Source organism: Pseudomonas sp. UBA3153 (genome assembly GCF_002364635.1).
GTDB classification, from domain to species: domain Bacteria; phylum Pseudomonadota; class Gammaproteobacteria; order Pseudomonadales; family Pseudomonadaceae; genus Pseudomonas_O; species Pseudomonas_O kuykendallii.
Genome location: NZ_DEYR01000029.1, coordinates 1 through 53,313 on the forward strand (window position 1 = coordinate 1; position 53,313 = coordinate 53,313).

The window sequence follows — 53,313 nt, forward strand, 5'->3', positions numbered from 1 at the left end:
CCAGCGTGCGCATCACGGTGGCCGGCGACAGCGCCAGGTCGCGCGCCGCCGCCGCGAGGCTGCCCGCCTGCGCGACCGCGGCGAAGACTTCCATCTGCCGGTAGCGGCTCATGCGTCAGGGTGCGCCGAGACGCTGCAACGCCGCGTCGTTCAGCAGGCGGTCATGGCAGTGATCGACGAAGGTGCGCACCCGGGCGGAGACCTGCTTGCCGCTCTGGTAGAGCACATGCACCGGCAGCGGCGGCGTGCCGAAGGCGGCCAGCACGATCTCCAGCTCGCCCCTGGCGACGGCGTCCGCGACCTGATAGGACAGCACCTGCGTGTAGCCCCAGCCCATACGCGCCGCGTTGATCGCCGCCTGGTTCGAGCTCACCACCAGGCGCGCGTGCGGCGCCATCGTCGAGGGGCCTTCGGGGCCGTCGAAATGCAGCTCGGTGAGCAGCGTGCTGGCGGAGGACATGACCGTCTGCGCGCCCTGCAGATCGCGCGGATGGGCGGGCCGCCCGACGCGATCGAGAAAGGCCGGCGCGGCGCAGATCACCGGACGGATCTCGCCCACCTTGAGGGCATGGAAGCTGCCTTCGGGGAGCTGTCCGATGCGAATGGCGACATCCACCGCTTCGTCGGCCAGGTTCACCAGCCGGTCGACCAGCAGCGCGTTGACCGTCACCTCGCCATGGGTAGCGAGGTACTCGGTGATCAGCGGAATCAGGAACAGTTCGCCGAACATCACCGGGGCGGTGACCGTCAGGTTTCCACGGATGCGCAGGCTGCTGCCGGACGCCAGCTCCTCCGCTTCCTCGAGCTCCAGGAGAATGCGCCGGCAGTCCTCCACATAGCGCCGGCCGGCTTCCGTCAGCCTCAGGCTGCGGGTGTTGCGGGCCAGCAGCAGGGTGCCGAGGCGCTTCTCCAGGGCGGCGATGGCGCGTGTCGCACCGGGCGGCGACATGCCCAGCAGCCTGGCGCCGCCGGCGAAGCTCTCCGCCTCGGTCACCGCCAGCAGCACCTTCATTTCCTGGAACCTGTCCACCACCACCCCCGCGCCGAGCATCGACAGAAAGGCAGAGACTATGTCGTCGCGGGGCAAATGTCCGCTATCGATCTCGGCCACGGCCGGGTGCGCTGTCGGCCCTCGGGCCTAGCGGGGAGCGCCGCGCTCCACCATCGCTCGCCATTCCCGCACGCTGGGTCTTTCCTGCATCCGCTCGTGCCACGCCCGCAGCGCGGTGCAGTCGTCGGGTACCGGAAGCTTGACCAGCGCGGCGAAGATCATCCCGCCGAGCACCGCGATATCGGCCATGGAGAAGGCATCGCCCGCCACGAACGGGCGCTCCCGCAGGACGCCGTCGAAGTAGCGCATGCCCCGGATCGCCTTGTCGCGCATGCGCCCGCCCCATTCCGGATTCTGGTAGAGCTCGACCTGCGGTCCGAGCCCCGGCGTGGCGTGGTGGAAGTAAACGCTGACCGCATCGAGAAATTCGATTTCGGCGCGTTTGGTCATCATGTGGATGAGCCCTTTCTGCAGCGGTGTGTCACCCGTGAGCAGCGGATGGCCATCCAGCGCGTCGAGGTACTGGGTGATGGCCGTGCATTCCGCGAGGTAGGTGCCGTCGCTCAACTCCAGCACCGGCAAGGTCCCGGAGTAGTTGATGGCGAGGAAATCGGCGGCCTTGTGCTCGCCTTTCCAGAGGTTGACCGGGACGAACTCGACGCGCGAGAGCAGGCCTTTCTCGGCCAGGGCGATGCGCACGCGGGCCGGGTAGGGGCCATTGAACCAGTCGTGGATTTTCATTTGCGGAAGGGCCTGAGGGTCGATTCGCTGTGCTTCGTCACTCATGTGGTTATCTATCTACCTGTCAGTTGGTAGGTAAATATTCGACGCGTCCTGATACTGCTGTCAAGCCCTACCTTCCAGTTGGCAGGTAAGCATCGGCGCGCGTAAACTTCGTGGTGTCAATTGGACGAGTCGAGGAGCACACCTTGGGCGATAACGCGCGGGAGGCCATCCTGGCCGCGGCGAAAACCGCGGCGCAGATGCACGGGTACAGCGGCGTCAATTTTCGAAGCATCGGCGAGGCGGTGGGGATCAAGAACGCCAGCATCTACTACCACTTCGCCAGCAAGGCCGAACTCGGCGCCGCCGTTGCCGCGCGCTACTGGCAGGACACCGCCGCCGTTCTGGAAGGAATACGGGCGTCGAACCCCGATCCCGTCGAATGCCTCGCGCGTTACCCGTCGATCTTTCGCAGCTCGCTGGAGGACGGCAACCGGCTCTGTCTGTCCAGCTTCATGGCCGCGGAACACGAAGACCTGCCCGAGGACGTCCAGCGCGAGGTCAGGGCGTTCGCCGACGCCAACGTGGCCTGGCTGGCCCAGGTGCTGGCGGATGCCGGAGTGGACGGCGCGGAAGTCCGCGAGCGACGCGCGCGCGCCATCTACACGGCGGTCGCCGGCGCGCAACTGGTCGCCCGCACGCGCGGCGATATCGGTCTGTTCGACGAGCTGATCCTCAGCTACCGCGAGACGGGGTTGATCCCCACGGCGGTGGTCAAGGCGTAGCGGAGTGCGCTTCGTCGTCTCGCCCGGACTCTGCTGGGGCCCCGCGGTCACACGGGAACCAACCCAGGAGAGATGCCATGAGTGTGAAAGTGAAGCGACTCGAAGGTGAGGAGATCCCGGACCGACTCCGGAAGGACGATGTCGACGTAGTCTTCGAGGTGACGGCGGACGATGGCAGCGTGGAGTACCGCTATTCCGACGTGGATGCCGCCAGGACGGCGGTCAATCTGAGCGAGCAGGACAAGGCGGACGACTGATCGGCGCTGCCGCGCCGCTGGAGAACGGCGCTTTCCGGGCGATGCAAATTGCACAGGGAAATCGGACCGACCATGCAATATCACCGGTCAAGCGCGCCGCCGCTGTTCTCCATCTTGTTGATTACAATAGATTTATTTAGCTCGTCGGGATTGGCATGGCCCTCGCAATCTTCTTCTCACCAGCCGGCTGTTTCGACGGTTGGACAAGATAAGACCCCTGAGTCTTGCGCCTAGAGGAGATACGCAATGAACGCCATTGAACTGCTCAAGAACGATCATGTGACGGTCAAGGACCTGCTCACGCAACTCTCGGAATCGACCCAGCGCGCGGTGAAGAAACGTACCGAGCTGCTCGGCAAGCTGGAAATGGAATTGGCCATTCACACGGCCATCGAAGAACAGATCCTTTACCCGGCCTACCGTGAGGCCGGCGGCAAGGAAGAAGAAAAGATGTACCACGAAGCCAAGGAAGAGCACCGCACGGTGGACAGTCTGGTGCTGCCCGACCTGCTGAACACCGATCCGGCCACCGTGGAGTTCGCCGCCCGCGTCAAGGTCTGCCAGGAACTGCTCGAGCACCACATCGAGGAAGAGGAAGAAGAGATGTTCCCCCAGGCCAGGAAGCTGTTGGGCGAAGACCGCCTGAACGAGCTGGGCCAGGAGATGGAGCAGATGAAGCAAAGCATGAAGAAGGAGCTTGCCAGCGCACGCCGCGCCGCCTGAGCCTCGATGCAACGAAAGCCCCGCCCATGCGGGGCTTTTTTATGGCTGCGCGGGGCGGCTTCAAACGCCCCTGGTGGACGGCAGCAGAACGGTGAGGATGCCGAACAGCGGCAGGAACGAGCAGAGTTTGTAGACGTACTCGATGCCGTGGATGTCGGCCAAGTGCCCGAGCAGCGCGGCGCCGATGCCGCCGAAACCGAACATCAGGCCGAAGAACACCCCGGCGATCATGCCGACGTTGCCCGGCACCAGTTCCTGGGCGAAGACCACGATGGCGGAGAAGGCCGAGGCGAGGATGAAGCCGATGATCATGCTCAGCACGCCGGTCCAGAACAGGTCGACGTAGGGCAGCGCCAGGGTGAACGGGGCGACGCCGAGTATCGAGAACCAGATCACCGTCTTGCGGCCAATGCGGTCGCCGATCGGGCCGCCGAAGAAGGTGCCGGCGGCGACCGCGCCGAGGAACAGGAACAGGTGCAGCTGCGAGCTGGCGATCGACAGGTCGAACTTCTCGATCAGGTAGAAGGTGAAGTAGCTGGTGAAGCTCGCCATGTAGAAGTACTTGGAGAACACCAGCAGCGCCAGCACCACCAGCGCGAAGGTGACCCGCCCTTTGGACAGCCCGTGGGTGGCCCTACCGCCGGCCTTCAGCTTGAACAGCGCGAGGTGGGCGCGGTACCAGCGGCTCAGCCCATAGAGCACCAGGATGGCGAAGGCGGCGAACAGGCCGAACCAGGCGACGTGGCCCTGGCCGAAGGGAATCACGATGGCCGCAGCCAGCAGCGGGCCGAACGCGCTGCCGGCGTTGCCGCCGACCTGGAAAGTGGATTGCGCCAGGCCGAAGCGCCCGCCCGAGGCCAGACGCGCGATCCGCGAGGTTTCCGGATGGAAGGTGGAGGAGCCGATGCCGACCAGTCCCGACGCCAGCAGGATCGCCGGGAAACTGCCGACGAAGGCCAGCATGAGGATGCCGACCAGCGTGCACAGCGAACCGGCCGGCAGCAGCCAGGGCTTGGGATGGCGGTCCGTGTGGTAGCCGACCCAGGGTTGCAGCAGCGAGGCGGTGAGCTGGAAGGTCAGCGTGATCAGGCCGACCTGGGTGAAGGTCAGGCCGTAGTTGGCCTTGAGCATCGGGTAGATCGACGGCAGCACCGCCTGGATCAGGTCGTTGATCAGGTGCGCCAGCGCGCAGGCGCAGATCACGCGCATCACCAGCGGGCTGGATTGGCCCGCCGCCGTGGCGGCCGGGGGCAGGGAGGTCGTGCGGGTGGACATCGCAATCACCGGGCAGGGAAAACGGCGGCCCATGGTACAGATTGGCGCGCCTTTGCCCCATCCATCCGTCCGGGTCACGCCATTCCCGCTGACTGGAGGGCGCCGCGCAGCGGTCTACCGCGGGACGGCAGCACGCCGCGCGGTAGGCGCGGACGTGCTGCGGGTGGCGATCAGTTCGGCCCGGGCTTGGTGCAGTTGCCGCCGCCGACGTATTTCTTCAGTACCGCCCACTGCGCCTGGTCGATGCCGGCCTTGGTCGGTTCGATGGACAGCTTGTAGGTGCCCCACGATGGCCCGGCGGCCCAGTAGGTCATGGTGATGCAGTTCTTCTGCAGGTAAGCGAGGGTGTTGTCCATCGCCTGCAGGTAGCGCGGATCGTTGGGTACGCCGAACTCGCCGATGTGGCCCTTCTTGCCGTTCTTCTTCAGCCAGTTGACGAAGGGCTCGATGCGCTTGACCCCGATCATCGGGTCCACGGTGGCGGGCGCCGTCTTGTACTGGCCGCTGCCGTTGTCATCGATGTAGGCATGCGCGGAGTAGATGATGTTGTCGGCCTTGGGATCGACGAGCGCGGCCAGCGGGTCGTTGTACCAGGGCCAGGTGTAGGCGCCGGAGTAGGAACGTCCTTCGACGAAGATGGGCTTCTTCTTGTCGTAGACGCGAATGCCATTGATCCCCGCCTGGGCCGCCTGGGGCCAGTATTGGTCGGCCGCGCCATAGGGCTCGTTCATGATGTCGTAGCCATAAACGGCGGGATTGTTCTTATAGCGGTTGGCGATTAACTCGTTGAGTTTGCGGAAGTGCGAAAAGGTAACTTTGGCGGAACCTATGACTTCGTTGTTGTAACGCGCGTAGTTGTGTACATCTAATATTACTTTGACACCATAGGTATTGGCCTGTGCCAACATGTCATCGATGTACTTCACGTAAGTTGGGTCCAGCGCGCCGCCGAGTGTCGGTTGTATGCGCTCCCACTTCAGCGGGAAGCGAACGAGCGTGATGCCGCGCTCCTTCCACTTGGCGAAATAGGTCTTGTCCGGGAAGAAGAAGTTCGTCCCCAGCTTGCCGGGAATGGCGCCGGAAGAGAACTCGGCCCCGGCCACGTTGATCGAGACGAGGGGAAGCTTCTCTTGCGCCACGGCGGTCGCGCCGAACAGCAGCATGGCCAGCGGAAGGACTTTTCTGAGCGTTTTAAACCGCGTGAAGGTAGGGTTCATGGCTGGTTCCCGGATAGTTTGGTTGGAAGGCTCCCTGAAACTAGTTATAGAGTCCGTGATGAATTTTGCGCGGTTAACGGGCAGCTAATTTGCTCTTCCACCAAACTGTTTATAATCGCAATTTAATATCGCGAAGCACTATAAATCGAAGTGTTTCAGTATGTGTGGAGTGTCGAACTACCGATCCGTAATCCTTGAAGGCTAGATATCGCCAGAAGGCCGATAGTTTCATGCATGCGACTATTGGATCGGGTCGGGTGCGCGCGGGATGCGGGCCTGGCCCCTGCACGCCGTCGCGGGCAGGGGCAGTGCGAGGGTCACGCCCCGGTGGGCGGCGGGGTCTTGCCCGATCCGTGGCTGCGGCGCTCACGCAGCGAGAGCACGGCGACGAAGAAGATCGGCACGAAGATCACCCCCAGCAGGGTGGCGCTGAGCATGCCGCCGACCACCCCGGTGCCGAGGGCACGCTGGCTGGCGGCGCCGGCGCCGTTGGCCACCACCAGCGGCAACACGCCGAGGATGAACGCCAGCGACGTCATGATGATCGGCCGGAAGCGCAGCCGCGCCGCTTCGATGGCCGCCTCGCGCAGCGAGCGGCCCTGGGCGCGCAGGTCCTTGGCGAACTCGACGATGAGGATCGCGTTCTTCGCCGACAGGCCGATGATGGTGATCAGCCCGACCTTGAAGTAGACGTCGTTGGGCATGCCCACCGCGGTGACCGCCAGCACGGCGCCGAGGGCGCCCACCGGCACGATGAGCATCACCGCCAGCGGAATCGCCCAGCTCTCGTAGAGCGCCACCAGCAGCAGGAACACCACCACGAAGGCCAGGGCGAACAGCTGCAATGCCTGGCCGCTGGCGACCCGCTCCTGGTACGACAGGCCGGTCCATTCGTAGCCGATACCGGCCGGCAGTTCACTGGCCAGGCGCTCCAGCTCGGCCATCGCCTCGCCGGTGCTGACGCCGGGAACGGCGTCGCCGGAGATGCGGATCGACGGATAGCCGTTGTAGCGGGCGATCTGCACCGGGCCTTGTTCCCACTGGGTGGAGACGAAGGCGCCGAGCGGCACCAGCTCGCCAGCGTCGTTGGGTACGCGCAGCTCCAGCACGCTTTCCGGGGTCATCCGCTCGGCCTGTTCGGCCTGCACCACGACCCGTTGCTGTCGCCCGGCGTTGGCGAAGTCGTTGATCACCGCGGAGCCGAAGGCGGTGGACAGCGCGCTGCTGATCGTTTCGAAGCGCACGCCCTGGGCGCGGGCCTTGTCGCGGTCGATGAGCAGCCGCAACTGCGGCGCCTCGGCCAGGCCTTCCATCATCGCGTAGAGGATTTTCGGATTGCCGTAGGCCTTGCCGAGCAGTTCGTCGCGCGCCGCCAGCAGCGCGTCGCGGCCCAGGCTGGCGCGGTCCTGCAGGCGCAGGGAGAAGCCGCCGGAGTTGCCCAGTCCGTCGATGGGCGGCGGCGACACGGCCATGATCGCGCCGTCGCGGGGGTTGCCGAAGCGCTGGTTCACCAGGGCGGTCTCGTCGTCGGCGGACTGCCCTTTGCCGCGCTCCGACCAGTCCCTGAGCGTGGGGAAGGCGAGGGCGGCGTTCTCGCCCATGCCGGAGAAGCTGAAACCCATGACCAGGAAGGTGGACGCGACGGCCTCGCGCGAACCCAGGTACTGCTCGAGTTCGTGCCCGGCCGCCGAGGTGCGCGCGCGGGTGGCGCCGGGCGGCAGTTGCAGGTCGATGATCATGTAGCCCTGGTCTTCGGACGGCACGAAGGATTCCGGCAGGCGCAGATAGACGAAACCCAGCAGCACCACGATGCCCAGGTAGAGCAGCATGAAGCGCCCGGTGCGCCGGACCAGGCGCGTGTTGAGCGCGGTGTAGCGCGTGGTCAGGCGGGCGAACAGGCGATTGAAGGCGCCGAAGAAACCGCGCTTCTCGTAGTGACCCTGCGCGATCGGCTTGAGCAGGGTGGCGCACAGCGCCGGGGTGAAGGTCAGCGCGAGGAAGCCGGAGAACAGGATCGACACCGCCAGCGAGAGGGAGAACTGCTGGTAGATCACCCCCACCGAACCGGCCATGAACGCCAGCGGCAGGAACACCGCCGAGAGCACCAGGGTGATGCCGATGATCGCGCCGGAAACCTGGCCCATCGCCTTGGCGGTGGCTGCGGCGGGGGCGAGGCCTTCCTCGGCCATGATCCGCTCGACGTTCTCCACCACGACGATGGCGTCGTCCACCAGGATGCCGATGGCCAGCACCATGCCGAACATGGTCATCATGTTCACTGAGAAACCGAGCAGGTACATGACCGTCAGCGTGCCCAGCAGGCAGACCGGCACCACGATCGACGGGATCAGGGTGTAGCGGGCGTTCTGCAGGAACAGGAACATCACCAGGAACACCAGCAGCATGGCCTCGACCAGCGTCGCGATGACCTTGTCGATGGCCACGTCGACGAAGCGCGAGGTGTCGTAGGGCACCGAGTACTCGATGTTCTCCGGGAAGTTGACCGACAGCTCGGCGAGGCGTCGCTTGATCGCTTCCGCGGTCTGGATCGCGTTGGCGCCCGGTGACAGCTGGATCGCCGCGCCGACCGCTGGCTTGCCGTTCAGGCGGGTGGTGAAGTTGTAGTCCTGGCTGCCCACCTCCAGGCGCGCGACGTCGGCGAGGGTCACCCGCGAGCCGTCCCGGTTGGCGCGCAACAGGATGCGACCGAACTCCTCCGGATTGTCCAGCGTGCCCTTGACCGCCAGGGTCGCGGTCACTTCCTGCTCCGCCGTGCCGGGCGTGCTGCCGAACGCGCCGGCCGGCACCTGCACGTTCTGCGCACGGATGGCGTTGCTCACGTCATCGATGGAGAGGCCGTAGCCGACCAGTTTCTGCGGTGCGATCCACACCCGCATCGCCGCCTCGGAGGCGAAGAACTGCAGCTTGCCGACCCCGGCGACACGGCGGATCTCGTTGTTGATGTTGCGCGCCGCATAGTCGGCCAGCGCGGTGGTGTCCTGGTCGCCGTCGCCGTTGGCGTAGTTCAGCGCGTAGATCAGCAGGAAGCCGGCGCTGGTCTGCTCGACCTGGATGCCGAGGTCGAGCACCGCCTGGGGCATCCGCGCCTCGGCGGTCTTCAGGCGGTTCTGCACATCGACCTGGGCCAGCTCCGGCGAGGTGCCGGGGGTGAAGGTGATGACGATTTCCGCCATCCCGTTGGAGTTGCTGGTGGATTCGAAGTACAGCAGGTTCTTGGCCCCGTTGAGCTCTTCCTCGAGCACGCTGGTGACCGAGTCGACCAGCACCTTGGCCGAGGCGCCGGGGTAGGTCGCGGTAACCGTGATCTGCGGCGGCGCCACGTTGGGGTATTGCGCAACCGGCAGCAGCGGAATGACCAGCAGCCCGGCCAGCGAGATGAACAGGGCGACGACCCAGGCGAAGTTGGGGCGGCTGATGAAGAACAGGGACATGGGGTTTCCTCGGGCGCCGTGCGGGCGGCCTTACTGGGCGCTGGCCTTGTCGGCGTCGGGTTGCTTGTCGGCAGGTCTGGCGGTCACCGGGTCGCCGGGATTGAGGCCGTTCATGGCGCCGACGATCACCTGATCGCCCGCCGCCAGACCTTCGGTGATCTGCCAGCGGCCGCCCTGCATGACGCCGGTGCGCACGGCGCGTGCCTCGGCCTTGCCGTCCTGGCCGATCAGCAGCACCCGCGCCTGGCCGTCCGCGCCGCGCTGGATGGCTCGCTGGGGCACCAGGATGGCGGCGGCATCGGTGCCCTGCGGCGCGCGAACGCGCACGTACATGCCCGGCAGCAGCACGCCTTCGGGGTTGGCGAAGCGTCCGCGCAACGCCACCTGGCCGGTGCCCGGGTCCACCGAGATATCGGTGAACATCAGCGTGCCGAGGCTTTCGTGGTCGGTGCCTTCCACGCGCAGGGACAGGGTGTTCTCGGGTGCGTCGGCCAGGGCGGCACGCATGCGCAGGGCGTCGGCCACCGGCTGGGTGAAGTCGGCGTAGATCGGGTCCAGTTGCTGGATGCGCGCCATCATGGTCGCGTCGCCCTGGCCGACCAGCGCGCCTTCGGTGACCAGCGCCCGGCCGATACGCCCGCTGATGGGCGCCTTCACGGTGGCGTAGCCCAGGTTCAGCGCGGCGGTTTCCACATCGGCCTGGGCGCTGCGTTTGGCCGCCAGTCCGCCCTGCACGCCGGCGCGGGCGGCATCGAAGTCCTGCTGGCTGATGGCGTCCACTTTCACCAGCTGCTCGTAGCGCTTGAGCATCGCCTGCGCCTCGAACAGCGTCGCCTCGGCGCGGGCCAGCTCGCCCTGCGCGCGTGACAGCGCGGCCTTGAACGGCGCCGGATCGATCTGGAACAGCAGGTCGCCGGCCTTCACGTCGGCGCCTTCCTCGAACGCGCGCTTGAGCACGATGCCCGCCACCCGCGCGCGCACCTCGGCGACCCGCACCGGCTCGATGCGGCCAGGCAACTCGGCTTCACGGGTGAAGGATTCGGTTTCCACGCGCAGCGCTTCCACCTCGCGTGGCGCGGCGGTCGCCGGGGCGTTCTGCTCCGCCTTGCCACAGCCGGCGAGGGCGATCGCCGTCAACAGTGCGGTCGTCTTCAACATCTGCCCAATGCGCAAACTGGTCATCTCCACACCCGGGCAGCGCCCATCGATCCGTCAGGACGTGCATGATCGGTCGCGAAAGACGATGAGTCAATATTGACTCATAAGCTTCCAGATTGATCCATTTGAGTTTTCTTCCGAATCAACCGCTTTTTCGGCACACTATGTTGCACGCGCCGTTGCACGCCCCCAGACCAAGAGCACCGAATGGACCTACCCATTGCTGACGAAAAGCTCCTCAAGGCGCTGGCCGTTGCCCTCGTCGACCTGCCGCGGGGAACCTTCAAGGACATCGCCGTGGCCGCCGGCGTCAGCAAGGCGACGCTGAACCGCTTCTGCGGCACGCGCGACAACCTGATCGAAATGCTGCTGAACCACAGCTCGGTGGTGATGAACCAGATCATCGCCGACGCCAACCTGGAGAGCGCACCGCCGCGCGAGGCGCTCCGCGATCTGATCGAGGGGCACCTGACGCATCGCGAGCTGCTGGCTTTCCTGGTCTTCCAGTGGCGCCCCGACTCCCTCGACCTCGATGCCGGTGGCAGCCGCTGGCTGCCTTACTCGGATGCGCTGGACGCCTTCTTCCTGCGCGGGCAGAAAGAGGGCGCGTTCCGCATCGACATCGCCGCGCCGGCCTTGGCCGAGCTGTTCGCCTCGGTCCTCTCCGGCCTGGTGGACGCGGAGCGCCGAGGTCGGGTGGCGCGTTCCGGCCTGGCGGCGCTGGCCGCGCAGTTCTTCCTCGAAGGTGCCGGCAGGGCCTGATCCCGGCGCGTCTTGACGATCTTTTCAGAAACCTTCGGTCACACTTCCGCTCCGTAGTGCGCGCCGCGTCCGCATGGGCGAGGTGCGTCCGCACGGCGCTGTGCTCTACTTCAGTGGGCAGGCTGAAATATCCATCTGCCGGGGCATCAAGGCCGTTGTTCATCAGCCGATACGTTGTTTCAACACCCATCGTTTCGCCGAGGAAACGTCATGTTGAAACAAGGCAGCTAAGAATGAACTGGCGGCTAGGACGGCCGAAGTAGCAGGCTACAAGGGACTGATCGCCGCGCTGGAGCGCTCCATGGCCGTGGTCGAGTTCGACCTGAACGGCAAGGTGCTGCGGGCGAACGAAAACTTCCTCAGCACGATGGGCTATCGCGCCGACGAGCTGGTGGGCAAGTCGCACCGCGATTTCTGCGCGCCGGCGCTGGTCCGCAGCCCCGAGTACGCCGAGTTCTGGGCGCAACTGCGCGCCGGCAGGTTCGTCTCCGGAACCTTCCAGCGCGTCAACGGGCGCGGCCAGAACGTCTGGCTGGAGGCCAGCTACAACCCGGTGCTGGACGACCAGGGGCGCGTGCTCTCGGTGGTCAAGTACGCCCTGGACGTGACCCAGAAGGTGGGCCAGGAAGCGGAGACCCGCGGCAAGCTGGCGGCGCTCGACCGGGCGATGGCCGTCATCGAGTTCGACCTGAGCGGCAACATCCTGGTCGCCAACGACAACTTCCTCAACGTCATGGGCTACTCGATGGCGGAGCTCAAGGGCAAGAGCCACCGCCTATTCTGCGAGCCGACGCTGGTCAACAGCAGCGAATACGGCGATTTCTGGCGACGCCTCAACGCCGGCGAATTCTTCAGCGGACAGTTCAAGCGGATCGGCAAGCACGGCCGCGTGGTCTGGCTGGAAGCCTCCTACAACCCGGTCTACGACGCCGAGGGCAAGCTGTGCAAGGTGGTCAAGTTCGCCAGCGACATCACCGAGCGGGTGGAGAAGTTCGAGGCGGATTCGCGCGGGGCGTCGCGGGCCTATCACATCTCCGCCGAGACCGAGAAAGTCGCCGAGCAGGGCGCCCAGGTGATCCAGGAGACCGCGCGTGAAATGCGCCTGATCGCCGAGAGCATCGGCTCCTCGGCGAGCCTGGTCGGGCAGTTGGGGGACCGTTCCGAGCAGATCACCGCGATCGTCAACACCATCCGCGGAATCGCCGACCAGACCAACCTGCTCGCGCTCAACGCCGCCATCGAGGCCGCGCGGGCGGGCGACCAGGGTCGTGGCTTCGCGGTGGTGGCCGACGAAGTGCGGCAACTGGCGGGGCGCACCAGTCGCTCGACGGCGGAGATCGCCGAGATGATCGGCAAGATTCTTTCGGAAACCCGCGAAGCGGTCGCCAGCATGAGCGCCACCCAGGAAGGGGCGCAGCGCGGCGTGATCCTGGCCGACCAGGCCAACTCGGTGATCCTGCAGATCCGCAGCGGCACCAGCGATGCAGTGGAAGCGGTAAGCATGTTCGCCTCCACCCTCGACGAGTCCGAGGTGATTCCCAAGAGCGCGGTGAGCTGGGTCGGATGACACCGGAATAGCGCGCCCCAAAAAAAGACCCCCGCAGGAGCCTGTCGCTCCTGCGGGGTCTTTTTTTCGCCTGTCAGTTCAGGTGGGTTTTCAGCTCGTTGGCCGCCTGGCGCAGGGCTGCCTTCACTTCCGGGATGCCGGCCAGCGGATTGAGCAGGCCGTAGTCGTGGATCATGCCGTTGTAGCGCACTGCGGTGACTTCGACGCCGGCGGCGTCGAGCTTGCGGGCATAGGCCTCGCCCTCGTCACGCAGCACGTCGAGCCCGGCGGTCTGTACCAGCGCCGGCGGCAGGCCGCGCAGTTGCTCGGTGCTGGCGCGCAGCGGCGAGGCATGGATTTCGGCGCGTTGCCCGGCGTCGGTGGTGTAGCTGTCCCAGAACCATTTCATCATCCCGGTGGTGAGGAAATGCCCCTCGGCGTATTGCTGGTACGAGCCGGTGTCGAAGCGCGCATCGGTCACCGGCCACAGCAGCAGCTGGAAACGCAGCTTGGGCGCGTTCTGCTCCTTCGCCATCAGGCTGACCACCGCCGCCATGTTGCCGCCGACGCTGTTGCCGGCCACCGCCAGGCGGGTGCCGTCGACGCCTATTTCCCTACCGTGCTCGGCCACCCAGCGGGTCGCGGCGTAGGCCTGGTTGATGGCCGTCGGGTAGTGCGCTTCGGGCGACGGCGTGTAGTCGACGTAGACCGCCACGGCGCCGGAGCCGACCACCAGGTCGCGGATCAGGCGGGCATGGGTCGGATAGTCGCCGAGCACCCAGCCGCCGCCGTGGAAGTACATGAACACCGGCAGCTCGCCCTTGACCTTGGCCGGGCGGACGATGGTCAGACGGATGTCCTGGCCGGCGGCGCGGATGGTTTTTTCGCTGACTTCGGTGCCGGACAGGTCGACCTTCACCGAGGCCTGAGCGCCGGTCAGCACCGCACGGGCGTCTTTCGGGCTGAGTTGTTCCAGCGGCTTGCCGCCACCGGCAGCCAGCGCATCCAGGAAGGCCTGGGTCTGGTGTTCGGCGACGACGTTGTCAGCGCCGAAGGCATTGCCGACGGACAGGGCGAGGAGGGTGACGCTCAGTACTTTTTGCACGCGGTTCATGGCTTCGATCTCATTTATGGAGTGGGGAGTGGTGCCGCCGGAAGCGTTGCCGGCGGCACGGGCAAAGGTCAGGAGAGGGTGCGCTGCGGCGCCTTGTGCACCATGGTGTAGGCGTAGTCGACGCCCATCCCGTAGGCACCGGAGTGCTCCAGCACCAGCGCCATCACGGCGTCGTAGGTTTCCTTGTGGGCCCAGTCGCGCTGGTATTCGAGCAGCACCTGCTGCCAGGTCACCGGCACCGCGCCGGCCTGGATCATCCGCTGCACGGACATGTCGTGGGCTTCCTTGGTGGTGCCGCCCGAGGCGTCGGTGACGATGTACACCTCGTAGCCTTCGGCGAGGGCTTCCAGCGCCGGGAAGGTCAGGCAGACCTCGGTCCAGAGCGCGGCGATGATCAGCTTCTTGCGCCCGGTGGCCTTCACGGCCTCGACCAGCTTCTTGTCTTCCCAGGAGTTCATCGAGGTGCGCTCGATCGGCTGCTGGCCGGGGAACACGCCGAGCAGCTCCGGCCAGATGTAGCCGCTGAAGCTTTCGGTTTCCACCGAGGTGAGGATGGTCGGCACGTTGAACAGCTTGGCGGCCTTGGCCAGCCCGACGGTGTTGTTCTTCAGCGTCTGGCGATCGATCGACTGCACGCCGAAGGCCATCTGCGGCTGGTGGTCAATGAGGATCAGGGCGGAGTTGGTCGGGTTCAGCAGTTCGCGGTTGGACATGATCGTTTCCTTCTGAGTAGTGGGTAGGCAAGGCGGCCGCGGCCTGGCGTGTCGGCCTGTGTGGGCGGCATGGGAGAAACTTTAAAGCTGGTCATAAGGAGGAACAATTCCCTAGAATCGAGACTCATTGATTCCAAATTGGGGACACTGATGGACCGCATCGATTGCATGCGCACTTTCGTGGCGACGGTGAATGCCAATGGCTTCGCCGCCGCCGCGCGGGTACTGGACGTTCCGCGCTCGAAAGTCAGCAAGCAGATCCAGGCGCTGGAGGATTCGCTGGGCGTGCAACTGCTGCTGCGCACCACCCGCAGCCTTCACCTAACCGAAGCCGGCAGCGAGTACTACGAAGCCTGCCGCGAAGTGCTCGCCTCGCTGGACGAAGCCGAGCAGCGGGCGCGCAGCGGGCTGGCGGAAATCCACGGGGTGCTGCGGGTCAACGCGCCGATGTCCTTCGGCCTGTGCCGCCTCGGCCCGCTGATCCCGAAATTCCACGAGCTGCATCCCAGGGTCGAGTTGCAACTGGTGTTCAGCGACCAGCAGGTCGATCCGGTCAAGGGCGGTTTCGACGTGACCATCCGCATCGCCAGCCTGGCGGATTCCTCGATGGTGGCGCGCCACCTGGCGCCGGCGCCGCGCGTGCTGGTGGCATCGCCCGGTTATCTGCAGCGCCAGGGCACGCCGCAGGTGCCGCGCGACCTGGCCGCGCACCAGTGCCTGAACTACGGCTACCTGCAGAGTGGCGTCAGCCTGCAACTGAGCAACGGCCGGGAGACCCAGAAGGTCCACGTCACCGGGCCGCTGCACGCCAACAACGGCGATCTGCTCGCGCAGGCCGCCGAAGCCGGCATGGGCATCGCGCTGCTACCCACCTTCATCGTCGAGAAGGCCCTGGCCGAGGGCCGGCTGGTGGCGGTGATGTGCGACTGGCAGGCGCCGCCGATCTCGATCAACGCGGTCTACCCGACCGCGCGGCGTGTGCCGCTGAAGACCCGCGCCTTTCTCGACTTCCTGGTGCAGGAGCTGAGTGCGTAGCCGCGCTCAGAAGTCGGTCGAGCGGCTCAGCTCGGCGTAGCGGGCGATCTCGTCCTGCAGGGCGGCCAGCTTGGCCTGTACCAGCTGCAGCGCATCCGAACCCAGCAGCAGGTGCGTGGGCGGCGACTCCATGGCGACCAGTTGCAGCAGCACCTGGGCGGCCTTGCGCGGATCGCCGTTCTGCCTGCCGCTCTTGCCCTCGCGGGCCGCGCGGATCGGCCCGAACAGCGCGTCGTAGTCGGCGATGCTGCGTTCGCTGCGCTGCATCGAGCGGCCGGCCCAGTCGGTGCGGAACGAGCCGGGCGCTACGGCGGTGACGAAGATGCCGAAGTCCATGACCTCGCTGGCCAGTGTCTCGGAAATGCCCTCCAGGGCGAACTTGCTGCCGCAGTAGTAGGCGATGCCGGGCATGGTGATGAAGCCGCCCATCGAGGTGATGTTGATGATCCGCCCGCTGCGCCGCTGGCGCATGCCGGGCAGCACGGCCTTGATCAGCGCCACCGCGCCGAACAGGTTGACGTCGAACTGGCGGCGCAGCTCCGCCAGCGGCGATTCCTCAAGAATGCCCTCGTGGCCGTAGCCGGCGTTGTTCACCAGCACCTCGATGGGCCCGTGGTCGCGCTCGACGCCGGCGATCGCCGCATCGATGGCGGCATCGTCGGTGACGTTCAGCAACACGCCGAAGGCGCGCCCGGACGGGTCCTGCTCGAATGCCTGGAGGTCGGCGGCCGAACGCAGGCTGCCCACCACCCGATGACCCGCCGCCAGCGCGGCCTCGGCGAAGGCGCGGCCGAAGCCGGAACTGACGCCACTGATGAAGAAGAGTTTGCTGTCGCTGTCGTGCATGGGGGATTCCTCGCTGTCGGTCGCGCGGCCGGCGACCCGAGGAGGAAATCCTATTCTTCGGCTGCCCTCCGGCGTAGGCCGGTTACTCTGCTTCGATAGCCTATTCCTACGGATGGCTGGACTGCCGACTCGTCGCGTACCAGACTGACGACAGCTTCCTTCCCACCATGAGTACTGCGAAATGTCCGGTTTTACAGGCATCCAGACCGACATGGTCGCCCTCATGCAGGCGCTCGCACCGGACGAGGGCTACAACCTCACGGCGCTGCCGGGTGTGCGATTCCTGCGCTGCAACCGTCCGCTCACGCGCACGCCGGTGCTCTACGAGCCGGGCATCGTCATCGTTTGCCAGGGCAGCAAGCGCGGCTTTCTCGGTGGTCGCGAGTACCGCTACGACGCCCAGCACTACCTGGCGGTTTCCGTACCGGTGCCGTTCGACATGGAGACGGCCGCGAGCGAGGACGAACCCCTGTTGGCGATCTACCTGCAACTGAACATGGCGGTGGCCGCCGAGCTGTTGCTGCAACTGGGCGAGGCCGCGCCGGCGAGCGCCGAGGCGCCGGCCAGCATGATGTCCTCGCCACTCGACCCGCCGCTGGCCGAGGCACTGCTGCGTTTGCTGAAGAGCCTGGGCTCGGCGAGGGATACGCGGGTGCTGGGGCCGGCGCAGTTGCGCGAGATCTACTACCGGGTCCTCACCGGCGCCCAGGGCGCGGCGCTGCGGGCAGCGATCGACAACCGCGAACACTTCGGCAGGATTTCCGCCGCCCTGCAGACCATCCACCAATGCTATCCCGAGCCGCTGGACATCCAGCGCCTGGCCACGGAGGCCTCGATGAGCGCGGCGACCTTCCACCTGCACTTCAAATCGGTCACCGCCACCACGCCGATCCAGTACCTGAAGTCCACCCGCCTGCACCGCGCGCGCCTGCTGATGCTGCAGAAGGGCGTGTCGGCGGCGCAGGCCAGCTACCAGGTCGGCTACGAAAGCCCCTCGCACTTCGGCCGCGAATTCAAACGCCTCTTCGGCCTGCCCCCGCAACAGGAAGTCGACCGCCTGCGGGCGACCTTCTCCTACCCGCTGGCGGCGGAAGAGGCGGTTTATGTGGCTTCGCATTGATAGGGCAGGGCGGCGAGGGCTATTGGGCAGTGGCGGGTGGCGGCCGATAGCGGCCCGTGACGATGGGCAGCTACCGGCCGATTCTGTTGAAAAAGTAGCTGCTTCACCATGCCATTGGCAGAATTGCTCTGTCAGTGGGCGCGGGGGCGACAGCATGATGGGACAGCTACCGAGTGGACAGCAGCGCCTGTTCTACTCGTTCAATCTGGAAGACCACGTTCCGCCCCAACACCTCTTGCGCAGCATCGACCAGTGCCTGGATCTCAGCGATCTGCGTGCACACCTGGCCGACTTCTACAGCGCCATCGGACGCCCCTCGATCGACCCGGAGTTGATGGTGCGCATGCTGGTCGTTGGCTACTGTTACGGCATCCGTTCCGAGCGACGGCTGTGCGAAGAGGTGCATTTAAATCTGGCCTATCGCTGGTTCTGCCGGCTGGGCCTGGAAGACGAAGTACCCAATCACTCGACCTTCTCGAAGAATCGCCACGGCCGTTTCCGTGACAGCGGCCTGTTCCGCTGGTTGTTCAATGAAGTGCTGCGCCGCTGCATGGCAGCTGGCCTGGTCAAAGGCGAAGGCTTCGCTGTGGACGCCAGCATCATCAAGGCGGATGCCAGCCGGCAACGTGGGGTGGCGGGAGATGAAGTCGATTGGCGTGATCCAGCGCTCAGCAACCGCGCTGTGCGCGAGTACCTCGAAGCCCTTGATGAAGAGGCACTGGCTGAAGCTCTTCCCAAGAAAATCTCGCTCACCGATCCGCTGTCCCGTTGGACTGCTGCGCCAGGCGGCCCGGCCTTCTTTGCCTACTCCACGAATTACCTGATCGATACTGAGCACGGCGTGATCATGGATGTGGAAGCGACTCCGGCGCACCGTAGCGCCGAAGTCGATTCGACCAGGACGATGGTGGCGCGTGTTGAAGCGCAGTTCGACCTCACGCCGGAACGACTCATCGGTGATACCGCCTATGGCACCGCCCCGATGCTGGCCTGGATGGTCGAAGAAAAGAACATCGAACCGCATGTGCCGGTGTGGGACAAAACCGAGCGCAAGGAGACAGCCTCTCCAGTAACGACTTCATCTGGAATCCGGGGGCCAATGAATACCGCTGCCCAGCCGGCAAACCGCTACGCAGTGAGTGGCGCGCCTTCACTCAGCAAAGATCGCGGGTGACCAAGGCCAACACCATCATCTACCGCTCCAGTCAAACCGACTGCGCCACCTGTCCGCTGAAAGAAAAGTGCTGCCCCAACACGCCGAACCGGAAGATCGTCCGCAGCATCCATGAGGCTGCCCGCGATGTGGCACGACGCATCGCCAAGACGCCGGAATACCTAGTCTCTCGTTGCGAGCGGAAGAAGGTGGAGATGCTTTTCGCTCACCTCAAACGGATCATGAAACTCGACCGTTTACGACTGCGTGGACTGACGGGTGCGACTGACGAATTCACCTTGGCTGCGACCGTGCAAAACCTGCGACGCATGGCCAAGCTTCTGCCTCACGGGCCACCACTCACGGGATAGGTATGCCTGCTGCGAGCAGAAACCCTCAAATTAACCCTCAGACCTGAGCAAGGAAGCTCAGTGAAACGCCGAAAGGCAACTTGAAGTGGGTCCCAGCCACTTCAACAGCAGGCACACCTAACAGGCTGGCCGCCGCTGAACCTACTTTTTCAACAGAATCGGCCAATAGCTACTCTCGACAGCGGCTTCTTTAGCGACTACCCGGCGATCGTTAGCGGTTATTGGAATCCCGTGAGTTTCATCAGAAGACCGCGACAGGCCGCTGATCAGGTCAGCCCGGGCAAGGTTCCCTGCGCCCGGGCGCGCCACTCGGAGAAACGCAGGCTGACGAAGGCCAGCAGCAGGAACAGCAGCGAAGCCAGCAACAGGCCGGTGTAGCCCAGGATGGGATAGAGCCATCCAGCGACCGCCGAGCCGGTGCCGATACCGGCGAACATGAACGACGCGGTCAGGGCCAGGGCGATGCCGCGTTGTTCGGGCATCAGCTCGACGATGCGCCGCTGCTGCGACGGCCAGACGATATCGGTGGCCAGCGCCCAGATCACCAGGGCCAGCAACAGCCCGCCGAACAGCCTTGGCATCACCGCAAGGCCCAGCAGATCCAAGGCAAGCAGGACGATGCCGAGCAGCAGCAAACGCTCGGCACTGACGCGCAGCGCCAGGCGCGTGACCAGCAGGTTGCCCAGCACGCCGGCCACGCCCAACACCGTCAGCGCCAGGGTGATGTCGCCGGCGCTGCCGTGGAAGTCGTTGCCGATGATCGGCGCCAGGAAGGCGTAGGTGGTGAACACGCCGGTGGTGACGAAGAACACCACCAGAAAGGCGCTCAACGAGGTAGCGCCGGTCAGCAGTGCGAGCACGTCGGCCGCTACGGTGCGCTGGCCCGCCACACGATCCGGCACCCACACGAAGATCAGCGCCGCGATCAGCAGACCACTGACGCCGATGCCGAGAAACAGGCTGCGTGCCCCGAGTTCCTGGGCGATCCAGGCACTGATCGGCATGCCGGCCAGCCCCGCGACGCTCAGCCCGAGCAGCACGATGGCGATGGCGCTGCCCTGATGCTCCCGCGCCACCAGGTTGGAGCCCAGGGCGCCAAGCACCGGGCCAATGAATCCCGCCCCCAGCCCCATCAGCACCCGCGACGCCAGCAGCGTCCGGTAATCCGGCGCGGCGGCGAACAGCAACGCCGCCGCGCTGAAAATCAACAAACCCAGCAGCACCTGCGAGCGCCGGCGCAGATGGCCCAGGGTCATCTGCAAGAGCGGCGCGGCGAGCGCGAAGGTGACGCCAAACACCGTGATCAACAGCGCGCTCTGCGCGTTGCTCAAGGCCCAGGCGGCGGAGATCGCCTCCAGGCTGCCGACCACCGACAGGGCGCCGACCGCCTGGACGAAATAGGCCAGGCTGAGCAGGCGCAGGGCAAGGCGATCCGCTGCGGCGATGGGGCTGTGCATGAGGTTCTCCAGAGGTGCACGCAAACGCCCGACCTCGTGAGGAGGCCGGGCGCCGGGTTCAGGCAACCGGGATGGGGTTGTCGATGATCGACTGGTTGAACTGGTTCACCAGCGCGTGCTCGTTCGGCCCGACGTTGGCGCGCAGTGCCGTGATGCCGTCGACGATCACCTCGGTGGTCGCCGTCTCCAGCTTGGCCAGGGTCTCGGCGATGAAGGCGTCCAGCGGCATGGCGCGCGGATCGCCGCTCTTGTGGATCAGGTCGGTGTCGACCCATGGCGGCGCGATCTCCAGCACCTTGACGCGGGTGTCACGCAGCATGAAGCGCTGCGACAGGCTGTAGGAGTGGATGGCCGCCTTGGTCGCCGAGTACAGCGCGGTGACCGCAATCGGGATAAAGGCCAGCACCGAGCTGTTGTTGATGATGGTGGCGTCCGGCTGGCGCTTGAGGTGCTCGACGAAGGCCGCGCTGACGCGCACCGGGCCGAGCAGGTTGGTGGTCACCAGGCCGACTGCCTGCGCGTCGTCGAGGTCGCCCGAGGCGGCATCGTCGAACGGCATGATGCCGGCGTTGTTGATCACCACGTTCAGATTCGGGTGGCGCGCGATCACCTGCTGCGCCACGTCTTTGATCTGCTGCGGATCATTGATATCCAGCGCTACCGTGTCGATGCCGGGGTTGGCGCGGGCAACCTCGTCGAGCAGGGCCTGACGGCGACCGGCGATGATCACCTTGTTTCCGCGTTGATGAAAGGCCTCGGCCAGGCCGCGACCGATGCCCGAGGTGCCGCCGGTGATGAAGATCGTATTGCCGCTGAGTTTCATGGTGCTGCTCCTGAAATGAGGGATCGATCAATGCTGGGCGCTGTAGCGCGGCGCGGGCTGGCTGGTGGAAAGCTGGTCGAACATGGCCTTGCGTGCCGACTCGTAGGCCTGCCACTGGCTGGCGTCGTGCAGCGAGGGGATGGAGATCAGTTCGCCGCGATCGAAGTCGATCAGCGCGGCATCGACCAGGGCGCTGGCCGGCATCACGATGGCCGGGTCGAGGTGTTCCAGGGGCAGGCCGCCGTTGTCCCAGAATTCGGTGGCGGTCGCCCCGGGCAGCACCGCCTGGATGCGCACGCCCTTGTCGGCCAGCTCGTGATGCAGCGACTGGCTGAAAGCGGTGACGAAGGCCTTGCTGCCGCCGTATACGCCGTTGAGCACTTCCGGGGCGATACTGACGATGGACGAGATGTTGATGATGGCGCCGTTGCCGCGCTCGACGAAGCCGGGGACGGCCGCGTAGCTCAGGCGCATCAGCGCGGTCACGTTGAGGTCGATCATGCGGGTCATCAGGCCGACATCGCTGTCGAGCAGCGGCGTGTGGGTGCCGATGCCGGCGTTGTTGACCAGCAGGGCGATGCTCGCGTCCTGCTTGAGCTTGGCCTCGACGGTGGCCAGGCTGGCAGCGTCGCCCAGGTCGGCCTGCAGCACCTCGACCACGCGCTGGGTGTCGTCGGTGATGCGGCGGGCCAGGTCGTTCAGGCGGTCACGGTTGCGGGCGACCAGGATCAGGTCGTAGCCGCGGCGGGCCAGGCGCTCGGCGTAGAGGGCGCCGATACCCGAGGATGCGCCAGTGACCAGTGCGGTACCTTTCGATGCGGTGTTCATGGTGTGTCTCCAAGTGCGGTGGGCTTGGGACACATGATGGTAAAGTTGGGAAAAGTCCGAAATGACGTATACAGTCGTGTTTTAGGACATGCCTGTATGAGACCCGCCATGCACAGAATCGGCTACCTGCTCTCCGACGACTTCCAGGTGCTGTCGCTCGCCACCCAGACCGTCTTCGAGTACGCCAACATCGTGGCCGAGACGCCGTTCTATTCCGTCGAGTTCTTCTCCATCGCCGGAGGTATCGTGCGTTCGTCCCTGGGCCTGGGCATCGAAACCCGGGCGCTGAACAATCCCGGCCTGGCGGACTCCTGGATGATCGCGGGGGTCAACACACCTCTGGAAACGCTGCCCAGCGAGGCCACCCTGGCGTTCGTACACCAGGCCGGGCAGCAGGCGCGCCGCGTCGCGGGTATCTGTACCGGCGGCTTCGTGCTGGCCCAGGCCGGCCTGCTCGATGGCCGTCGCGCGACTACCCACTGGGCGTATGGCGCGGCACTGCAGCGTCTGTATCCACAGATCAGCGTCGAGGACGACCGCATCTTCATCATCGATGGCAACGTCTGGACGTCCGCCGGCATGACCGCCGGGCTGGACCTGGCGCTCGGCATGGTGGAGAAGGACCTCGGTCCGGACGTCGCGCGCTCGGTGGCGCACAAACTGGTCATGCACCAGCGCCGTTCGGGCGGGCAGTCACAGCACTCGGAGATGCTCACCCTCGCACCGAAATCCGACCGTATCCAGAACGCGCTGAACTATGCCCGGCAGAACCTGCACAAGCCACTCGGCGTCGAGGAACTGGCCGAGGCGGTGCATCTGAGCCCGCGCCAGTTCACCCGTGTATTCACCGCCGAAACCGGACAGTCGCCGGCCAAGGCCATCGAGCGCCTGCGCCTGGAGGCGGCGCGGGTGATGATCGAGCAGAGCCGCCATCCCCTGGACGTGATCGCCAAAGAGACCGGCTTTCGTGACCGTCGCCACATGCGTGAAGTGTTCATCCGTGGCTTTGGCGTTCCTCCCCAGGCAATACGCCGGGACGTGCGCAGCGTGAGCATCTGATCTGCCGCCTGGGGCAGGGCCCCATACTGCTTTTCGTTGTATCCACTCGCTGAGGCTGCTTCCAATCCCGCGGCGCAACGGGTGCGCCAGCGCAGAAGGGCGCTGTGACCGAACGCCGGCCAAGGGCCGAAAACGCCCAGGGCGGCGCGCCGAGCTACCTGTTCAATGTTCTTCGATCTGGCGCTTCGGCAGTCGGACGACTACAGGAAGCAAGAGGCCCGGCAATGCCGAGCCTCTTGTGATCAACGGCGGATAGCGGGGGCTGGCGCACCCCGGTAAATCACCGGGGGACCGAGTCCAGCCCGGTGGCATTCACCTCCGGCTGCACCGCTGCGGACGACAGATAGGCCAGCAGCTTCCTGGCCTGCTCCGGGTGTTTCGCATTGCGCGGGATGCCGGCGGAGTAACGGGTCACCGATTGCAGGCTTTCGGGAATCTTGCCGACGAAGGTCACTCCGGGAACCGGCAGCAACTCGGCGACCTGCTGGAAGCCCACTTCGTACTGGCCCGAGGCGACGACCGAGGCAACCGGTATGCGCTCGATCATTTTGGCCTTCGATCCGACCTGCTGCTCTACCCCCAGCTGTTTGAACAGCTTGTTCTGGATGTAGACCCCGCTGGCGCTGTCCGAGTAGGCGATGGAGCGGGCGTCCAACAGGGTTTTCCTGAACGCCTCTTCGGTATCGATGCGCGGTTTGGCCGCGCCCTGCTTGACCACCATGCCGATGCGCGAATCCGCCAGATCCACCTTGGACGCGGGGTCCACCACACCTTGCTTGATCAAGTCATCCAGCGCGTAGCCGACCATGATCACCACATCGGCATTCTCTCCCCGCGCCAGGCGGTTGGGGATCGCCTCATGCGCCTTGCCCATGGACGGGCCGAGGATGGTGTCGACGCTATCGCCACTCGTCTGCGCAAACGTCGGACTCAATCGCTGGAAGGCGGCGGTGAAGCCGCCCGAGGTCATGACGTCCAGTTGTTCGGCCTGGGCGCTTGCGAGTGTGCAAAGGCCAATGGTCAGGGCGGCGAGTTGCCGTTTCAGTGCTTTCATTGGAGCTCTTCCTCGTTCAGACAGGAAAGGGAGTACGCGAGAACACCCGCGGTGGAGCGTGAGCGCCGAGCGAGGCGCACAGATAGCTGCGCAGGTCATCCGGTAACCGGGAATACCCTTGCCGCTCGGATGAACAGGCCAGGTGAAGAGGGCCGGGGGTGAATCCGCCGGATACGCCAACGCGAGCAGCGGTTTGCGTCCGGACCTGTCGTGCAGATGCTGGAAATAAATCGAGCTGTTCGGGAAAGTCGCCCGAAGGGACGCGAAACGTGGCACCCGCCTTGGAGCGGGCGGATGACCTGCCCAAGGTGGGGAAGGCATGCATGAGGGGTTCTCCAGCGATCCCGTGCAGCTGGTTGGCGCTTTTTGTTCGCTGGATTCTGCTCGACCCACATTGAAACGATAAGTGAGATGTTTGCATTCATTGGTGCGTGAAAGTTATCGGTCGGTCCTCTCGGCAGGGATCGGTGCCTGTTTTCACGGGTACCTGCCGAGAACAATCGGGGGGAGCAATGGGGGGGGGCAGACAACGGTATTGATGCAGAGGGGCAGCGTCCGCCGATGGCGGGTCATGCGGCTGCCGCGGCCAACAGCAACATCGACTGCGGCTTTTTTAGTGATTGGCCTGCGACGCTTCAGCGATCACTGGAATCCGGTAATTGCCTTTTCTGGAAAAATCGACAGCAGCTATTCGCCAGGTTTCCGAAGTTGGCCTCACCGTGCGGCCATGCACACCAGTTCACGCCAGGCGAACGCCCGGCTGGTGCTGTTGGCGCCACCGCAGCTCAAGCAGTGCATTGTGCCCGCCACCCATGCTGACGCTGGTTAGCGGACGCCCTCAGCGCGCGGCTGAGCTGGACATGCAGGCGCCACACTCGCCTCATCCCACAGCCTCATGATGCGCGTTACCGCGGCGTCCATTGCGTCTGCCGATACCCCGTCGCGCGCCAGTGTCGACAGGCCCAGCAGAAAACTGTCGAACGCCGTGGCGAGGGCAGTTGCATCCACCTCCGTCGGCAGTTGCCCCAACGCGATGCCGCGTTCGACGCAGGCCCGCAAGGCGTCACGATTCAACGCCCGGGTTTGCGCCAGGGGCGCCGAGATGATCCTGCTCTCCTGCGAGCACGCGCTCATCGCTCCCAGTGCCACCAGGCAACCCTTGGGATGATCCGGTTCGCATTGCATCCGCGCGGAGCGGCGTAGTGTGAGTTCGATGGCATCCCGGGGCGGCAGGCTGGTGTCGAACAGGCTGTCGGTGACCTTGCCGTAGCTATTCAGGTAGAGGTCCATCACCTCCTTGAACAGCTGCTCCTTGGAGCCAAAGGCCGCGTAAAAACTGGGCGCGGTGATGCCGCCGCCGATGGTCGCCTTGAGTTGGCTCAGCGAGGTGGCGTCGTAGCCGTTCTCCCAGAACAGATGCAGCGCTTGAGTGAGTGCCACGTCACGATCAAACGTGCGCGGCCGTCCCATTTGTGCCATGGACGAGTCCTCCCGATGGACTTAAATACTAGTCGATACATAAGTCGTTGACCATCGCTTGCCCACTCCTTATATTTGTACCGATCAATATATAAGTGGATTCTGTCACATGACTCAAGATGAGCCGCAGCGGGAAACGCTGCCTTACGGCGCCTTGCTTGCCCTGGCGATGACCGGATTTATCTGCATCCTGACTGAAACGCTGCCTGCGGGTTTGCTGCCGCAGATCGTGAGTGGGCTGGCTATTTCGCCCGCCATGGCGGGGCAGATGGTCACGGTCTATGCGCTGGGTTCGTTACTGGCGGCGATTCCGCTGACCCTCGCCACGCAGGGCTGGCGGCGGCGCACGGTGCTGCTGGTGACCATCGCCGGTTTTCTGCTGTTCAACTCCGTCACCGCGCTGTCTTCCAACTATTGGTTGATCTTGGTGGCGCGTTTCTTCGCCGGCGTTTCAGCTGGGCTCGCCTGGAGCCTTATCGCCGGGTATGCGCGGCGTATGGTGGCGCCCGCGTCGCAGGGGCGTGCGCTGGCGGTGGCCATGGTGGGCACGCCCATCGCGTTGTCGCTTGGTGTGCCGATGGGAACCTGGCTGGGTGGGTTGATCGGCTGGCGCATGGCGTTCGGGCTGATGTCGGCGTTGACCCTGGTGTTGATCGCCTGGGTGCTGATCAAAGTGCCCGACTATCCGGGACAAGCCTCGGAGCGGCGTCTGCCGCTGCGTCGCGTGCTGGTGACACCCGGGGTGCGTCCCGTGCTGGGGGTCGTGGTCACCTGGATGCTGGCGCACAACATTCTCTACACCTACATCGCGCCCTTCGTCTCCCCGGCCGGCCTGACCGGCGATGTGGATGTGGTGCTGCTGGTGTTCGGCATTGCCGCGCTGGCGGGCATCTGGATAACCGGGCGGTTGGTGGACCGCCATCTTCGCAACACGGTGCAGGCCAGCCTCGCCACCTTTGCAGCGGTGTCGGTGCTGTTCGGCGTTCTCTCGTCTTCTGCCCTCGCCATTTACGTCGGCACGTTTATCTGGGGGCTGACCTTTGGCGGCGCGGCCACGCTGCTGCAAACCGCGTTGGCCGATGCGGCCGGCGAGGGGGCGGATGTCGCCCTGTCGATGAACGTGGTGGTCTGGAACAGCGCGATAGCGGGGGGCGGACTGCTTGGCGGCGTGCTGCTCGGGCAGTGGGGCGTGGCTGCGTTTCCCTGGGTTCTGCTGGCGCTGCTGCTGGCCAGTTTGGCCATCGCGCTACAGGCACGGGCGCATGGGTTTCCCGGTGGTGACCGGCGCGCGGGCGGGGCAGTGGTTGGTCACTGAGGTGTGTCTTAGTCCTGGAGAAACGGTCCTTTGGCGATTTGCGCGCCCAAGGCCTGCTGAAACGGTGAATGGAATGGCCCGATCAAGGCGTTCGGTTTCTGGCTCTAGCTTCGGCAGGCAAAGGCGACGCAGCATTTCGACAATCGGGTCACCAGGAAACAAAGAGGCTCGGTGAAGCCGAGCCTCTTGATGCCGGTCGATTATCTGCTGACAGCCGGCGCCAGCGCCGCACGGCGGTTCTGTTTGCCCACCAGGAACACCAGCAGCGAACCGGTAGCGGTCAACGCGCAGAGGGGCAACAGCGCGATCGGGAAGCTGCCGGTCTGGTCACGCAGTACACCGATGACGGAGCTCATGGCACCCGTGCCCAGGTGGGCGAAGGTGTTGATCGCCGCGATCCCGGTGGCCAGGGTCGCCGGCGGCAGGGTTTCGGAGCACAGCGCCCAGAACGGCCCCTTGATTGCGTAGTTGCCCATCAGTACGAGCGTCAGCAGCACCAGCGTGATGGTCAGCGAGCCGGTGAACAGCGTGGCGAAGAAGCTCACGGCGGTGATGGCCAGCGGGATGGCGGTGGCCTTGACCCGCTCTCCGCTTTTGTCCGCACGCATGCCCCAGTAGATCATGAAGGCCGCGGCGATGCCGAAGGGGATCATGTTCAACAGCCCGGTTTGCATGTTGGAAAGATGGAAGGATTTCAGGATCTGCGGCATCCACAACGAGAGCGTATTGCTGGTAGCCGAACTGCCCATGTAGATCACCGACAGCACCCAGATGTACTTGTTGGTGACCACGGCCTTGAGCATGCCGCTCACGGTATGCGCCTGTTTGTCGGGAGTGCTTTCGCGTGCCGCGCGTTCCTTGCTCAGTTGTCCGCTCAGCCAGTCCTGTTCCTCTTGATTCAGCCATTTGGCATCTTTCGGCCGATCAGGCAGCACCTTCAACGCCAGCAATCCCAGAATGATCGCGGGGAGTGCTTCCAGCATCAACAGCCACTGCCAGCCGGCGAAGTCCGCTACGCCATCCATTTTCAACAGCAGCGCCGACAGCGGCGAACCGATGAAATTGGACAGCGGAATAGCGACCATGAAGATCGCAATGATTCGAGCCATGTACGCCTTGGGAATGCACTGCGAGAGGTAAAGGATGACGCCCGGAAAGAAGCCGGCTTCTGCCGCCCCGAGAAGGAAGCGGGAGACGGAATAGGAGATCGGGCCAACCGCAAATGACGAGCAGAAACCGACGATGCCCCAGGTGATCATGATGCGCGCGATCCATCGACGCGCACCGAAACGCTCCATGGCCATGTTGCTGGGCATTTCGCAGAGGACATAGGCGACGAAGAACAGCGTGGCGCCGAATCCGAAGGCACTGGCCGTCAGCCCGATGTCCTCATTCATGGTCAGCGCCGCGAAACCGATATTGACTCGATCGATATAGGCGATGAAGTAACAGAGCACGAGAAAGGGAATCAGACGAAACCCAAGCTTGCGCATCGTCGATTTTATAATCCCGTCAGTTGATTGCTTGTTCATGGAAACCGCTCTCTTGTATTTGGAATAGGCTGCCCTCAGGCAGAACCTCTCGATGCGGGGGAGAGGCATGAGGGCATACTTTCATTCCAAACTTTCAGCAGGCTTTCGTGGCGAACAAACGGGAAGGATGGTTGGCGGTGTCGCGCCAACTCTGGCTGGCAAGGTGGAACCTGCCTGGATGAGGAAGGGAAGGTGCATCAGGCCGAGAAGAGAAGCCGAGAGCGTCGATAGCTGCTATTGGGGCCGAAACCAGCCGCCACATCGCATCCTTACACCTCGCCTCATCTTGCAGAACCAGTACCGCTGCCGTTAACCGTCGTTACTCGCCGCCTGGCCTTCAGGGCCATCGCCAGGCAGGTTCGCCGAGGTGTTCGGCGAAGAAGTCCGAGAGCACCTTGATCTTCATCGGCCGTGTGCGGGCGGTGGGGGTTACGAAGTACAGGCCGCCTCGCGCCATGCTCCATTCCGGCAGCAGGGTGACCAGTCGGCCATCGGCGAGGTATTCGCTGGCGATGAATTCGGGCAGTTCGGCGATGGCCAGTCCTTCCAGCAGCACGGGCAACAGCGCGTCGGAGTTCGTCACCCTCAGCGGGCCGCTGGGCGACACGTCTTCCTCACGGCCGTCCTCGTGGGTGAATCGCCATACCTGGCCGCGGGCGCGGTAGGCATAGCTGAGGCACGAGCGGGTGGCCAGCTCGCGCGGATGGCCGGGGTGGCCGTGTTCGGCGAGATAACCGGGCGAGGCGACCAGGTACTGCGTGACGGCGCACAGCCGGCGCGCCACCAGGGAGGAATCGGGAAGCACGGCGATGCGCAACGCCGCATCGAAGCCCTCGGCGATCAGGTCTACCGATGCATCCGTAAGGTGCAGGTCTATCGACAGTTCGGGATAGCGGCGCATCAACTGTGGCAACAGCGGGGCGACCCAGCGCAAGCCGAACGCCATGGGGATGGCCAGCCGCACCTGGCCACGGGGCTGCACCGACAGGTCCTGGGCTTCGCTTTCCAGTTCTTCGGCCTGCCGGTAGATCTCACTCGCCCTGGCCGCCATGTTCGCGCCGAACTCGGTCAGTGCCAGTTGCCGCGAGGTACGGTTGAACAGTCGGCTTCCCAGGCGTTCCTCCAGCCTGGCCACAGCCCGCGATACGGTGGGCACCGAAACGCCCATGACCCGCGCCGCCGCGGCGAACGAACCCTCTTCGGCCACTTTGGCGAACATGCCCAGCCCTTCGAAATCCGGAAGTCTGCTCATTTCATTTCTGCAACGATGGCTTTCATACAATTCTATTTTGACGTTTCGCCGCCGTCGATAAGCTTCTCCTACACCACTTCATCAACACTGATGGGAGAACCACCATGAGCAACACACTCGAAGGCAAGATCGCACTGGTTACCGGCGGCACCAGCGGTATCGGCCTGGCGACCGCCAAACGCTTCGCCCGGGAAGGTGCACAGGTTTACCTCACCGGACGCCGCCAGGCGGAGCTGGATGCCGCCGTGAAAGCAGTCGGCAACAACGCCATCGGCGTGCGGGTCGACTCCACCCGCCTTGAGCAGCTCGATGCGCTCTACGAGCAGATCGGCACCGCCCACGGGCGTATAGACGTGCTTTTCGCCAATGCCGGTGGCGGCTCGATGCTGCCTCTGGGCGAGATCACCGAGGAGCAGTACGACGACACCTTCGCGCGCAACGTGAAGGGTGTGCTCTTCACCGTACAAAAAGCCCTGCCGCTGCTGGCGAAAAAGGCCTCGGTGATCCTCACCGGTTCGACCGCCGGCAGCTCGGGCACCGCCGCGTTCAGCGTGTACGCCGCCTCCAAGGCCGCGGTTCGGGCGTTCGCGCGGAACTGGATTCTGGATCTGAAGGACCGCCAGGTACGGATCAACACCATCAGCCCCGGCGCCACCCGAACTCCGGGCCTGGTCGACCTGGCCGGCCCCGACGCCGCGCAGCAGCAGGGCCTGCTGGATCACCTGGCGTCGCAGATTCCCATGGGGCGTGTCGGTGAAGCCGAGGAAATCGCCAACGCGGCGCTGTTCCTGGCCTCCGACGAAGCCAGCTTCGTCAACGGTATCGAGTTGTTCGTGGACGGTGGCATGGCGCAAGTCTGAAGGCAGTTCGGGCGACCATGCGGGTCGCCCGCGCTGAAAGAGCCGGCGAGGGCGCATGCGTATCGCGACCTGCACCTTACGACTTCAAAAGCGATACCCGCGGTCGTGAAGCTATCGGCTCTGGCTTCGCTGTCGGCCGTGGCCCTGTTGATGGCGGTGGAGCACGACGGCCAACTCCTGGCGCAGCTCCAGAATCAGTTGAGAGAGGGCGCGGATGCTCTCGGTGCGCTCGGCGTCGACCTGGGTAAGGATGAAGGTGTCATCGCTGTCGCTGGCGTGGATGCGCAGCGTGATCAGGCCGGCGTTGCGCTCGACGTGGCAGGCGTGCGGTTCGAAGGCGTCCTCGAGAATCGAACGCGCCTGGTCGAAAGGAAGGTTCATGGCAGTGGGGGTCCTGAAAAGGTCGGTCTGGCCGACGGTATTGTTGTTGTTCAACTGCGCGGAGCACGGGCTTTCATCGGGAATCGAAGCCTTCTCAGGACGCTGGGCGATCCGTCGCCGGGCGCGCTCAACTGCTCGGGCCGAGGTCCGCGAGGTATTCCTTCTGCGCCGTCACCAGATCGCGCTGTTCCAGCAACCAGAGCATTTGCGTAAGCAACTCCTCGTCGTTCTCGCCGCGCTGGTTCCAGTTGTTGAACAGGCGCTGCACGGCCAGGAGCGTGTATTCGGCCTGTCGCTCGAAATCGTTGCCGTGAGCGGTGGGCTGCCACAGCTCGTACAACCGGGTGAGCGCATCCCGGGCGAGCAACGGGCGGTTTCCTTGCCGCTCCTTCCATTGGGCTGCGATCTCCTGCAACTGGCGCAACGCCAGTACCGAGGGGGGAGGGGTGGACATAGGGCCTCGACGACGTGATGACTGATAGAGGTTCGAGAGCGCTCGATCACTCGAATTCACCCCCGTTAGTCGGACAACGCCGAGCCACGCGTAACGGCATGCGCCGCGGCGCCGGAGGTGTATTACCGAAACGCAACCCCGACGCAAGGCGAGTTCCCTGGCGGGCGAGTCCTGCTACAATTTGCCCCACCTAACCGAAAGCTGAGTGCAGACCTGGATGTCGTCGCAGCCTCTATCTTCGGTTCGTTCGCGTCGCATATGGAGAACCTCGTGAATGAAATGCATGTCCCTGCCCCGTGCCTGTGAGCTCATCAATATCTATTTTCAGCCCTTGGCCTTCGAGGCGGCACTCGACGCTCCGCAGAGCCTGCACGCCTGCGTGTTCGACCCCGCCAGCGGCGAACGGCTGCTGACGGTGTTGGGAATCCACTGCAACACCTCGCCGACGCTGCACGATGTGAAACGCATCATCCGCACGATCGAATCCGACCTGCAGATCGTCATGCCGTCCGTCCGGAGCGGCGCATTGCCTGCCACGCTCTAGCCTTGTTTGAGGGTGTTTTGGCAACCCCGAAAGTCGGTTTTCGTTGATCTTTATGACGAAAAAAATGCGCGATGCGGCGCCATGGTCGCTTGACTTGTTCACAATCAGTCTGACGGCATATGAAGGTGCTGCGTAAACCCTTGTCAGCCTTCGCTTTTTTCTGTATTGCTTTGCAAGTTGTTGAAAAAGAACGAGTTTTTATTGTGGCGAAAAAAACGCCAGTTTGAACGCCACCCCCGTCCGGCCTGCCTTCGCGGTACTTTTCGGCATCTTGTCCACTGAGTTATCCACAGATTTTGTGGATAGCTCGAAAGCGCGTTTCTAGATCAACGCCGCGCTTCCCGCGCAAGTCTTTTCATCACGGGCAAAAGGAGTAAAGTGCGCGCCCTCCCTGGTCGCTCCTGGTCCTGATGAAGTCTCGCGTTTCCCTTCCCGATACTCCCGCGCCGCGCTCCGGTTTGCCGCTGCGTGTCGCGTCCTGGCTGCTGGATCGTCCGCAGCTCGGCCAGCGCGAAGGCATCAAACGCCTGGCCGGCCACCTGCTCAAGCAACCTGCCCGGCAGGGCGTGACCGAGGCGCAAAGCCGCCTGGGGCTGCTGCTGTGTCGCGAGTGCGGTGGTCAGCGCGACCGGCGTATCGGCTTCGAGCTGCTGCGCCTGGCGGCGCGCGCCGGCGATCCGGTCGCCCAGCGCGAACTGGGGCGCCAGGAACCGACCGCCGAGCGTTGATGCGGAGGTGCCGTGCCCTGATGGGCACGGGGATCGTTCAGCGCAGCGTCAGATGACGGCTGAGCAGGGCGCGCAGGGCGGCCGGTTTGACCGGTTTGGCGAGGTAGTCCAGGCCCACCGCGTGAATGTCGGCGACCAGCTCGGGCCGCGCATCCGCACTGATAACCACACCGGGAATCGGCTCGCCCAAACGGGTGCGCAGCCACGCCACCAGTTCCGTACCGGTTTCGCCTTCGTCCAGGTGATAGTCCACCAGCGCCAGTTGCGGGCGCACGTCCTCCGCCAGCAGATGCTCGCACTCCAGCCGGTTGCGCGCGGTCCAGACCTGGCAGCCCCAGCGCGACAGCAGGCTGTGCATGCCAACCAGGATGCTGTCCTCGTTGTCGATGCACAGCACCTGGGTGCCACTCAGGCCGTTACCGCTGCCGTTGACGTCGGCTTGCGCGGCGATCTGCGGCTGTGGCGACTTGGCCAGCGGCACGCTGACGCTGAACACGCTGCCCTTGCCGACCCATGAGCGCACTTCCAGCCGGTGACCGAGCACCCGACAGAGGCCGTCGGCGATCGCCAGGCCGAGGCCGAGGCCTTTCTCGGCGCGGGTCTGGTGGCTGTCGAGGCGCTTGAATTCCTCGAAGATGACCTTGCGCTTGTCTTCCGGAATACCCGGTCCGCGGTCCCACACCTCCAGGCGCAGCTGGCCGCGGCTGTGGCGCACGCCGAGCAGCACCGGCCCCTTGGCGTAGCGGAAGGCGTTGGTGAGGAAGTTCTGCAGCACGCGGCGCAGCAGCTTCATGTCGCTTTCCACCCGCAGCCGGCTGCCGTGCACGCGGAAGTCCACGCCCTGTTCCTGGGCCAGTACCTTGAATTCGGCGCCGAGGGTGTCGAACAGCGCGCTCAGCGGGAAGGCGCTGCGATCCGGGGTGATGCGGCCGTTCTCCAGGCGCGAGATGTCCAGCAGGTCGGTGATCAGGTCCTCGGCGGAGCGCAGCGAGCTGTCCAGGTGACGCACCAGTTGCTGGGCGTCCGCCGGCAGCGCGTTGTCCTGGTGGCCGAGTGCGGCGGAGAACAGCCGGGCGGCGTTCAGTGGCTGCATCAGGTCGTGGCTCACCGCGGCGAGGAAGCGCGTCTTCGACTGGTTCGCCGCCTCGGCGTGGGCCTTGGCCTCGGACAGCGCCAGGTTCAGCTGCGACAGCTCGTGGGTACGCTCGGCGACGCGTTGCTCGAGGCCCTCGTTGGCCGCCTTGAGCGCGTGCTCGGCCTCGCGGAACGCGGTGATGTCGGTGAAGCTCATGACGAAGCCGCCGCCCTGCATCGGATTGCCGATCAACTCGATAACCCGGCCGTTGGGGAAGGTTCGCTCGGAGGTGTGCGCGGTGCCCTGGCGCATCCAGTAGAGGCGTTTGGCGACGTGTTCGTCCGCATCGCCGGGGCCGCAGAGGCCGCGCTCGGCGTTGTAGCGGATGATGTCGGAAATCGGCCGGCCGACGTAGATCAGCCCCTCCGGATAGCCGAACAGCTCCAGGTAGCGGTGGTTCCAGGCGACCAGCCGCAGCGACTGGTCGACCACGCTGATGCCCTGGGTGATGTTCTCGATCGCGCCCTGCAGCAGCGCGCGATTGAACTGCAGCACTTCGGAGGCTTCGTCGACGATGCGCACCACATCGTCCACCTGCATGTCGCGGCCTTCGATCGCCGCCTTCACCACCGCGCGGGTGGACGAGGCGCCCAGCACCGCCGCGAGCAGGCGTTCGGTGTGGGCGATCCAGTCGCCGTTGGCGGCCTGGTTCGGGTTGAATTCCTTGCCCTGGCGGTAGGAGAAGCGCGCGAAGCTCTCCTGCGCGCGTTCCTCGCCGACGAAACGCTCGGCGAGCACCAGCAGGTCGCGCACCTGCACGGCCAGCAGCGGCCGGTTGCCCGGCCGCACGGTGATTTCCTGGCCGACGAAACGGCTCGCCTGCCAGTGCTCGGACACCCGCGTGCGCGACAGCAGCGAGACCCAGGCGAACAGGGTGAAGTTGACCACCAGCGAAAGCAGGGTGCCGCGGGTCAGTGGGTCGACCTCGATGCCGATCGGGAAATACAGCAGCTGGCGCAGGCCGGGGAAGACTTCCAGCGGCCAGCCGAGGCTGCGCGCCACCAGCGGCAGCACCAGGCTGTAAAACCAGATCGCCGAGCCGGCGGCGAGGCCGGCGAACACGCCGCGACGGTTGGCCTGCTTCCAGAACAGCGCGCCGGCCATCGCCGGGGCGAGCTGGCCGACGGCGGCGAAGGAGATCTGCCCGATGGTCGCCAGGCTGGCGCTCGAGCCCAGCAGGCGATAGCTGACGTAGGCCAGCAGCAGGATCAGCACGATGCTCACCCGGCGTACCGAGAGCATCCACTGGCGGAACAGCTCAAAGGGACGCTCGGCGGTTTTCTTGCGCAGCAGCCAGGGCAGCAGGATGTCGTTGGAGAGCATGGTCGAGAGCGCCACCGACTCGACGATGACCATCCCGGTGGCCGCCGAGGCGCCGCCGATGAACGCCAGCAACGCCAGGCTGGGATGCGCCTCGGCGAGCGGCAGGCTGATGACGAAGGAGTCCGGTGTCACGCCGGGGAGCAGCAGCATCTGCCCGGCCAGCGCGATGGGAATGACGAACAGCGATGCCAGCACCAGATAGAGCGGAAACACCCATCGCGCCAGGCGCATGTCCTGCGGCTCGGTGTTCTCCACCACGGTGACGTGGAACTGCCGCGGCAGGCAGACGATGGCGATCATCGCCATGCCGGTCTGCACCAGGATCGCAGGCCAGTTCACCGGCTCCGCCCAGAACTCGGCGAGCTGCGGCGCGGCGCGGGTCTTCGCCAGCAGGTCGTCGAAACCGTCGTGCAGGCTGTAGGTGACGAAGGCGCCGACGGCGATGAACGCCAGCAGCTTGACCAGCGACTCGAAGGCAATGGCCAGGACCATCCCGCGGTGGTGCTCGGTGGCATCGAGGTTGCGCGTGCCGAAGAGGACGGTGAACAGCGCCAGCACCAGCGACACGATCAGCGCGGTGTCCTGCGCGCGGGTTCCGGTGGAGTCGGCGCCGGCGCCGATCAGCAGGTTAACGCCGATGACGATGCCCTTGAGCTGCAGCGCGATGTAGGGCAGCACCCCGACCATGCAGATCAGCGCCACCACCACCGCCAGCGACTGCGATTTGCCATAGCGCGCGGCGATGAAGTCGGCGATCGAGGTGATGTTCTCCTGCTTGCTGATCATCACCATCTTCTGCAGCACCCAGGGCGCGAAGATCATCAGCAGCAGCGGCCCGAGGTAGATCGGCAGGAACGCCCAGAGCTGTTCGGCCGCCTGGCCGACCGCGCCGAAGAAGGTCCAACTGGTGCAGTAGACCGCCAGCGACAGGCTGTAGACCCAGGCGCGGGTGCGCGGCGACAGGGGGCGGCGGCGCCGGTCGCCGTAGAAGGCGATGGCGAACAGGAAAGCCATGTAGACGAAGGCGACCGTAGCGATCGACCCGCTGGACAACGACATGCGAACTCCAAGACGGCAGGGCGGACACAGCCGACGACGGCTGCTGCGCGAAGGGAACGCCCGAAGGCGAGTCGCGGCGTTGGATTTTCGCAGCAAAAGCGCCCTGTCGTCAGGCGGCTGCTACCAATGTCGCAGAGGTCCTTGAGCGGTATCCGGCTGGCTGGTAGCGTGGCCTGGATCGCTTGGGAGCACCGCCCAACAGGCAATGTGCGCCGTTGTCGCATGTTTCGAAGCGGCGAGTCTGTCGAGTTTTACCCGCGTCACTGGCAAGGAGGACGCAGATGTTCAAGCCGCAACCGGTCACCCTGCAGCGAGGCGCCCTGCGCCTGGAGCCGCTGAGCGAGGCCGACATCCCCGAACTGGTGACACTGGCCGAAGCGAACCGCGACGAGCTGGTCTACCTGAACGGCCCGTTGCGTCCCGACTGGTATCGCCAGGCGCTGGCCGAGCAGCGCGAGGAAAAGGCCGTGGTGTTCGCCATCCGCATGGGCGACGCGTTGATCGGCACCACCCGTTTCGCCGATTTCATGCCGGTGCTGCCGGCCGTGGAAATCGGCTGGACCTGGCTCGAGCGCGGCCAGTACGGCAGCGGCCTGAACGCGTCGATCAAGTACCTGATGTTGCGTCACGCCTTCGAGGAGTGGCAGGTGGTGCGCCTGCAGCTGAAAACCGCCGCCAGCAACCTGCGCTCGCAGCGCGCCATCGAAAAGCTCGGCGCCCAGCGCGAAGGGCGGCTGCGCAACCATCGCCGGCTGGCCGATGGGCGCCTCGACGACACCGTGCTGTACAGCATCACCGACCGCGAATGGCCGGCGATCAAGCTGCAGCTGGAGGCGCAGTTCAGCGGCTGAAATGGACGCGTCGATCCACTCCGAAAACGCGCGTCTCTGGCATCCCGCCAGCCTCGATGGGCTGGAACTGCTCTCGGCACGCTTCGTCGACCACCGCTTCGCTCCCCATGTCCACGACGGCTACGTGATCGCGGTGCTCGAGGCGGGCGCCGAGCGCTACCGCTACCGCGGCGAGGAGCATCTGGTCAGCGCGGGTGGCCTGGCGCTGCTCAATCCTGATGAAGTCCACACCGGCCACAAGGGCCATGACGACGGCTGGCGCTACCGGGTGTTCTACCCGCCCGCCGAGCTGTTCCAGTCGCTGCTCGGCGAACTGGACCTGCCGTCGCGGAGCGCGCCGCGTTTCGCCGGCAGCGTGCACCGCGACGCCGATCTGGTGGCGCGCCTGCTCGATCTCCATCGCCACCTCGAGAGCGGCGCCAGTGCGCTGCAGCAGCAGACGGCATGGCGCGAGACCATGCTCGCGCTCCTGCAACGCCACGCCGGGCTGGGGTCGGCCCGCGCGCCGGGGCTGGAGCCGCTCGCCGTGGGCCATGCCAAGGAGATGTTGCGCGCGCAGCTTGCCGAGCCGCCGTCGCTGGAGGCGCTCGCCGCGGCGGTGAACCTGTCGCCGTTCCACTTTGCGCGGGTGTTCCGTCGCGCCACCGGGATGCCGCCGTACGCCTGGCTCAAACAGCTGCGCCTGGACCAGGCACGCAGCCTGTTCAGACTGGGCCTGGCGCCGGCGGCGGTCGCCGTGCAGCTGGGCTTTTCCGACCAGAGCCACCTCAACCGCCAGTTCAAGCAGGCCTACGGCGTGACGCCCGGCGAATACCGCCAGGCCTGCGCGCGGTAGGCAACCTCTCCCGCAGCGTCCGGCCTGAACGTCTGGCTGCTCAGCGCATCCACGCTCCGCGCGCGGCGCAAGATCGTTCAAGACTGCCCGGTCGGTAGCGCCTAACCTGCCGCCCTGGCTCGTTTTCGGGAGGGACCATGGCCACCGACAAGCTGTTCTGGAAAGACGCCTACCGCAGCCGGCTCGAGACGCGCGTGGTCGCCGTGGAGGATGACTGGGTGCGCCTCGCCGAAACGATCTTCTTCGCCTTCTCCGGCGGACAGGAGAGCGACCACGGCAGCATCGGCGGGCGCCCGGTGCTGGAGGCGCGCAAGGAGGGCCTGGATATCCGCTATCGGCTCGATCCGGGGCACGGCCTGCTCGCCGGCGATGCCGTCGAGGTGCTGATCGACTGGCCGCGCCGCTACCGCCTGATGCGCCTGCATTTCGCCGCGGAAATGGTCCTGCAGCTGATCTACCGGAAGATTCCCGGCATCCAGCGCATCGGCGCGCACATCGGCGAAGACAAGGCGCGCATCGATTTCGCCCTGGATACCAGCATCGCCAGCCTGTTCGAGGGCTTGCAGGCCGAGGTCGGGGAACTGGTACGTGCCGATCTGCCGATTCGCTGCGCCTTCACCGATGAGGCCACGCAACGGCGTTTCTGGCAGGTCGAGGGATTTGCCGAGATGGCCTGCGGCGGCACCCATCCGCGGTGTACCGGGGAGATCGGCGCGCTCAGGTTGAAGCGCCGCAACACCGGAAAGGGCAAGGAACGCGTGGAAATCCACCTGGCCTGATGGCGCGCTCGCAAGGGCGTAGGGTGGGCTTCAGCCCACGCGATGGCGTGGAGTGAGCTGGCGGGCTAAAGCCCACCCTACGGGCTGATGCAGTGCTCGGACGTTTGGCACCGCAAAGCGCTCCACCCTCGGGCCGTTTGGTAGGGTGGGCTTCAGCCCACGCCGTGGAGAGGGCTGGTGGGCTAAAGCCCACCCTACGGGCTGATACAGTGCTCGGGCGTTTGGCACTGCAAAGCGCTCCACCCTCGGGCCGTTTGGTAGGGTGGGCTTCAGCCCACGCGATGGAGTGGGCTGGTGGGCTAAAGCCCACCCTACGGGCTGATGCAGTGCTCGGGGGTTTCCGTACCACGCGAAGCGCTCCGCCCTCGCGCCGGATATCGGCCCGGCGGATTGCTCACCCCACCCGAACTCATGCGCAAGATCGTTCAAGACGTCGGTGACACGCGCTCCTATCCTCCGTTGCCCAGAGGAGAACCCATGTCCCGTCGTCACGAATTCCTGCAGGCCCTGCGCGATATGACCCCGATGCTGCTCGGCGCGATGCCGTTCGGCATCATCTTCGGCAGCCTTGCCGGCGCCGCCGGGCTGACGCCGTGGCAGACCCTCGGCATGTCCGCGCTGGTGTTCGCCGGCTCGGCGCAGTTCATCGCCATCAGCCTGCTGACCAGCGGCGCGACCCTCGCCGTGGTGTTGCTGACCACGCTGGTGGTCAACCTGCGCCATGCCCTGTACAGCGCCAGCCTGCAGCCGTTCGTGCGGCATCTGCCCAAGCGCTGGCGGGTGCCACTGGCGTTCTGGTTGACCGACGAAGCCTTCGCCGTGGTCCAGCATCGCTATGCCGAAACGGACGCCTCGCCGCACAAACACTGGTATTTCCTCGGCGCCGAACTGGCGATGTACGTGAACTGGCTGCTGTGCACCTTCGCCGGCATGGTCTTCGGCCAGGCGGTGCCGAACATCGGTGCCTGGGGGCTGGACTTCGCCATGCTGGCGACCTTCATCGGCATCGTCGTGCCGATGTTGAAGAACCGCCCGCAACTGGCCGCCGCGCTGGTGGCGGCGGCGGTGGCGCTGGCCTGTCACGGGCTGCCGTACAAGCTCGGCCTGATGGCGGCGGCGCTGAGCGGCATCGTCGTTGGCGTGCTGCTGGAACGGCGCTGCGCAACGCCGGACGAGGACCTCTGCCAATGAACAACTGGTTGCTGATCCTCGGCATGCTGGCGATCACCTTCGCCACCCGCTATTGCCTGTTCGCCTTCCCGCATCTGCGCTTCCCGTCGCTGATCCGCCAGGGCCTGCATTACGTGCCGACGGCGGTGCTCACCGCCATCATCGTGCCGGGCATGCTGTTGCCGGATGGCCAGCACTGGGCGGTGCGCCTGGACAACGCCTATCTGCTGGCGGGGCTCGCGGCCATCGCCCTGTCCGCACTGACGCGCAACCTGCTGGCGACCATCGGCGGCGGCCTGCTGGTGTTCTTCGTGCTGCGCGGAGCGCTCGGCCAGTTGCCGATCTAGCCGCTGTCGGCGCATTCGCCTAACCTCTGGGCCGCAACGGCATGCCCTCGACGACCAGGGCGTGCCATCCGGTTCAGGCGAGGGCTCAATGAAATCCAGATCGCAATTCGCGTTGCTCGGCACCCGGCGCTTCCTGCCGTTCTTCGTCACCCAGTTGCTCGGCGCCTTCAATGACAACGTCTTCAAGCAGTCGCTGATCCTCGCAATCCTCTACAAGCTCAGCCTGTCGGCCGACCCCGCGCTGCTGGTGAACATCTGCGCGCTGCTGTTCATCCTGCCGTTCTTCCTGTTCTCGGCCCTGGGCGGGCAGTTCGGCGAGAAGTTCGCCAAGGACGCGCTGATCCGCGCCATCAAGCTGGCGGAGATCGTCATCATGGCGATCGGTGCGGCCGGCTTCCTGCTCAACCTGTTGCCGCTGATGTTCCTCGCGCTGTTCGGCATGGGCGTCCACTCGGCGCTGTTCGGCCCGGTGAAGTATTCGATCCTGCCGCAGGCGCTGCGTGACGACGAACTGGTGGGTGGCAACGCGCTGGTGGAGATGGGCACCTTCCTGGCGATCCTCGGCGGCACCATCGGCGCCGGCGTGCTGATGTCCAGCGAGGGCTACGCGCAGTGGGTCGGCGCGGCGGTGGTGTCCGTCGCGGTGCTCGGCTACCTGAGCAGCCGCGGCATCCCGCGCGTGGCGGCGGCGCTGCCCGGCCTGGCGCTGGACTGGAACATCTTCCGCCAGTCCTGGCGCATCCTGCGCATGGGGCTCGGCCAGCGGCCCTCGGTGTCGCGTTCGCTGGTGGGCAACTCCTGGTTTTGGTTCCTCGGCGCGATCTATCTGACGCAGATCCCGACCTACGCCAAGAGCCTGCTGTACGGCGACGAAGGCGTGGTGACGCTGATCCTCACCGTGTTCTCGGTGGGTATCGCGCTGGGCTCCGCGCTGTGCGAGAAGCTCTCCGGGCACAAGGTGGAAATCGGCCTGGTGCCGTTCGGCTCGTTCGGCCTGAGCCTGTTCGGCATCCTCCTGTGGTGGCACTCCGGCGGCTTCCCGCAGGCCGCCGAGCCGCACACCTGGCTGCAGGTGCTGGGCGTGCCGCAGGCCTGGCTGATCCTCGGCGACGTGCTCGGCCTGGGCGTGTTCGGCGGCTTCTACATCGTGCCGCTGTATGCGCTGATCCAGTCGCGCACCCGCGAGGACGAGCGCGCGCGGGTGATCGCCGCGAACAACATTCTCAACGCGCTGCTGATGGTGCTCTCGGCGATCGTCTCGATCCTGCTGCTGACCGTCGCCGGGTTGTCGATTCCACAGCTGTTCCTCGTCGTCTCGCTGATGAACATCGCGGTCAACGCCTACATCTTCAAGATCGTGCCGGAGTTCGGCATGCGCTTCCTGATCTGGCTGCTCGGCCACTCGGTGTACCGCGTCGAGCACCGTGGCCTGGAGCGCATCCCGGAGGAGGGCGCGGCGCTGCTGGTGTGCAACCACGTGTCTTACGTCGATGTGCTACTCATCGGCGGCGCGGTGCGGCGGCCGGTGCGCTTCGTCATGTACTACAAGATCTACCGCATGCCGGTGCTCAACTTCGTGTTCCGCACCGCCGGCACCGTGCCCATCGCCGGGCGCAGCGAGGATCTGCTGATCTACGACGCCGCGTTCAAGCGCATCGCCGAGTACCTACGCAACGGCGAGCTGGTGTGCATCTTCCCCGAGGGCAAGCTGACCCTGGATGGCGAGATCGGCGAGTTCAAGGCCGGCGTGGAACGGGTGCTCGAAGAAAACCCGGTGCCGGTGATTCCGCTGGCGCTGCAAGGACTGTGGGGCAGCTTCTTCAGCCGTGATCCGCACAAGGGCATCTTCCGCCGGCTGTGGTCGCGGGTCGGCCTGGTGGCGGGCGAACCGCTGGCGCCGGATGCCGGAAGGGCGGTGATGCGGGAAAGGGTGGTGGAGTTGAGGGGGGAGTTGAGGTGATGCGGCGCGCAGCGTCGGGGCTCGTTCTTGGCTTGCAAGCCTGTTTGGAGTTTGGGTTTCGCCCCTGACGGGGCGCCGATAGATCGTAGGGTGGATGACGCTCTTTTCATCCACCGTTACACCGCCGGTGGATCGATGAAGCGCGATCCACCCTACGACTGGCTTCGATCTCTCAAACGGCACGGAATCCCCCTTTCAGGAGGCCGAGCATAGGCATTGCGCAGGGGGACGAGCGGCATGGATGCCGCGAGAGCTGCGCTGGGCCAGGGATGGCCCATCGCAGCGTGCCCCTGGAGCGGTGCCGGAGTGAGGGGAGTCTCGCGCAGCGAGACCCGGATGCAGGGGGCGCATTCTCTTGGGTTACTTTCTCTTGTGCGAGCAAGAGAAAGTGACTCGCCGTAAGGGCGAAACCCAGACGGTCAGTTACCTACACACGCTAAGTACATACGGATTTCCAGGGCCTCATCCGAGCCCCTAAATCCACCCCTCAACCCTCCCGCTTTTCCCCCGTAAAACTAAGCGTCCCCTTGCAGCGCCTGCACACATACCTCCGTCCCTTGCCCACCAGCGCATGACGCTGCGCCGAGAAGTCGAACTCCCCGTCCACGCACTTGCAGCGATAAACGAAGCAACTGCGTGGCCGGCGGGTGATCGCGTAGCTGTGGCAGCGGTTCGGCGGCAACTCGTAGACGCCCCGCATCACCAGTTGCCACTCCTCGCCATGCGCACGGATGCTCGGGCCGAAAACCTGATGCGCGATCAGATGGGCGACCTCGTGGGCGACGGTCTGGCGCAGGAAGTCCTCGCTGTTTTCCCGATACAGCTGCGGGTTGAAACGCAGCAGGTTTTCATCCAGATGGGCGACGCCCGCCTTTTGCCCACGCAGCTTCAGGCTGACTTCGGGGCGTGGAAAACTGCGTTTGAAAAAGGCCTCGGCGAGCTGGTAACAGGCTTCGACGCGGGCGTTCAGCTGGTGGGGCATAAGGCACTCCTGGAGAGTGCCATTATGCCAGAGGAGGGAGAAATCAAAGCCCTTTGGGCACCTCGTTCGGACGTTCCTGGACGGTCGGATAGGCCTGGTCCGGCGCGGTACGTTCGTAGGTCGGTTGCAGCATCAGCATCCAGAACAGGATCATGCTGACCAGCGTATGCACCAGCATCAGGATGCCGACGCCGAGCACCGAGGCGGAGAACAGCATGCCTTTCTCCCGCGGGATGCGCATGAACTTCGGCAGGCCGATGAACAGCAGGTAGGCCGAATACGCCGCGGCGATGGGCAGGACGATCACCGCCAGCCAGCGGCTCGGATAGAGCGCAGCGAGCCCGGCGAGGAACAGTGGGGTGACCATGTAGGCGACGAAGCCGATGCACTGGTTGAGCGTAGGGCGGGCGTCGAAGGTGCGGGTCATCCAGCGCACGAAGGCGCCCATCAGGAACACGCCGAACAGCGACGACAGATAGAGCAGAACGCTCAGTTGCAGGGCGCTGCTGCTGTCGAGGCGGACGGTCTCGTTTTCCACCAGGGTCCAGCCGGTGATGGTGGTGCCGACGAACAGGCAGATCGCCGGAATCAATGCGAGCAGGAACAGATGTCCCAGGTAGTGCGAGCTGTTGGCCTGCTCTTCGTTGCGAATCTCGACCCAGGCCCGGTCAGGATGGGTCATCAGCGATACGAAATGTGGAGTCATGGTGTTTCTCCTCAAACGTGTTGTTGTCCCCGTACCCAACGGGCCGGCTTAACCAGTAGACGTTTCGAGGAAAAGCAGGGTTCATCGATTGGCCGTTTACCCGGCGAACGGTATCGGCAAACGCGAAAGCCGCCCGTAGGCGGCTTGATAGGCGAGGATTAGACCTCTTAGTTGGTGTAGACAGGCCCCACACCGATGCTCCAGAAGATCACCGACAGCGCGATCATCGCCACCAGCAGGACGAGCCCCACCGCGAGCACCGAGCTGGAGAACAGGAAACCCTCGTCGCGCGAGATGCCCATGAAGGTCGGCAGACCGACGTAGAGCAGGTACGCCGTGTAGCAGACCGCCACCGTACCGACCGCCATCGCCAGCCAGAGGTTCGGATAGAGCGCGGCGAGCCCGCCGATGAACAGCGGTGTGGCGGTGTAGGCGGCGAACACCACGCACTGGGCGAGCGTCGGGCTCGCCGCGTAGGTACGCGACATCCAGTGAATGAAGGCGCCCATCACCGCGACCCCGGCGAGCATCGCCAGGTAGGACATCACGGTCATCTGCGCCGCGCTGGCCTCGGTCAGACGAACCGCTGGCTCGCCACCGTGACTCCAGCCGAACTGGCTGGTGCCTATATAGGCGGACACGGCGGGAATCGCGGCGAGTAACAGAACGTGGGTGAGGTACATGTGGCTGATGGATTCCTCCTCGCCACGGATTTCTTGCCATTCGCGATCGGGATGGGCGAAAAGCCCCCATACATGGTTGATCATGCCTGCATCTCCTCTTGTTATGGCGATCGCCACGGGAGTCGGCCAAATGGAGCGGTCGAAACGACTGAGGTCGATTCGGGTGCGATCGTATGTCGCAGTATAGGAGGGGCTGCAGCCCGCGCCTGCCGCGGGTTAGAGCAAATCCGCCTGTAACGCTCAGCGGTAATAGCGAGTCAGAATTTCCATCGCCAGGTTGATCGATTGCAGGCGCTCCGTGCTGCCGCCGCGATCCGGGTGGTGCAGGCTCACCAACTGCCGATAGCGCTGGCGGATGAGGGGGAGGTCCAGCGGCGCATCCCGGTCCAGCTCGAACAGCTCCAGCGCCGCGCGCTTCTCCTCGCCGCCGTGCATGCGCGTCCAGAAACTGGCGAGCAGCGCTTCCACGTCGCTTTCCCCGGTCTGCCGCAGCTGGTCGAGGTCCAGATAGTAGTCACGCAGCGAATCGTGCACGGCCAGCGCCTCCTCGCCGGCACGGTAGGGCAGCAACTGGATATGCAGCGCGCCGATCGCCAGGTGTGCGGATTTCTCCTGCCATAACCGGTCGCGCAGGCGGTAGAGCGCGTTGAACAGCAGGAAATGCGTACGGAACAGGACCAGCCGGTCGGTGAGCGGGAGGTGCGGAATGTGCGTGCAGTGGCGTTGCCTGAGCACCTGGATAAGCTGGTACTCGCCGCAGCCGTCCGGTATTTCGCCAAGCAGCAGGCGCAGGTGCTCGGCAAGGTCCAGCGCGGGGTCGAGTTCGGTGGGCATGCGCCGAGCTTAGCATTGGCCAGGCGTGCCGCTCTCTCGCCGGATATCCGGGTGGAGTAGGGCGGCGGCGGGTTTTGCGCTTAAAATGCGCGCCTTTCGCAACTTGCCGGACGTTTTCGCCATGGGCACCCTCTCGGTCAATCAGAACAAACTGCAGAAACGCCTGCGTCGCCAGGCCGGCGAAGCCATCGCCGACTTCAACATGATCGAGGACGGCGACAAGGTGATGGTCTGCCTGTCGGGCGGCAAGGACAGCTACACCATGCTCGACATCCTGCTTTATCTGCAGAAGGTTGCGCCGATCCGTTTCGAGATCGTCGCGGTGAACATGGACCAGAAGCAGCCGGGGTTCCCCGAGCACGTGCTGCCCGCCTACCTGGAGTCGATCGGCGTCGAGTACCACATCGTCGAGAAGGACACCTACTCGGTGGTGAAGGAGAAGATTCCCGAGGGCAAGACCACCTGCTCGCTGTGCTCGCGCCTGCGTCGCGGCACGCTGTACACCTTCGCCGACGAGATCGGCGCGACCAAGATGGCCCTCGGGCACCACCGCGACGACATCCTCGAGACCTTCTTCCTCAACATGTTCTACGGCGGCACGCTCAAGGCCATGCCGCCCAAGCTGCGCGCCGACGACGGCCGCAACGTGGTGATCCGCCCGCTGGCCTACTGCAGCGAGAAGGACATCGAGGCGTACTCGGTGCTCAAGGAATTTCCGATCATCCCGTGCAACCTGTGCGGCTCCCAGGAAAACCTGCAGCGCCAGGTGGTCAAGGACATGCTGCAGGAGTGGGAGCGCAAGTCGCCGGGGCGCACCGAAATCATGTTCCGCGCCTTGCAGAACGTGGTGCCCTCGCAACTCGCCGACCGCAATCTGTTCGACTTCACCAACCTGCGCATCGACGAGAGCGCCACGCCGCGCTTCCTCGATGTGATGAACCTGTAACGACTGTCCATGAGGAAAGAGCATGCGCACTGTGCTGGTGGTGCTGGGATGCCTGTTGCTGGCTGCCTGCGGCGGTTCCGCTGAAGAGGGACACCTGACCCTGAAGCTCGACGGCAAGCCGATGGCCTTCAACGAACGGCTGAAAGCGCAGATGGGCGGCGACCGGGAACATCTGGTGGTCGGCGGTCATCTCCCTGGCTCGATGGACAGCTATGACATCGAACTGTGGAGCCTGGGCAAGCGCATCGAGCCGGGCACCTATTCGCTACCGGCCGCCAAGCTGATCAGCCGCTACGCGATCCAGCAGTCCAAGGACGGCAAAAGCCGCGGCACGACGATCTGGTCGGCATTCCGCCCTGACGAGGATCACCTCAGCCTGACCATCGAATCGATCGACGACTGGGGCGTGAAGGGCCGTTTCAGCGGACGCATCCAGCTGCTCGGCGGCGACGGCACCGCGTTCATGGACGTCAGCGACGGCAGCTTCGCCGCTCCCTACGAGATGCAAAATCGCTAAGGCCGATGATTTCCGATGCGTGATTACAAATGGCTGCACGAGTACTGCCTGAACCGTTTCGGTTCGGCCAAGGCACTGGAGGCGCGCCTGCCACAGCCGCTGAGCGCTGCCCAGCTGCGCGCCCTCGGCGATGACCGTTATCTGTCGACGATCAGCCTGCGAATCTTCCGCGCCGGGCTCAAGCACAGCCTGGTGGACGCCAAGTGGCCGGCCTTCGAGCAGGTGTTCTTCGGCTTCGACCCGGAAAAGGTGGTGCTGATGGGCGCCGAGCACCTCGAGCGACTGATGCAGGACGCTCGGCTGATCCGCCACCTCGGCAAGCTCAAGAGCGTGCCACGCAACGCGCAGATGATCCTCGACGTGGCACGGGAAAAAGGCTCGTTCGGCGCGCTGATCGCCGATTGGCCGGAAAGCGATATCGTCGGCCTGTGGACCTACCTGAAGAAGCACGGCAACCAGCTCGGCGGGCTGTCGGCGCCGCGTTTCCTGCGGATGATCGGCAAGGACACCTTCATCCCCACCGACGACATGGTCGCCGCCCTCAAGGCTCAGGACGTGATCGACAAGGCGCCGACCAGCCAAAAGGACCTTGCCGCGGTGCAGGCCGCATTCAATGCCTGGCGCGAAGAGAGCGGTCGGCCGTTGTGTCAGCTGTCGGTAATGCTGGCGCACACCACCAATCACTGATCGCCGGGACAGATTGCCGCACCGTTCGTCGCCCCAAAAAACGTGATTCCACCAGCGAACGATTTAGCGTCACAAAAATGGCGCATGTCGCCAGCCCCATCACGGCGGCGTTGTATCCCATCTCGACGAAAACTGACGCTTCGCGGGCGACGGGAAGGTTCAGGCGCGGTTAGATGTTTCGTCGAAACTCTGACGTCACATTTGGTTCCATAAAATTTGCAAATGGGTTGTCCAGAAGGCATAGTCCGGCCGTCTTCAACTTTCCGACACGGCCGTGCCCATGCTTAAGCGCTTCGCACCCCTCGTGCCTTTGGCTCTGTTACTCGTAGTCACCGGTTGCGCCACCACCTCTTCAACTTCGCTGCAAACCGAGTCGAACCAGTCCCTGCCGGTTCACAGCCGCAGCTCCACCGCTGCCGAATCCATTTTCGCCAACGTCGATGTCGACGCTGACGACGAAGCCCGCGACGAGGTTGCCGAGCAACCCGCGCACTTCAGCTCGGACAAGTCCTACAAGCTGCCCGACCTCGCCGACAGCATCCTCGAGCGCGGCTTCCAACTGGTCGGCACGCCTTACCGCTTCGGTGGCCTGAGCGAAAAAACCGGCTTCGATTGCAGCGGCTTCGTTGGCTTCCTGTTCCGCGAAGAGGCGGGCATTCAACTGCCGCGCTCGACCCGCGAGCTGATCAACCTGGACGCGCCGCTGGTGGCGCGCAACGACCTCAAGCCGGGCGACATCATCCTCTTCAACAACCGTGGCCGTGGCCGCGTGTCCCACGCCGGCATCTACATCGGCGACGACCAGTTCATCCATTCCTCCAGCCGCCGCAGCGGTGGGGTTCGGGTCGACAGCCTGGACGATCGCTACTGGCGTTCCAGCTTCATGGAAGGCAAGCGCGTACTGGTCGCCCAGACTTCCCTGGCGAAGAGCAGCTACCGCCCCTGATCCCTTGCGCGGCCCGGGCTTGCGTCCGGGCCGGGCTGTCGGCAGAGTAGCCGCACTCAGGATAAGGATCGCCCGTCATGGCCTGTCCGGCTCGTCTCTCGCTCATATTCGTCGCCGCTCTACTGGGTGCCTGCGCCAGCAGCCCGCCGCCCTCGGCTCCCCAGCCGGTATTCGTCGATCCCACCGCACAGTTCTCGCCCTCGTCGGATGACGTGCTATTCCGCGCGCTCGGCCTCGTCGGCACGCCCTATCGCTACGGTGGCAATACGCCGGACAGCGGCTTCGACTGCAGCGGACTGATCGGCTTCGTCTATCGCGACGCCGCCGGCATCAAGCTGCCGCGCTCTACCGGAGAACTGGTCAACCTGCGCGCGCCCAGCGTGTCACGCGCTGCCTTGCAGCCGGGCGATCTGCTGTTCTTCGCCACTAGTGGCGGACGCACCGTCAGCCATGCCGGCATCTACGTGGGCGAGGGGCGCTTCGTGCATGCGCCGTCCAGCGGCGGCACGGTTCGCCTGGACAGGCTGGCCGATGCCTACTGGCAGCGCAGCTACCTGAGCGCCAAGCGTGTCCTCGACGGCGATCACCTCGCACGCAACCCCTGAGCCAACCCTCTACGCCGTGCCCGTGCTTACGCCTGCCGTGCGGCGCCGGGCACCGGCCATTCCAGATCGAAGTGCGAGCCGAGGACGAAGCGGCCATCGAGCCAGTCCCAGCGCTCCACGCACGCCTGCTTGCTGCCGGCCTTGCCGACGCGCAGCTTGTTGAAGGAGTTCGGCGAAGTCCCGCGCACCCGTGACGAGAGTGTGGTCCCGGCCTGCACCATCCAGATCTCCCGCGACAGCTGCGGATACTGCTTGCTCAGGGGCAGCACGTAGGGCAGGTGAATGTGCCCGCCCAGCACCAGGTCGAGCCCGGCCTCGGCCCAGCGGCTGAGCGCGTGGGAGGCGCCATGCTGCAGGTTGCTCAAGTCGCTGCTGACCATCGCGCCGAACGGCTGGTGCGCCACCACCATGCGCAGCTTGCCGGGGGCCGAGGTGCGCAGGTGCTGGCAGACGCGGCGCACCTGCTCCGTGGTCACCAGGCCGTCCTTGTGGCGACGTGGCGCGGTGGTGTTGAGCCCGATCACCAGCAGTTCGTCATTCTCGAACACCGGTTCCAGCTCCCGGCCGAAATGTCGCCGGTAATTGGCGTACGGCCTGAGGAAGCGTTCGATGACGTTGTACAGCGGGATGTCGTGATTGCCGGGAATCACCAGCGTGTCGGGGATACCGTGGCGTTCCAGGCGCTGGACGAAGGCCTGCGCGGCGGCGAACTGCTCGGGGCGGGCCCGCTGGGTGATGTCGCCGGAAAGAATCAGCAGGTCGGCGCCGTGTTCGCGCACGTGGTCTTCTAGCGCGGTCACCACTTCCGGCCGCTCGGTGCCGAAGTGGGTGTCGGAGATTTGTAGGATCGTCGTCATGGGCGAAACAGTACCTGCCTTGGCCTCGTTCGGGGGATGTAACAGAGGTTTCGATAGGCTCGCTGCGGAAAAAGTCCCTCCCGAAGCGAAATCCCGGTCGCCGAACACGCCGGTCGGGCGCTCCCGGGTGCCGGCGATTGACGCGTTCCGGCCCAGCCTCTACCCTTCGCGGCTTGCTTCAGGTGCCCCTCCGACCGACGTCGGCGGGGTGAAACAGGGAAGCCGGTGCGTCCTGCCTCGAACCCCGAGAAGGACCATTCCGGCGCTGCCCCCGCAACGGTAGGCGAGTCGTGCGACCGCGTTAACCACTGTGCTCTGCATGGGAAGGTGCGTTCGCCGGAACCCGAAGGTTCCTCTCGCAAGCCCGGAGACCGGCCTGTCGCAGTTCACGGCATCGCGGAGGGCGTTGCTGGGCGTATCTGCCGTTGTCCTGGCCGCTGCGTCGCTGCTCTCCGCTGCCTTTCCCTGCTTATGTCGTGCGGGTGGCACGGCGGAGACCATTCCTTGAAACGCAAGCCTTTCCTCAGGCCCGCGGCATTTTCGCTGCTGGGCTTTTCCTCGCTTTCCCTGGCCGTAGCGGCCGAACAGCCCCTGTTGCTCGACGAGCAGGTCAGCACCGCCACGCGCACCTCGCAGGAGGGCATCGCGGCGACCACGGTGATCGACCGCGAGCAGATCGAGCGCAGCCAGGCCACCTCGGTGCCCGAACTGCTGCGTCGCGTGCCCGGCGTCAGCCTGGTGAACAATGGCGGCCCCGGCAAGAGCACCTCGGTCAGCCTGCGCGGCAGCAACTCCAACCATGTGCTGGTGCTGATCGACGGCGTCCGCGTCGGTTCGGCGACCACCGGTGATGTCGCCTTCCAGAACCTGCCGGTCGAGCTGATCGAGCGCATCGAGGTGGTTCGCGGCCCGCGTTCGGGGCTGTATGGCTCGGACGCCATCGGCGGGGTGATCCAGATCTTCACCCGCAAAGGCAATGCGGACGGCGACGCCAAGCCATTCCTTTCCGCCGGCTACGGGACCCACGACAGCTACAGCGGCAGCGCCGGCGTTTCCGGTGGCGATCGCGACGGCTGGTACAACCTGGGCGTCAGCAGCAACGCCACCGACGGCATCAGCGCGCGCTCCGCCACGGCCGGCTACGAGCCCGACGCCGACGGTTACCGCGAACTGGCCGGCAGCTTCAGCGGGGGCTATCGCTTCGCCAACGGCCTGGAGCTGGACGGCAACCTGCTGCAGTCGAACTCGCACAACGACTACGATTCCGGCACCCGCGCCAACGCCGACGGCGTGCAGAAGGTCGCCGGCGTCCGCGCCCGCTATCGTCCCCTGGAGCCGTGGCTGATGACCCTGCAGGCCGGCCGCAGCGAGGACAAGAACGACACCTACTCCGGCTCCACCTTCAACACCCGCATCGACACCCGCCGCGACAGCTTCAGCTGGCAGAACGACTTCAGCGTCGCCAGCGGCCAACTGCTCTCGCTCGGCTACGACCACCTGCACGACGAGGTGAACGGCACCACCGCCTTCCGCGAGGATTCGCGCGACAACGACGGGCTGTTCGGCCAGTACCTGGCCAGCTTCGGGCGCAACGAGTGGCAGCTCAGCCTGCGCCGCGACCGCAACGAGCAATTCGGCAACCACACCACCGGCAACCTCGGTTGGGCGTTCGCGCTGAGCGATGCGCTGCGCTTCACCAGCAGCTACGGCACCGCGTTCAAGGCGCCGACCTTCAACCAGTTCTATCACCCGGTGAACGGCAACCCGGACCTCGATGCGGAGAAATCGCGCAACCTCGAATTCGGCCTGGAAGGGCAACACGCCTGGGGCACCTGGTCGGTGAACGCCTTCTACGACGAGATCGACAACCTCATCGCCTACTTCAACGCCGGCAACGGGCTGCGCGCCTACAACATCGACGAAGCGGTGATCCGCGGCGTGGAACTCAGCCTGGCCGGCGACTGGCGCGGCTGGGACTGGTCGACCAACGCCACCTTCCAGGACCCGCAGAACCGTTCCGACCGCGCCAATCAGGGCGACCTGCTGCCGCGCCGCGCCGAGCAACTGTTCAACCTGGACCTGGATCGCCGCTTCGGTCGCTTCGGCGCCGGCGCGTCGCTGCATGCCGAGGGGCGCCGCTGGGACAACGCGGCCAACACCACCGACCTGCACGGCTTCGCCACCGTCGATCTGCGCGGCGAGTACTGGCTGAACCCGGAGTGGCGCTTGCAGGCGAAGGTCACCAACCTGCTCGGCGCCGAGTACGAGACGGCCGCCACCTACAACCAGCCGGGGCAGGCGGTATACCTCGCGGTGCGCTACCAGGCGCTCTAGGACGGTGATGATGAGCGGCCATCGCGATCCCGCCCCGACGCCTCGTGCGCCCTCGACGTGGAGTCCCCGCCCGTGAGCGAAACCCGCCCGTGTCCCGCCCTGCTGATCGCCGCGCCCGCCTCCGGGCAGGGCAAGACCACCGTCACCGCCGCCCTGGCGCGCCTGCATGCGCGCCAGGGACGGCGCGTGCGGGTGTTCAAGTGCGGCCCGGATTTCCTCGATCCGATGATCCTCGAGCGGGCCAGCGGCCAGCCGGTCTACCAGTTGGACCTGTGGATGGTCGGCGAGGCGGAGTGCCGCCGGCAGCTGTGGCAGGCCGCGCAGGAAGCCGACCTGATCCTCGTCGAGGGCGTGATGGGCTTGTTCGACGGTACGCCGTCCGCCGCCGACCTGGCGCGCACCTTCGGCCTTCCGGTGCTGGCGGTGATCGATGCCGCGGCGATGGCGCAGACCTTCGCCGCCGTCGCCCACGGCCTGGCCACCTTCCGGGCCGACCTGCCGTTCTCCGGCGTGCTCGCCAACCGCGTCGGCAGCGCGCGTCATGCCGAGCTGCTGCGCGCCAGCCTGCCCGCCACGCGGCGCTGGTACGGCGCCTTGCCGCGCGCCGTCGGCATCGAGCTGCCCAGCCGCCACCTGGGGCTGGTGCAGGCGGAGGAACTGCTCGATCTCGACGAGCGCCTGGACAGCGCC

49 protein-coding genes, 2 pseudogenes and 1 riboswitch are annotated in these 53,313 nt (G+C 65.3%); of the genes and pseudogenes, 26 read left to right on the top strand and 25 right to left on the bottom strand.

Translation table 11 applies throughout. The features are described 5' to 3' along the window. From B2X67_RS05915 to B2X67_RS05925, 3 genes are all read right to left on the bottom strand, one after another. Positions 1 to 112: LysR family transcriptional regulator (locus tag B2X67_RS05915; RefSeq protein WP_286784949.1), on the bottom strand; the 112-nt coding region annotated here is incomplete at its 3' end. A gap of 3 nt (positions 113 to 115) precedes the next feature. Beyond that, positions 116 to 1,012 (bottom strand): LysR family transcriptional regulator, encoded by an 897-nt coding sequence (locus tag B2X67_RS05920; RefSeq protein ID WP_286784950.1) that lies wholly within the window; start codon positions 1,010 to 1,012, stop codon positions 116 to 118. Between the two features lie 126 nt (positions 1,013 to 1,138). Beyond that, entirely contained in the window at positions 1,139 to 1,792 is a 654-nt protein-coding gene (locus B2X67_RS05925; protein WP_286784951.1) for a glutathione S-transferase, read from the bottom strand. 188 nt (positions 1,793 to 1,980) lie between these two features. On the opposite strand from B2X67_RS05925, the gene B2X67_RS05930 reads away from it, so the two are divergent. The 3 genes from B2X67_RS05930 to B2X67_RS05940 all read left to right on the top strand — a co-directional run bounded on the left by B2X67_RS05930 (position 1,981) and on the right by B2X67_RS05940 (position 3,539). Further along, positions 1,981 to 2,559, top strand: coding sequence for a TetR/AcrR family transcriptional regulator (locus B2X67_RS05930; RefSeq protein ID WP_286784917.1), 579 nt, complete (start codon positions 1,981 to 1,983; stop codon positions 2,557 to 2,559). A 77-nt stretch (positions 2,560 to 2,636) separates the two neighbouring features. Further along, positions 2,637 to 2,816: a hypothetical protein gene (locus tag B2X67_RS05935; RefSeq protein WP_286784918.1), complete on the top strand. Its 180-nt coding sequence runs from the start codon at positions 2,637 to 2,639 to the stop codon at positions 2,814 to 2,816. Positions 2,817 to 3,062: 246 nt separating this feature from the next. After that, complete coding sequence (locus tag B2X67_RS05940) at positions 3,063 to 3,539, top strand: hemerythrin domain-containing protein (protein WP_090227877.1); 477 nt, start codon at positions 3,063 to 3,065, stop codon at positions 3,537 to 3,539. 60 nt (positions 3,540 to 3,599) lie between these two features. Here B2X67_RS05940 and B2X67_RS05945 read toward each other — a convergent pair whose 3' ends face one another. From B2X67_RS05945 to B2X67_RS05960, 4 genes are all read right to left on the bottom strand, one after another. Then, complete coding sequence (locus tag B2X67_RS05945; RefSeq protein ID WP_286784919.1) at positions 3,600 to 4,814, bottom strand: MFS transporter; 1,215 nt, start codon at positions 4,812 to 4,814, stop codon at positions 3,600 to 3,602. Between the two features lie 170 nt (positions 4,815 to 4,984). Continuing rightward, a complete protein-coding gene (locus B2X67_RS05950; RefSeq protein ID WP_286784920.1) occupies positions 4,985 to 6,031 on the bottom strand; it encodes a glycoside hydrolase family 5 protein in 1,047 nt (348 codons plus the stop codon). A gap of 317 nt (positions 6,032 to 6,348) precedes the next feature. Beyond that, a complete protein-coding gene (locus B2X67_RS05955; protein WP_286784921.1) occupies positions 6,349 to 9,483 on the bottom strand; it encodes an efflux RND transporter permease subunit in 3,135 nt (1,044 codons plus the stop codon). A gap of 30 nt (positions 9,484 to 9,513) precedes the next feature. Then, positions 9,514 to 10,665, bottom strand: coding sequence for an efflux RND transporter periplasmic adaptor subunit (locus tag B2X67_RS05960; protein WP_273229545.1), 1,152 nt, complete (start codon positions 10,663 to 10,665; stop codon positions 9,514 to 9,516). A 183-nt stretch (positions 10,666 to 10,848) separates the two neighbouring features. On the opposite strand from B2X67_RS05960, the gene B2X67_RS05965 reads away from it, so the two are divergent. Both B2X67_RS05965 and B2X67_RS05970 read left to right on the top strand, forming a co-directional pair. Beyond that, positions 10,849 to 11,403 carry a TetR/AcrR family transcriptional regulator gene (locus B2X67_RS05965; protein ID WP_286784922.1) on the top strand — a complete coding sequence of 185 codons (555 nt, stop codon included), beginning with the start codon at positions 10,849 to 10,851 and terminating at the stop codon, positions 11,401 to 11,403. Positions 11,404 to 11,641: 238 nt separating this feature from the next. Continuing rightward, positions 11,642 to 12,970 carry a methyl-accepting chemotaxis protein gene (locus tag B2X67_RS05970; RefSeq protein ID WP_376747809.1) on the top strand — a complete coding sequence of 443 codons (1,329 nt, stop codon included), beginning with the start codon at positions 11,642 to 11,644 and terminating at the stop codon, positions 12,968 to 12,970. 73 nt (positions 12,971 to 13,043) lie between these two features. Here the strand turns inward: B2X67_RS05970 and B2X67_RS05975 are convergent, their stop codons facing one another. Further along, positions 13,044 to 14,063, bottom strand: a complete 1,020-nt coding sequence (locus B2X67_RS05975; protein WP_286784923.1) for an alpha/beta hydrolase — start codon at positions 14,061 to 14,063, stop codon at positions 13,044 to 13,046. 68 nt (positions 14,064 to 14,131) lie between these two features. Then, on the bottom strand, positions 14,132 to 14,776 hold the full coding sequence (locus tag B2X67_RS05980) for a hydrolase (protein WP_286784924.1): 645 nt from the start codon (positions 14,774 to 14,776) through the stop codon (positions 14,132 to 14,134). Positions 14,777 to 14,926: 150 nt separating this feature from the next. Here B2X67_RS05980 and B2X67_RS05985 point away from each other — a divergent pair, with 150 nt between their 5' ends. Continuing rightward, positions 14,927 to 15,811 carry a LysR family transcriptional regulator gene (locus B2X67_RS05985; protein ID WP_286784925.1) on the top strand — a complete coding sequence of 295 codons (885 nt, stop codon included), beginning with the start codon at positions 14,927 to 14,929 and terminating at the stop codon, positions 15,809 to 15,811. Positions 15,812 to 15,817: 6 nt separating this feature from the next. Here the strand turns inward: B2X67_RS05985 and B2X67_RS05990 are convergent, their stop codons facing one another. Next, a complete protein-coding gene (locus B2X67_RS05990) occupies positions 15,818 to 16,657 on the bottom strand; it encodes an oxidoreductase (protein WP_286784926.1) in 840 nt (279 codons plus the stop codon). 181 nt (positions 16,658 to 16,838) lie between these two features. Between B2X67_RS05990 and B2X67_RS05995 the strand changes: the two genes are divergently transcribed. Together B2X67_RS05995 and B2X67_RS06000 are read left to right on the top strand one after the other, a co-directional pair. Continuing rightward, positions 16,839 to 17,777, top strand: coding sequence for an AraC family transcriptional regulator (locus B2X67_RS05995; protein WP_286784927.1), 939 nt, complete (start codon positions 16,839 to 16,841; stop codon positions 17,775 to 17,777). A 154-nt stretch (positions 17,778 to 17,931) separates the two neighbouring features. After that, positions 17,932 to 19,301, top strand: a pseudogene (locus tag B2X67_RS06000) (transposase). Between the two features lie 266 nt (positions 19,302 to 19,567). Here B2X67_RS06000 and B2X67_RS06005 read toward each other — a convergent pair. The 3 genes from B2X67_RS06005 to B2X67_RS06015 are packed head-to-tail and all read right to left on the bottom strand — an operon-like array spanning position 19,568 to position 22,409. After that, the gene (locus B2X67_RS06005) at positions 19,568 to 20,758 is read right to left on the bottom strand and encodes an MFS transporter (protein WP_286784928.1); all 1,191 of its coding nucleotides are present in this window, start codon (positions 20,756 to 20,758) and stop codon (positions 19,568 to 19,570) included. A 58-nt stretch (positions 20,759 to 20,816) separates the two neighbouring features. Continuing rightward, positions 20,817 to 21,581, bottom strand: coding sequence for an SDR family oxidoreductase (locus tag B2X67_RS06010; RefSeq protein WP_286784929.1), 765 nt, complete (start codon positions 21,579 to 21,581; stop codon positions 20,817 to 20,819). A 27-nt stretch (positions 21,582 to 21,608) separates the two neighbouring features. Next, positions 21,609 to 22,409 carry an SDR family NAD(P)-dependent oxidoreductase gene (locus tag B2X67_RS06015; protein ID WP_286784930.1) on the bottom strand — a complete coding sequence of 267 codons (801 nt, stop codon included), beginning with the start codon at positions 22,407 to 22,409 and terminating at the stop codon, positions 21,609 to 21,611. A 108-nt stretch (positions 22,410 to 22,517) separates the two neighbouring features. Here B2X67_RS06015 and B2X67_RS06020 point away from each other — a divergent pair, with 108 nt between their 5' ends. Next, complete coding sequence (locus B2X67_RS06020) at positions 22,518 to 23,468, top strand: GlxA family transcriptional regulator (RefSeq protein ID WP_286784931.1); 951 nt, start codon at positions 22,518 to 22,520, stop codon at positions 23,466 to 23,468. Between the two features lie 280 nt (positions 23,469 to 23,748). Here the strand turns inward: B2X67_RS06020 and B2X67_RS06025 are convergent, their stop codons facing one another. Together B2X67_RS06025 and B2X67_RS06030 are read right to left on the bottom strand one after the other, a co-directional pair. Beyond that, positions 23,749 to 24,522 (bottom strand): substrate-binding domain-containing protein, encoded by a 774-nt coding sequence (locus B2X67_RS06025; RefSeq protein ID WP_286784932.1) that lies wholly within the window; start codon positions 24,520 to 24,522, stop codon positions 23,749 to 23,751. An 825-nt stretch (positions 24,523 to 25,347) separates the two neighbouring features. Then, positions 25,348 to 26,001, bottom strand: a complete 654-nt coding sequence (locus B2X67_RS06030; protein ID WP_286784933.1) for a TetR/AcrR family transcriptional regulator — start codon at positions 25,999 to 26,001, stop codon at positions 25,348 to 25,350. Positions 26,002 to 26,110: 109 nt separating this feature from the next. Between B2X67_RS06030 and B2X67_RS06035 the strand changes: the two genes are divergently transcribed. Beyond that, positions 26,111 to 27,316, top strand: coding sequence for an MFS transporter (locus tag B2X67_RS06035; protein ID WP_286784934.1), 1,206 nt, complete (start codon positions 26,111 to 26,113; stop codon positions 27,314 to 27,316). A gap of 200 nt (positions 27,317 to 27,516) precedes the next feature. Here the strand turns inward: B2X67_RS06035 and B2X67_RS06040 are convergent, their stop codons facing one another. Beyond that, positions 27,517 to 28,848 carry an MFS transporter gene (locus B2X67_RS06040; RefSeq protein WP_286784935.1) on the bottom strand — a complete coding sequence of 444 codons (1,332 nt, stop codon included), beginning with the start codon at positions 28,846 to 28,848 and terminating at the stop codon, positions 27,517 to 27,519. Between the two features lie 337 nt (positions 28,849 to 29,185). Then, positions 29,186 to 30,100, bottom strand: coding sequence for a LysR family transcriptional regulator (locus B2X67_RS06045; RefSeq protein ID WP_286784936.1), 915 nt, complete (start codon positions 30,098 to 30,100; stop codon positions 29,186 to 29,188). Positions 30,101 to 30,204: 104 nt separating this feature from the next. Between B2X67_RS06045 and B2X67_RS06050 the strand changes: the two genes are divergently transcribed. Next, positions 30,205 to 30,960: an SDR family NAD(P)-dependent oxidoreductase gene (locus B2X67_RS06050; protein WP_286784937.1), complete on the top strand. Its 756-nt coding sequence runs from the start codon at positions 30,205 to 30,207 to the stop codon at positions 30,958 to 30,960. A gap of 111 nt (positions 30,961 to 31,071) precedes the next feature. Here B2X67_RS06050 and B2X67_RS06055 read toward each other — a convergent pair whose 3' ends face one another. Next, on the bottom strand, positions 31,072 to 31,341 hold the full coding sequence (locus B2X67_RS06055) for a DUF1652 domain-containing protein (RefSeq protein ID WP_286784938.1): 270 nt from the start codon (positions 31,339 to 31,341) through the stop codon (positions 31,072 to 31,074). A 127-nt stretch (positions 31,342 to 31,468) separates the two neighbouring features. Continuing rightward, positions 31,469 to 31,795 carry a hypothetical protein gene (locus B2X67_RS06060; RefSeq protein WP_286784939.1) on the bottom strand — a complete coding sequence of 109 codons (327 nt, stop codon included), beginning with the start codon at positions 31,793 to 31,795 and terminating at the stop codon, positions 31,469 to 31,471. 283 nt (positions 31,796 to 32,078) lie between these two features. Here B2X67_RS06060 and B2X67_RS06065 point away from each other — a divergent pair, with 283 nt between their 5' ends. Together B2X67_RS06065 and B2X67_RS06070 are read left to right on the top strand one after the other, a co-directional pair. Beyond that, positions 32,079 to 32,339 carry a DUF1652 domain-containing protein gene (locus B2X67_RS06065; protein WP_175534340.1) on the top strand — a complete coding sequence of 87 codons (261 nt, stop codon included), beginning with the start codon at positions 32,079 to 32,081 and terminating at the stop codon, positions 32,337 to 32,339. Positions 32,340 to 32,749: 410 nt separating this feature from the next. Then, positions 32,750 to 33,067: a sel1 repeat family protein gene (locus B2X67_RS06070; protein WP_286784940.1), complete on the top strand. Its 318-nt coding sequence runs from the start codon at positions 32,750 to 32,752 to the stop codon at positions 33,065 to 33,067. Positions 33,068 to 33,104: 37 nt separating this feature from the next. On the opposite strand, the gene B2X67_RS06075 is transcribed toward B2X67_RS06070, so the two are convergent. Beyond that, the gene (locus tag B2X67_RS06075; protein ID WP_286784941.1) at positions 33,105 to 36,584 is read right to left on the bottom strand and encodes a hybrid sensor histidine kinase/response regulator; all 3,480 of its coding nucleotides are present in this window, start codon (positions 36,582 to 36,584) and stop codon (positions 33,105 to 33,107) included. 281 nt (positions 36,585 to 36,865) lie between these two features. Between B2X67_RS06075 and B2X67_RS06080 the strand changes: the two genes are divergently transcribed. The 6 genes from B2X67_RS06080 (at position 36,866) to B2X67_RS06105 (ending at position 42,526) form a co-directional block, all read left to right on the top strand. Further along, positions 36,866 to 37,435, top strand: coding sequence for a GNAT family N-acetyltransferase (locus B2X67_RS06080; protein ID WP_090227807.1), 570 nt, complete (start codon positions 36,866 to 36,868; stop codon positions 37,433 to 37,435). Position 37,436: 1 nt separating this feature from the next. After that, positions 37,437 to 38,270: an AraC family transcriptional regulator gene (locus tag B2X67_RS06085; RefSeq protein ID WP_286784942.1), complete on the top strand. Its 834-nt coding sequence runs from the start codon at positions 37,437 to 37,439 to the stop codon at positions 38,268 to 38,270. Between the two features lie 137 nt (positions 38,271 to 38,407). Beyond that, positions 38,408 to 39,049, top strand: coding sequence for an alanyl-tRNA editing protein (locus B2X67_RS06090; RefSeq protein ID WP_286784943.1), 642 nt, complete (start codon positions 38,408 to 38,410; stop codon positions 39,047 to 39,049). Positions 39,050 to 39,526: 477 nt separating this feature from the next. After that, positions 39,527 to 40,240, top strand: coding sequence for an AzlC family ABC transporter permease (locus B2X67_RS06095; protein WP_273231206.1), 714 nt, complete (start codon positions 39,527 to 39,529; stop codon positions 40,238 to 40,240). Continuing rightward, positions 40,237 to 40,566, top strand: coding sequence for an AzlD domain-containing protein (locus tag B2X67_RS06100; protein WP_273231208.1), 330 nt, complete (start codon positions 40,237 to 40,239; stop codon positions 40,564 to 40,566). Before B2X67_RS06095 ends, B2X67_RS06100 begins: the two co-directional genes overlap by 4 nt. Positions 40,567 to 40,654: 88 nt before the next feature. Continuing rightward, on the top strand, positions 40,655 to 42,526 hold the full coding sequence (locus B2X67_RS06105) for an MFS transporter (RefSeq protein ID WP_286784944.1): 1,872 nt from the start codon (positions 40,655 to 40,657) through the stop codon (positions 42,524 to 42,526). Positions 42,527 to 43,013: 487 nt separating this feature from the next. Here B2X67_RS06105 and B2X67_RS06110 read toward each other — a convergent pair whose 3' ends face one another. The 4 genes from B2X67_RS06110 to B2X67_RS06125 all read right to left on the bottom strand — a co-directional run bounded on the left by B2X67_RS06110 (position 43,014) and on the right by B2X67_RS06125 (position 45,731). Further along, positions 43,014 to 43,508: a SprT family zinc-dependent metalloprotease gene (locus B2X67_RS06110; RefSeq protein ID WP_286784945.1), complete on the bottom strand. Its 495-nt coding sequence runs from the start codon at positions 43,506 to 43,508 to the stop codon at positions 43,014 to 43,016. Positions 43,509 to 43,551: 43 nt separating this feature from the next. Then, positions 43,552 to 44,214 (bottom strand): Yip1 family protein, encoded by a 663-nt coding sequence (locus B2X67_RS06115; RefSeq protein WP_286784946.1) that lies wholly within the window; start codon positions 44,212 to 44,214, stop codon positions 43,552 to 43,554. A 167-nt stretch (positions 44,215 to 44,381) separates the two neighbouring features. After that, positions 44,382 to 44,981 carry a Yip1 family protein gene (locus tag B2X67_RS06120; protein ID WP_273231220.1) on the bottom strand — a complete coding sequence of 200 codons (600 nt, stop codon included), beginning with the start codon at positions 44,979 to 44,981 and terminating at the stop codon, positions 44,382 to 44,384. Positions 44,982 to 45,137: 156 nt separating this feature from the next. Continuing rightward, positions 45,138 to 45,731, bottom strand: coding sequence for a DNA-J related domain-containing protein (locus B2X67_RS06125; protein WP_286784947.1), 594 nt, complete (start codon positions 45,729 to 45,731; stop codon positions 45,138 to 45,140). Between the two features lie 121 nt (positions 45,732 to 45,852). On the opposite strand from B2X67_RS06125, the gene ttcA reads away from it, so the two are divergent. From ttcA to B2X67_RS06150, 5 genes are all read left to right on the top strand, one after another. Beyond that, on the top strand, positions 45,853 to 46,677 hold the full coding sequence (ttcA, locus tag B2X67_RS06130) for a tRNA 2-thiocytidine(32) synthetase TtcA (RefSeq protein WP_273231225.1): 825 nt from the start codon (positions 45,853 to 45,855) through the stop codon (positions 46,675 to 46,677). Between the two features lie 22 nt (positions 46,678 to 46,699). Then, entirely contained in the window at positions 46,700 to 47,194 is a 495-nt protein-coding gene (locus tag B2X67_RS06135) for a hypothetical protein (RefSeq protein ID WP_273231228.1), read from the top strand. 15 nt (positions 47,195 to 47,209) lie between these two features. Next, on the top strand, positions 47,210 to 47,881 hold the full coding sequence (locus B2X67_RS06140; RefSeq protein ID WP_273231230.1) for a DNA-3-methyladenine glycosylase I: 672 nt from the start codon (positions 47,210 to 47,212) through the stop codon (positions 47,879 to 47,881). 280 nt (positions 47,882 to 48,161) lie between these two features. Further along, complete coding sequence (locus B2X67_RS06145; RefSeq protein WP_273231233.1) at positions 48,162 to 48,827, top strand: C40 family peptidase; 666 nt, start codon at positions 48,162 to 48,164, stop codon at positions 48,825 to 48,827. Between the two features lie 77 nt (positions 48,828 to 48,904). Next, the gene (locus B2X67_RS06150) at positions 48,905 to 49,432 is read left to right on the top strand and encodes a C40 family peptidase (protein ID WP_273231235.1); all 528 of its coding nucleotides are present in this window, start codon (positions 48,905 to 48,907) and stop codon (positions 49,430 to 49,432) included. Positions 49,433 to 49,458: 26 nt separating this feature from the next. Here the strand turns inward: B2X67_RS06150 and B2X67_RS06155 are convergent, their stop codons facing one another. Then, positions 49,459 to 50,289: a metallophosphoesterase family protein gene (locus B2X67_RS06155; protein ID WP_273231238.1), complete on the bottom strand. Its 831-nt coding sequence runs from the start codon at positions 50,287 to 50,289 to the stop codon at positions 49,459 to 49,461. A gap of 163 nt (positions 50,290 to 50,452) precedes the next feature. Beyond that, positions 50,453 to 50,683: riboswitch (cobalamin riboswitch) on the top strand. Positions 50,684 to 50,760: 77 nt separating this feature from the next. Here B2X67_RS06155 and btuB point away from each other — a divergent pair. Beyond that, entirely contained in the window at positions 50,761 to 52,623 is a 1,863-nt protein-coding gene (gene btuB / locus B2X67_RS06160; RefSeq protein ID WP_286784948.1) for a TonB-dependent vitamin B12 receptor, read from the top strand. A gap of 72 nt (positions 52,624 to 52,695) precedes the next feature. Next, positions 52,696 to 53,313: pseudogene (locus tag B2X67_RS06165) on the top strand (cobyrinate a,c-diamide synthase); the annotation flags it as partial.

Excerpts from the sequence above, each read along its gene's own strand:
- B2X67_RS05920 (WP_286784950.1), bottom strand. The coding sequence starts at position 1,012 with ATGAAGGTGCTGCTGGCGGTGACCGAGGCGGAGAGCTTCGCCGGCGGC.
- B2X67_RS05925 (WP_286784951.1), bottom strand. The coding sequence starts at position 1,792 with ATGAAAATCCACGACTGGTTCAATGGCCCCTACCCGGCCCGCGTGCGC.
- B2X67_RS05935 (WP_286784918.1), top strand. The coding sequence starts at position 2,637 with ATGAGTGTGAAAGTGAAGCGACTCGAAGGTGAGGAGATCCCGGACCGA.
- B2X67_RS05940 (WP_090227877.1), top strand. The coding sequence starts at position 3,063 with ATGAACGCCATTGAACTGCTCAAGAACGATCATGTGACGGTCAAGGAC.
- B2X67_RS05945 (WP_286784919.1), bottom strand. The coding sequence starts at position 4,814 with ATGTCCACCCGCACGACCTCCCTGCCCCCGGCCGCCACGGCGGCGGGC.
- B2X67_RS05950 (WP_286784920.1), bottom strand. The coding sequence starts at position 6,031 with ATGAACCCTACCTTCACGCGGTTTAAAACGCTCAGAAAAGTCCTTCCG.
- B2X67_RS05955 (WP_286784921.1), bottom strand. The coding sequence starts at position 9,483 with ATGTCCCTGTTCTTCATCAGCCGCCCCAACTTCGCCTGGGTCGTCGCC.
- B2X67_RS05960 (WP_273229545.1), bottom strand. The coding sequence starts at position 10,665 with ATGACCAGTTTGCGCATTGGGCAGATGTTGAAGACGACCGCACTGTTG.
- B2X67_RS05965 (WP_286784922.1), top strand. The coding sequence starts at position 10,849 with ATGGACCTACCCATTGCTGACGAAAAGCTCCTCAAGGCGCTGGCCGTT.
- B2X67_RS05975 (WP_286784923.1), bottom strand. The coding sequence starts at position 14,063 with ATGAACCGCGTGCAAAAAGTACTGAGCGTCACCCTCCTCGCCCTGTCC.
- B2X67_RS05980 (WP_286784924.1), bottom strand. The coding sequence starts at position 14,776 with ATGTCCAACCGCGAACTGCTGAACCCGACCAACTCCGCCCTGATCCTC.
- B2X67_RS05985 (WP_286784925.1), top strand. The coding sequence starts at position 14,927 with ATGGACCGCATCGATTGCATGCGCACTTTCGTGGCGACGGTGAATGCC.
- B2X67_RS05990 (WP_286784926.1), bottom strand. The coding sequence starts at position 16,657 with ATGCACGACAGCGACAGCAAACTCTTCTTCATCAGTGGCGTCAGTTCC.
- B2X67_RS05995 (WP_286784927.1), top strand. The coding sequence starts at position 16,839 with ATGTCCGGTTTTACAGGCATCCAGACCGACATGGTCGCCCTCATGCAG.
- B2X67_RS06005 (WP_286784928.1), bottom strand. The coding sequence starts at position 20,758 with ATGCACAGCCCCATCGCCGCAGCGGATCGCCTTGCCCTGCGCCTGCTC.
- B2X67_RS06010 (WP_286784929.1), bottom strand. The coding sequence starts at position 21,581 with ATGAAACTCAGCGGCAATACGATCTTCATCACCGGCGGCACCTCGGGC.
- B2X67_RS06015 (WP_286784930.1), bottom strand. The coding sequence starts at position 22,409 with ATGAACACCGCATCGAAAGGTACCGCACTGGTCACTGGCGCATCCTCG.
- B2X67_RS06020 (WP_286784931.1), top strand. The coding sequence starts at position 22,518 with ATGCACAGAATCGGCTACCTGCTCTCCGACGACTTCCAGGTGCTGTCG.
- B2X67_RS06025 (WP_286784932.1), bottom strand. The coding sequence starts at position 24,522 with ATGAAAGCACTGAAACGGCAACTCGCCGCCCTGACCATTGGCCTTTGC.
- B2X67_RS06030 (WP_286784933.1), bottom strand. The coding sequence starts at position 26,001 with ATGGCACAAATGGGACGGCCGCGCACGTTTGATCGTGACGTGGCACTC.
- B2X67_RS06035 (WP_286784934.1), top strand. The coding sequence starts at position 26,111 with ATGACTCAAGATGAGCCGCAGCGGGAAACGCTGCCTTACGGCGCCTTG.
- B2X67_RS06040 (WP_286784935.1), bottom strand. The coding sequence starts at position 28,848 with ATGAACAAGCAATCAACTGACGGGATTATAAAATCGACGATGCGCAAG.
- B2X67_RS06045 (WP_286784936.1), bottom strand. The coding sequence starts at position 30,100 with ATGAGCAGACTTCCGGATTTCGAAGGGCTGGGCATGTTCGCCAAAGTG.
- B2X67_RS06050 (WP_286784937.1), top strand. The coding sequence starts at position 30,205 with ATGAGCAACACACTCGAAGGCAAGATCGCACTGGTTACCGGCGGCACC.
- B2X67_RS06055 (WP_286784938.1), bottom strand. The coding sequence starts at position 31,341 with ATGAACCTTCCTTTCGACCAGGCGCGTTCGATTCTCGAGGACGCCTTC.
- B2X67_RS06060 (WP_286784939.1), bottom strand. The coding sequence starts at position 31,795 with ATGTCCACCCCTCCCCCCTCGGTACTGGCGTTGCGCCAGTTGCAGGAG.
- B2X67_RS06065 (WP_175534340.1), top strand. The coding sequence starts at position 32,079 with ATGTCCCTGCCCCGTGCCTGTGAGCTCATCAATATCTATTTTCAGCCC.
- B2X67_RS06070 (WP_286784940.1), top strand. The coding sequence starts at position 32,750 with ATGAAGTCTCGCGTTTCCCTTCCCGATACTCCCGCGCCGCGCTCCGGT.
- B2X67_RS06075 (WP_286784941.1), bottom strand. The coding sequence starts at position 36,584 with ATGTCGTTGTCCAGCGGGTCGATCGCTACGGTCGCCTTCGTCTACATG.
- B2X67_RS06080 (WP_090227807.1), top strand. The coding sequence starts at position 36,866 with ATGTTCAAGCCGCAACCGGTCACCCTGCAGCGAGGCGCCCTGCGCCTG.
- B2X67_RS06085 (WP_286784942.1), top strand. The coding sequence starts at position 37,437 with ATGGACGCGTCGATCCACTCCGAAAACGCGCGTCTCTGGCATCCCGCC.
- B2X67_RS06090 (WP_286784943.1), top strand. The coding sequence starts at position 38,408 with ATGGCCACCGACAAGCTGTTCTGGAAAGACGCCTACCGCAGCCGGCTC.
- B2X67_RS06095 (WP_273231206.1), top strand. The coding sequence starts at position 39,527 with ATGTCCCGTCGTCACGAATTCCTGCAGGCCCTGCGCGATATGACCCCG.
- B2X67_RS06100 (WP_273231208.1), top strand. The coding sequence starts at position 40,237 with ATGAACAACTGGTTGCTGATCCTCGGCATGCTGGCGATCACCTTCGCC.
- B2X67_RS06105 (WP_286784944.1), top strand. The coding sequence starts at position 40,655 with ATGAAATCCAGATCGCAATTCGCGTTGCTCGGCACCCGGCGCTTCCTG.
- B2X67_RS06110 (WP_286784945.1), bottom strand. The coding sequence starts at position 43,508 with ATGCCCCACCAGCTGAACGCCCGCGTCGAAGCCTGTTACCAGCTCGCC.
- B2X67_RS06115 (WP_286784946.1), bottom strand. The coding sequence starts at position 44,214 with ATGACTCCACATTTCGTATCGCTGATGACCCATCCTGACCGGGCCTGG.
- B2X67_RS06120 (WP_273231220.1), bottom strand. The coding sequence starts at position 44,981 with ATGATCAACCATGTATGGGGGCTTTTCGCCCATCCCGATCGCGAATGG.
- B2X67_RS06125 (WP_286784947.1), bottom strand. The coding sequence starts at position 45,731 with ATGCCCACCGAACTCGACCCCGCGCTGGACCTTGCCGAGCACCTGCGC.
- ttcA (WP_273231225.1), top strand. The coding sequence starts at position 45,853 with ATGGGCACCCTCTCGGTCAATCAGAACAAACTGCAGAAACGCCTGCGT.
- B2X67_RS06135 (WP_273231228.1), top strand. The coding sequence starts at position 46,700 with ATGCGCACTGTGCTGGTGGTGCTGGGATGCCTGTTGCTGGCTGCCTGC.
- B2X67_RS06140 (WP_273231230.1), top strand. The coding sequence starts at position 47,210 with ATGCGTGATTACAAATGGCTGCACGAGTACTGCCTGAACCGTTTCGGT.
- B2X67_RS06145 (WP_273231233.1), top strand. The coding sequence starts at position 48,162 with ATGCTTAAGCGCTTCGCACCCCTCGTGCCTTTGGCTCTGTTACTCGTA.
- B2X67_RS06150 (WP_273231235.1), top strand. The coding sequence starts at position 48,905 with ATGGCCTGTCCGGCTCGTCTCTCGCTCATATTCGTCGCCGCTCTACTG.
- B2X67_RS06155 (WP_273231238.1), bottom strand. The coding sequence starts at position 50,289 with ATGACGACGATCCTACAAATCTCCGACACCCACTTCGGCACCGAGCGG.
- btuB (WP_286784948.1), top strand. The coding sequence starts at position 50,761 with ATGTCGTGCGGGTGGCACGGCGGAGACCATTCCTTGAAACGCAAGCCT.